This is a genomic window from Streptomyces sp. NPDC044984 (assembly GCF_040646935.1).
Classification (GTDB): domain Bacteria; phylum Actinomycetota; class Actinomycetes; order Streptomycetales; family Streptomycetaceae; genus Streptomyces.
This window is the reverse complement of sequence record NZ_JBEZBE010000001.1, coordinates 166,838-222,794: the sequence shown is the minus strand read 5'-3', so window position 1 is coordinate 222,794 and position 55,957 is coordinate 166,838. Positions and strand designations below refer to the sequence as shown.

Below are 55,957 nucleotides of genomic sequence, written 5' to 3'. Positions count from 1 at the left end.
CCGCGCCCCGGCTTACCGCCGTCCCCGTCCGTAATTTCAGCCTCCAGTTGTCCTCCACGCCGCGCGGCGCCCGTCTCGCCCGGCTGCTCGCCACCGAGCAACTGCGCACGTGGGGACTGCCGTCGCATCCGGCGGAGCTCATCGTCGCGGAGCTGGCGGCCAACGCCGTCACCCACGGCCGCGTCCCCGGCCGGGACTTCCGGCTGCTGCTGTACGTCGTCGGCGACACTCTCCGCATCGAGGTCACCGACACGCGCGGTGACCGGCTGCCGTGCCCGCAGCACTCCGCCACCGACGCCGAGTCCGGCCGCGGCCTGCTGCTCGTGGAGGCCCTCGCCGACCGCTGGGGAGTCGTCCCCGGCCCGCCCCCGCTCAAGACCGTCTGGGCCGAGGTGGAGACCGGATCCGCCGGTTCTCAGCCCGTCGTCCCGCCCCGGTGATCGGTGACGCGGCCCGGCACGTCCCGCACCGGTTCGCCCAGCGCCAGCCGGGACAACACCATCAGCCCGTCGAGCGCGTTGGACTTCCCGCTGCCGTTCCGCCCGATCATCACGGTGAGATCCTGCAAGGGCAGGCGCTGCTCGGTGAAGCTCTTGAAGGAGGTCAGTCGCACCTCTTCAAGACGGGGAGTGTCCACCGGGCACTTCTTTCGCTCACTATCGGCCTGGCGCAGTCCTTCCCTCAGCTAAGCAGCAGCTCACACGGCGCGTCCAGCGGCAACCGGCCGACTCAGCGGCAGCCCAGCGTCTTCACGGTGGCGGGAAAGTAGGCGCGCATGAACTTCTCCACTTTTGCACGGTTGGCTTCGTCCAGAATGCTCGCCTGCGGCAAGTGCAACTTGAGCGTGAAATATCGTCCGCGATCAGTGATGCATGAGGCACTCACGATGGCGCCATTTCTGCCGACGACCGCCTCGTCACCGATATCTGCTTTGCGCCGCTGCGAAACGTCTTCGAGCACTGGATCGAATTCTGACCGTTGAGCCAACCCGGGTGCGTCCGAGGTCCAGTAGAAGTTGAACTCCATCTCTCGGTCATCACCGGAAAAAAGCGTACACGGAGCGGAGATCGCTTCCGAACGGTCCACCCGATTGTATTCATGGAGATCTTCTGCGGACTCAACAAGCGGTTTGGCGATTTCCCAATCGACCGGCGTACCACAGATCTTCTCAGGAGGCTGGGGCTTGTCGCCCCGCCCACAGGACACTACGAGGAAGGTGAGGATCAGGGCGAGGGCCGCGGTCCGTCTCGTCGAGCTACTCACTCTCACTTCGGCTCCACCCCGGACACATCCCTACCCTTTACTTCACCCCGGCCGGCTGCCATGTCGATGGTGTTCTGCGCATCGTAGGTTTCGTCGAATTCACCTTCTCGCGCAGCCTTCCATTCGTCCACAAGCGCCATGAGCTGCCTGTTCCTCGATTCAGCAACCGCGATATTGCTCTCGGTCCTCTGTTCGTCGAGCCTCTTCTGCTCGTCCTCCAGCCACATGTTCGTGACGTAATCGAACCCTTGCTGGACCTTGTCACTGACCATAGGGATATAGCTGATCGCTTCGTCGATGAGCGGCTTGGCCGCGAATTCCGCAACCTTGGGATCACCTTGCGCCTGAGTACGTGCCTCCTCCAGGAAACCCACTGTCCGCCCGGCACGCACGAGGGACTCGGTCGCGTCGGGCCGGGTGTCGGCATGAAAGTCCGTGACCATCGCCTGGTTCAGTCCGCCGTTCAGCGTGCCGTAGGCGTCCTGATCCTTGGAGATCTGCTTGATGACCTCGAAGAGGTCGGTCTGGTCCAGGGGGGACTTCGCGACGGCGACCTCGCTCATCGCCGTGTGCACGGTGTCCCCATGGTTGACGAGAATGTTGGCCATGGGCTCCCGCAAGAGCGGCGGGAAGTCGTCGCCGTGTTCCGCGAGGTGGGTGAGGGCCGACTTGAAGACCTTCTCGTTCTGCTCGGTGTGCTCGACGTAGCGGGCGTTCTCGTCCGACGGGTCGACACCGGTCGCCGCGGCCTGCAGGGCTGCGCCGAAGCCCGCGCGGCTGTCACCGTCCACACCGTGTGTGTACGTGCTCGCCTTGGCCCCCTCCCGTTCGTGCAGGGTGACCTCCCAGTCCCGCTCCTTCATGAGGTACCTCATGTGTTCGTCGGAGCTGAGATAGTCCGCCGCGGCGGCGGGGTTCCGGCTCATGACGCCGAGCATGCCGTCCACCGGGTCGTTGGCGAACCAGCCGTCCCGCTCTCCGCTGTACTCGTGCTTCAGGTGCCAGATGTCCGGGTCCTTCTTCTCGGCCGCGATCATGTCGTCGGTCAGGTCCGCGAGCATGTCCGGCGCGTACCCGTCGCCCTTCTGCATGAGGGTGACCAGCGACTGGTAGCCGACCGCCTTGTCGAGGCGGACGCCCTGGGCGTCGGTGGCGTGTCGCGCCACGCCGGCCTCCCGCATGTCCTCGCGCCAGCCCTCGTACCACGACGACCCGGTGTCCCGGGTCGCCGAGGCGAGGGCGTGGGCCAGGCCGGTCTCGATCTTCGCGTAGCGGCCCGCGCGGTCGCCGCCCCGCTCGTGGACGAGGTCGTTCAGCTCGTTCGTCAGCCTGATGGTGCCCTCGGCGCCCAGGCCGTCCAGGAGCGTGCGGGAGAACGCGGGGTCGTCGCCGTTGTCGCGGAACGTCCGCTCGAGCTCGGCGAGTTCCCCGTCGGACAGGCGCTCGCCCTTGCGGAGCCGCTCCAGCGCCTCCTCGGCCGCCTCGCCCTCGTACTTCTCGATGTCGCCCTTCGCCTCACCGTTGAAGCCCTTGCCGCCGGCGATGGCACTGGTGTCGGTCACGACGGCCCGCAGGGCGATCCGGACGCCGGTGTCCGCGTCCGTGACGTCCCGTACCGCCTTGTCGATGCGGTCCTGCCACGACTGGACGGCCTCCAGGTATCCCGGATCCTGGCGCACCGCCCTGCGTGACTCCTCCGGCAACCGCTCCATGTCGAAGCTCACGCGTCCGCTCTCGGAGACCTTCATGCCCGCGTCGACGGCGTCCTGCCGGGCCGACTTCAGCCGGCCGCGCAGTTCGACGAACTGCGCGTGCGCGTCACGCAGCAGTGCGGCCACCGCCTTGGCCTCCGTCTGCGCGTACTGGAACTGCTTGAGGGTGATGTCGAAACGCCTGTTGGCCGCGTCGGCGCTCAGTCCCACCCAGCCGGTGCCCATGGAGATGCCGTGCACGTCCCGGCGATAGGCCTTCTCCTGCTCGGCGAACTCACCCGCCATCCCGTCCCATCGTTCGGCGGCCGTGGTGAGTGCGCCGAGGTCCGTGGTCATGATCTCGTGGTAGGTCGGCATCCCGGTTCCCCGTGGGTGTCTCGGCAGGGCTCGTCGTCCGCGGTCAGTAGCGGTCGAGCGGGGAGGTCCGCCTGACCTCGGCGCCCACCGCGAGGTCCGTGCCCTGCAGCACGGTGTTGGCGCTGCGCAGCGCGCTCTTCTCCGCGTCGAGCCGGTCCATCAGGTTCTTCACCTGTCCGCCCCAGGTCTCGTGGGCCTTCTTCAGTGCCGCCGAGGTGACCCAGCCGTCCCCGTCCTTCGCCCGGAAGGCCTTGACCGCGCTGGCGGTGTCCTCGTCCGCCCACCGTCCGGCTTTCGCCGTGTCGGGTTCGATGTGCTCCTCGATCGCCCTCGCGGCGGCCTTCTTCTGGGCGGGCGACGAGGCCAGGTCCTTCCGGCCGCCCGCCGGCGCTCCCCCGCCCCGCTCCGCCGGGAGCTGGTTCAGCCTCGTCCCGACCGTCCGCTCCGTTCCGGCGGTGCCCGTCACCACGAACCGTCCTCCCCGTTCCGGTCGCTCTCCCACGCGACCACACCGGTGCCGAAGGCGTGATCGCCGTCGCACACGGTATCGCGGCATCGCGGAACGTGACACCACGGGTCAGTACACCTGGTCCTGTCGTGCGACCGTGAGGAGTACCGCCGCGTCCTCCGGAGCCTCCAGGCCGTGGCGGACCGGGGGGATGACGATCAGATCGCCGGTGCGGCCCTCCCACTCCGTGTCGCCGCTGGTGAGGCGGACGCGGCCGCGCAGGACCAGCAGGGTCGCCTCGCCGGGGCTCTCGTGCTCGGCGAGGCTCGTGCCGGCGGTCAGGGCGAGGAGGGTCTGGCGCAGGGTGTGCTCGTGACCGCCGTGGACGGTGGTGGCGCTGCGGCCGTCGGAGCCGGCGGCGGCGCGTTCCAGGTGTTCGCGGACGAGGGCGTCGAGGGAGAGCTTCCGCATGGCATCGAGCTTTGCCGGGGGACCTTGCCGGTCGCCAGGGCCATGTGGGGTACATCGTGGTGTCCGCCACGTTCACCCGTCGTGCCGTACGGCTGTCGGTGCCCTCGGCGATACTGGCGCGGTGCCGCCGCCCCCTCAGCCCATCACGCCCGATCCGCCGGAGGCGATCGCGCGTCCACTGCTCACCCAGTCGTGGCTCGACCTGACCTTCGTGCACTGGGCGGTGGATCCGGCCGACGTGGCCCCGCTGCTGCCGCCGGGCACCGTGCCCGACACCCTGGACGGGGTCACGTACGTCGGTCTCGTCGCGTTCCGGATGCACCGGGTGGGGTGGCTGCGACTGCCGGGTGTCCCCTATCTGGGCGACTTCCCGGAGACCAACGTCCGTCTGTACTCGGTGGACGCGCACGGGCGGCGCGGGGTCGTCTTCCTCTCCCTGGACGCCTCCCGGCTGATCCCGGTGGTAGTCGCCCGGCTGGGGTTTCGGATGCCGTACCTCTGGTCCCGGATGCGCGTGGACCATCTCGACGGCGGCACGGTGACGTACACCAGCTCCCGGCGCTGGCCCGGTCCGCGGGGCGCCGGCGGACGTATCACCGTGCGCCGGGGTGAGCTGATCGAGGAGCCGACCGAGCTGGAGCACTTCCTCACCGCCCGCTGGGGCATGCACGGCGCCTTCTTCGGGCGGTCGATGTACCTGCCCAACGCGCATCCGCGCTGGCCTCTGCACCGGGCCGAGCTGGTGGAGTGCGAGGAGGACCTGGTCACCGCGGCCGGGCTGCCGAGGCCGGCCGGGGAGCCGGTGAGCGTGCTGTACTCACCGGGCGTCCCCGCCCGTTTCGGACGTCCGGCCCGCCCGGCCGGCATCCCCACTCCGTGACGCCTCGACGTACGCGTCAGATGACGCCCTGTGCGAGCATCGCGTCCGCCACCCGCTCGAAGCCGGCGATGTTCGCGCCGGTCACGTAGTCTCCGGGGGCGCCGTAGCGCTCGGCGGTCTCGGCGCAGGTGGTGTGGATGTCGGTCATGATGCGGGCCAGCTCGTTCTCGACCTGGTCGGCCTTCCACGACGTGCGCGACGCGTTCTGGGTCATCTCCAGCGCGCTGACCGCGACGCCGCCCGCGTTGGCCGCCTTGCCGGGGCCGAAGGCGACGCCGGCCCGCTGGAACAGCTGTACGGCCTCCGGCGTCGTCGGCATGTTCGCGCCTTCGGAGACCGCCTTCACGCCGTTGCGGATGAGGGCGTCTGCGTCGACGGCGTTCAGTTCGTTCTGGGTCGCCGACGGCAGGGCGACGTCGGCCGGGACCTCCCAGACCCGTCCGCCGGGCACGAACCGCGCGGAGGCGCCCCGGCGTTCGGCGTAGTCGCTCACCCGGCCGCGCTCGACCTCCTTGATCTGGCGCAGCAGCTCCAGGTCGATGCCCTTCTCGTCGACGACGTAGCCGCTGGAGTCGGAGCAGGTGACCGGGTTGGCGCCGAGGGCGGTCAGCTTCTGGATGGTGTAGATCGCGACGTTGCCGGAGCCGGAGACGACCGCGGTCTGCCCCTCCAGGTCCTCGCCGCGGGCGCGCAGCATGGCCTCCGCGAACAGCACGTTGCCGTATCCGGTCGCCTCCGGGCGGATCAGCGAGCCGCCCCAGCCGGCGCTCTTGCCGGTGAGCACGCCGCCCTCCCAGCGGTTGGTGATCCGCCGGTACTGGCCGAACAGGTAGCCGATCTCGCGGGCGCCGACGCCGATGTCCCCGGCCGGGATGTCGGTGTACTCACCGATGTGCCGGTACAGCTCGGTCATGAAGGACTGGCAGAAGCGCATGACCTCGGCGTCGCTGCGGCCCTGCGGGTCGAAGTCGCTGCCGCCCTTGCCGCCGCCGATGCCGAGACCGGTCAGGGCGTTCTTGAAGATCTGCTCGAAGCCGAGGAACTTGATGATCCCGAGGTTCACCGACGGGTGGAAGCGCAGGCCGCCCTTGTAGGGGCCGAGGGCGCTGTTGTATTCGACCCGGAAGCCCCGGTTGACGTGGACCCGGCCCTGGTCGTCCTGCCACGGCACCCGGAACATGATCTGCCGCTCCGGCTCGACCAGCCGCGCGACGAGCCCCGGCTCGGCGTACTCGGGGCGCGCCGCGAGCACCGGGGCGAGGGTGTCCAGCACCTCGCGCGCGGCCTGGTGGAACTCGGGTTCCGCCGGGTTGCGGCGCTCGATCTCGGCGCGCAGCAGGTCGAGCGAGGTCTTGGGGTCGGGTCGTGAGGTCACGAGGTCCCTTTCTGGCGCGGCTGACACCGGTACGTATAGCCGGTGATGGGCGCTCGGCGCCGTTGCCGCGCGCAGGACAGCGGCCACCCTGGTCGTATACGACAGGCCGGCCGACCCTCCCAGTGTTACTCCTGTGTTAACTCGATACCAAGAGCCGATCCGGATTGTTCGCTATGTGGACGGCATGTGCGGAGTCCGGGTGCCTGGCGCCGCTCACTCCGGCGTCCCACCGACCCACGGCAGGTCGGCACCCTTCGAGCCGGCCTGCGCACGACCGGTAGCATCGGCCACCGCCCACGACCGAGCACAAGGGTTCCCATGAGCTTCGCAGTCTCCGCGGACGAACTCCTCAGCGCGTTCGGTCTCACAGGTGTCGTGTACTTCCCCCGCCACGAGGAACCGGGCAGCCGCCTCGACGCACGGACGGCGGACTTCCTCAGCGGGGTCGGGCTTCCGGACGACGAGTACTTCAGGTCGAAGGCCGGGGACGGCCAGGAGGAGTCGATCGGTCTGGCCGGGTGGTTCGGGCCCGAGGACGGGCCCCTGCCCGAGGAGTGCGGGTCCTGGCTGGTGCTCGCCCACTTCGCCGCCTCCCTCATCGCCCTCGACCCCGGGAGCGGGAAGGTGTACGCGTTCGGCGAGGGCGACCCCCTGGACTCGTACACGCAACTCCACCGTGACGTCGAGTCCCTCACCTACGCCTTGCTCCTCTTCAAGAGGTTCGAGGAGCACGCGCGGGACGACGACGCCGACGTCGACGAGCGGCTCGACCGGTTGCGCGCGCGGATCGAGGCCTTCGACCCCCTCCCCTTCGAGGACGGCCGGTCGCAGTGGAACCTCGTCCTCGACGAGGTCGCCGAAGGCATCTGGTGAGACGGGCCGCCGAGCACACGCGCCCGCAGCGCCGGGGCTTCCGCACCGCACCTCGTCTCCCTGACGTCCGTCCAGGACGACGCCCGTGACGAGGAGTTGCGGGTGGTGTGGGAGCTGGAGCAGGCGACCGGCGTCCACGACCAGTACGAACTTCCGTCGCCGGCCGCCGGGTTCGACGAGCCGGGCCGCCTTGACGCCTTCCTGGACGCCGTGCGCCGGGGTGCCATCGCCTCGGCCGACAAGACGGCGTTGCAGGAGAGCCCCGTCCTCTCCCCCGTGCGCATCCTGCTCGGCACCGACGCGGCCGGCGAGGGCATCAGCCTCCAGGCCCACTGCCACCGGGTCCTGCACTGACGGACCAAGGGCCGCACACCTCCGAGGCGAAGAAGCACAGGGCTGCCGCCCGTAAGGCCAGAGTGAGGACGCGAACCGCTGCGCGCAGCCCTCAGCTGGACCGTGGCCTCACGGAACCCCTTCTCCGCCCGCGGGCGGGTCACCATCCCGACGAGTGCGACGCCCCGCTCCCTGATCGCGCTGCCGCACTTCATCGGCGACGAGGACGGGGCGTACGAGCTGGTGGAACGGCTCAAGGAGGAGCTGGAGCCGGGCAGTTGCCTGGTCATGTCGCGCCTCACGCCCGGCTGCCGCCCGGAGGAGGCGTCGAGGAGGGTGACCGCCCCGTGCCGGGCGGGCGGTCTCACCATGGACATGCGCAACCGGAGCGGTTCGCCCGCTTCTTCGAGGGGTTGGAGGTCGTCGGCCCCGGGATCGTGGCGGCCGAGGAGCGGCATCCGGAGTTCGGTGAGCCGGTCCCGGGTCAGGAGGGCGTCCACAGCGGGGCGTACGTCGCAGTGGCCCGCAAGGCCTGAGCCCTCGCGGAGCGGGACGGCGGGGCCACCCCTGACCGGGGCGGCCCCGCCGGGCGCCGGACAGGGGACCGCCCCCGGACCGGTTGCGCGTCGTGCGTGGCCGGCCCAGGGGGGTCCGAGGGACCTCCTCAGCCCTTCCGGTGCTTGCGGTCCTTCTCGCAGTCGTCCTCCCGGGCCGCCTCCTTCAGCGTGTCCCGCAGGGCGTAGAAGGCGGGCTTGCGGGCGAAGTCGTCGGTCATGACGTTCGCGAAGCCCTCGCCCTCGAAGAACACCGGCACCCACGAGTACTTGTCGGTGAAGCCCCAGATGGTGAACGAGTTGCAGCCGTCGACGGCCAGGCACGCCTGAAGCGTCCGCTGGTAGTAGTCGGCCTGCTTCCGCTCCTGCTCCTCGGTGGGCTTGCCGCCCTCCGGGACGTCCATGCGGACGTCCAGCTCGGTGACGGCGGTCTCCAGGCCGAGCGCGTCGAACCGGCGCAGGTTGTCCTCCAGGTCGCCCGGGAAGCCGTACCGCGTGCTCAGGTGCCCCTGCACGGAGAAGCCGTGCACGGGAACGCCCTGCGCGAGCAGGTCCTGGACGAGGGCGTAGTAGGCGTCGCTCTTCGCGTTGACGCTCTCGACGTTGTAGTCGTTGAAGAACAGCTTCGCCTTCGGGTCGATCTCGTGGACCCACCGGAAGACGTCCGCGACGATGCCCGGGCCCAGCTCCCGGATCCAGATGTTGTCCTGGGTGCGCAGATTGCCCTGGTCGTCGAAGATCTCGTTGGCGACGTCCCACTGCTGGATCCTGCCGGCGTAGCGGCCGACGACGGTGGTGACGTGCTCGCGCAGGATCGCGTGCAGCTCCTCCTCGGAGAAGTCCCCCTCCTCCAGCCACGCCGGGTTCTGGCTGTGCCACAGCAGGGTGTGGCCGCGTACGACCTGGTGGTTCCGCTTGGCGAACTCGACGATGGCGTCGGCCTGCGCGAAGTCGTAGCGGTCCCGCTCGGGGTGGATGTAGTCCCACTTCATCTGGTTCTCGGGGGAGACCGAGCTGAACTGGCGCCCCAGGATCTTCCGGTACTCCCTGTCGTGCGTGAAGGGGTCCGGGTAGTCCTGCTCCAGGTGGTGGCCGCCGCCCGCCACGGCGGTGCCCACGACGAAGCCCTCGGGAGCGGCCTCGCGCAGCCGGTCGAACTTGGCGTGGGAGTGCGGCGCGGCCTCCTTGCCGGCCGACGGGTCGGCGGCGGCCGAGCCCGTCATGAGCGGCAGGGTCAGGGCGGCGGTGGCGAGGGCCACGGTGGCGAAACGAATGGATCTCATGCGGGGAGTCTCATTCCGATCATCGTTCTCGAATGTTTCGAAGCCCAGTCCGAAACATTAGGGATGAGCGGACGCTAAGGTCTCGCCGAGCCGCGCGTCAATACCCGTGCGCAGGTCGTGTCCGCACCTGTGCGCAGGTCGTGTCCGCGCCGACGACCGGCCGGACAGCAGGTCCGTACCAACCCCTTGCTCCCGCACCCGTCACGTCGCAAGCTCCCCTCATGGAGCTGGAGTTGCGGCATCTGAAGACGATCCGGGCGATTGCCGACGCAGGCAGCCTGACCAGGGCGGCGACGGCGCTCGGGCTCGCGCAGCCGGCGCTGAGCGCACAGCTCAAGCGGATCGAACGCGCCCTGGGCGGTGAGCTGTTCGAACGCGGGCGGCACGGGGTGCGGGCGACCGCGCTGGGCGAACTCGTGCTGGAGCGCAGCCGGATCGTGCTGCCCGCGGTGACCGAACTGCAGCAGGAGGCGGCGCGGTTCGCCCGCACCTCGCGCGCGACCTCCTGCCTCCGGCTGGGCGGCACCCACGGTCCGCTGCTGGGCGCCCTGGTGGACCGGCTGGCGGACGCGGTGCCGGACACCCGCGTCACCACCTGCACGTCCTGGTCCGAGCGGGAGCTGGCCGCACTGCTCGTCGAGGGCCGGCTGGACTTCGCCCTCGCCGGGACCTGCGGCTCGGCCGAGCCACCGGGTGCGGAGGGCCTGGTCTGGCAGGAGGTCGCGGTCGATCCGGTGTTCGTCATGGTGCCGGAGGGCCATCCGCTCGCCCACCCGGGAGAGGTGGACCTGACCGAACTGGCCGGTGAGCAGTGGGCCTGCGTCCCCGGCGACGGCTGCTTCGGGGACTGCTTCACGGCGGCCTGCGCCCGCGCCGGCTTCACCCCGCGCCGGATGTACGAGACGGACACCTCGTCCCTGGTCCATCTGGTGCAGGTCGGCCGGGCGGTCGGGCTGTGCCGGGCGACCTTCCCGACCACGCCCGGAATCACCACCCGGCCGCTCACGGGCACTCCGCTGACCTGGCGGCACCTGCTGGGCCGGCACACCGTGACACAGCGGGCGAAGACCGCCGCCACCGTCCTTGAACAGGCCCGGGTCGCCCACGCGGGCGTGGCGGCGCGCAGCGACAGCTATACGGAGTGGCTCGCCGCCCAGCCCGTTCCATAACACCGGGGAGAGGGCCGGCCGAGCTCTTACGCCCGCCGTTCGGCCCTCCCTACGGTTTCGGCACCTCCCCACCGAACCGAGGAGATGCCCCATGCCCCACCGACCCCTCCCCCGACGCACCAGATCCGTGGGTGCCGCCGTCGCGGCGACGGCCGCTCTGTTCGTGGCCGGGCTCAGCGGCTCCGCGAGCGCGGAGCCGACCGCCTCGGCGGCACAGGCGCTGCGCACGGACGCCGCCCCGCCCGCCCTCCTCGAGGCCATGGAACGCGACCTCGGCCTGGACCGGCAGCAGGCGGAACGCCGCCTGGCGAACGAGGCGGACGCCGGCACCACCGCGGCCCGCCTCCGCGCGGCACTGGGCTCCGACTTCGCGGGCGCCTGGGTGAGCGGCGCCGAGTCCGGCACGCTCACGGTGGCGACGACGGACGCCGACGACGTACCGGCCATCGAGGCGCAGGGCGCGAAGGCCACGGTCGTACGCCACTCCCTGACCGCTCTGGACGCGGTCAAGTCCCGTCTGGACCGGGCGGCTCAGCGCAACGACACCACCGACGCCCCCGTCTGGTACGTGGACGTCCGCACGAACACGGTGGTCGTCCAGGCGGTACGCCCCTCCGCCGCCCGCGTCCTCCTGGCGGCGGCCGGCACCGACCGCTCCCTCACCCGGATCGAGAAGTCGGCCGACCGGCCCCGCCCGCTGTACGACCTGCGGGGCGGCGAGGCGTACTACACCAACAACAGCGGCCGCTGCTCGATCGGCTTCCCCGTCACCAAGGGCACCCAGCAGGGCTACGCCACCGCCGGTCACTGCGGGCGGACCGGTGACAGCACGAGCGGCCACAACCGGGTGGCCCAGGGCACCTTCCAGGGCTCGGTCTTCCCGGGCCGGGACATGGCGTGGGTGGCCACCAACTCCCAGTGGACGGCGACTCCTCACGTCAAGGGTCAGGGCGGCCAGAACGTCCAGGTCACCGGCTCCGCCCAGGCCCCGGTCGGCGCCTCGGTCTGCCGCTCCGGCTCCACCACCGGCTGGCACTGCGGCACCATCCAGGTGCTGAACACCAGCGTGACCTACCCCGAGGGCACCATCAGCGGCGTGACCCGGACCACGGTGTGCGCCGAGCCGGGCGACTCGGGCGGCTCGTACATCTCCGGCAGCCAGGCGCAGGGCGTCACCTCGGGCGGCTCGGGCAACTGCAGCAGCGGCGGTACGACGTTCTTCCAGCCGATCAACCCGCTGCTCCAGAACTACGGCCTCACCCTGAAGACGACCGGCGGCGGCGAGGAGCCGCCCGAGGAGGAACCCGGCGGCACCTGGTCGGCGGGCACCGTCTACCAGCCGGGCGACACGGTGACGTACGGCGGCGCCACCTACCGCTGCCTCCAGGGCCACCAAGCCCAGACCGGCTGGGAGCCGTCGAACGTCCCGGCGCTGTGGCAGCGCGTGTGAGCTGACGTTCCCGACGGGGGAAGACCGGCCCCGGGCGCGCTGTGGTGAGCGCGCCCGGGGCCGGTCCCATGACACGCCCGCGCCGGACCCGGAAGTACGCCTCATGAGACGCGAAGGACGGCGACAGCACCGTTCACGGCGGGATGGTCCCCTGTCCGGCGTGTCCTGTGGATCGGCCAGGAGGCACCCAGGGGCCCGGCACTATGGGGCCATTTCGGCTGGACGATCGGCACGGGCACGGTCCTCAGGGCCAAGCCCGGCACGCTGGAGTCCGCCGAGGCCCTGACCAAGCCGGCCTGGGCTTCGCGGCGGGGAGCGACGGCGATGCCTTCGGGACGGCGGCTGCCGCACTGAGCCGGATCACGCCGGCTCGCCCTCGAAAACCTCCGCCGTCGACGTGGCGGTGATGGCCTTGGTGAACCAGAGACCCAGCACATTGGGGTCGCCGCAGCCGACGATGCGGTCCCGGTCCTCTTCGGTGACCTCGACACCCCGGTGCCCCAGGAGAAGCAGGATGTCCTCCGCCCGGCTCTTCATCTGGCCCTCGGCTCGAAGCTGCTGAGCGGTCTCCGACTGGAAGAAAGAGAGGTCGACGGCCATGAGGTGCCTCCAGAGATCTGCGGCCGGCGTCTTGCCGAGGCCTTGTTCCATGAGTTCGATGAAGGTGCCTGCGGTGCTCTCGTCGTCGGCCGACAGGCCCTTGAGTGCCTTTGCCAGCGCGTTCAGTATGGCATCGGCGTCCGGGTCACGGCGGTGCAGCGCGGCGGACAGGACCGTGAGCGGAATGTCGCGAGCGGCCTCGTCGGGGCTGGCGATCACCGGCACGTCGTCGGGTCCCAGGACGAGGGGGCGCAGGGTGAGCGAGGGCCACTGACGGGGGCCGATGTCGACCTGCTGGGCCGCCCACGCGGCCGTCCTCCGGTCCGCGCAGACGACGAGGAGTACCGGCGGGACGCCGTACTTGGCGTACACGTGGGCGAGGTAATAAGCCCAGCTTGCGGGCTTGCGCGGGTCCGGCTCGCCCTGTGACTCGACCGCCAGGACGAAACTGCCGTCCTCGGTCTCCATCCGCAGCAGCGTGTCCACCCGGCGCTCCAGCAGCTGTGTCTCCGTGAGGTCGGTGGAGAGTTCGGAGGCGGACACAGGTGGGGGAAAGGCGACGCCGAGGTTCCTGGCGACGCGCGCGAAGAGGCCCGGGTCCTGCTGGAAGATCCGGTGCAGGGCCTCATGGGATGAGCTGACCATGGGGCGAAGCTATGGGCGGAACGGCATGTGCCGCCCGCACATGCCCCGTCATTCGCGCGAACGAATGACACCCCCGGCCGCAGAGTTGACGCCGAACGCTCATCCGCACAAGCGAAAGGGCCCGCACGACCGAAGTCGTGCGGGCCCTCTCAGGTGCTCGCAGCAGGAGCTACCAGGTCAGATCAGCAAGCTCACTTGTTGATCTTGGTGACCTGGCCGGCGCCCACGGTCCGGCCACCCTCACGGATGGCGAACTTCAGGCCCTCCTCCATGGCGACGGGCTGGATGAGCTCCACCTTCATCTCGGTGTTGTCACCCGGCATGACCATCTCGGTGCCCTCGGGGAGGGTCACGACGCCGGTCACGTCCGTCGTACGGAAGTAGAACTGCGGGCGGTAGTTGTTGAAGAAGGGGGTGTGACGGCCACCCTCGTCCTTCGACAGGATGTAGGCCTGGGCCTCGAACTCGGTGTGCGGGGTGACCGAACCGGGCTTGATGATGACCTGGCCGCGCTCGACGTCCTCGCGCTTGATGCCGCGGAGCAGCAGACCGACGTTCTCACCGGCCTGGCCCTCGTCGAGCAGCTTGCGGAACATCTCGATGCCGGTGACCGTGGTGGTGGTCTTCTCCGGCTTGATGCCCACGATGTCGACGGTCTCGTTGACCTTGAGGACACCACGCTCGATACGACCGGTGACGACGGTGCCACGACCGGTGATCGTGAAGACGTCCTCGATCGGCATCAGGAACGGCTTGTCGACGTCACGCTCGGGCTGCGGGATGTTCTCGTCGACGGCCTTCATCAGCTCGAGGACGGTGTTGCCCCACTCCTTGTCGCCCTCGAGGGCCTTCAGAGCGGAGACCTTGACGACCGGCAGGTCGTCGCCCGGGAACTCGTACTCGGAGAGCAGCTCACGGACCTCGAGCTCGACGAGCTCCAGGATCTCCTCGTCGTCCACCATGTCGGCCTTGTTCAGGGCGACGACGATGTACGGGACGCCGACCTGGCGGGCCAGGAGCACGTGCTCCTTGGTCTGCGGCATCGGGCCGTCGGTGGCGGCGACCACGAGGATGGCGCCGTCCATCTGCGCCGCACCCGTGATCATGTTCTTGATGTAGTCCGCGTGACCGGGGCAGTCGACGTGGGCGTAGTGACGCGTCTCGGTCTGGTACTCGACGTGCGCGATGGAGATGGTGATACCGCGCTGGCGCTCTTCGGGAGCCTTGTCGATCTGGTCGAAGGCCGAGGCCTCGTTCAGGTCCGGGTACGCGTCGTGCAGCACCTTGGTAATGGCGGCCGTGAGGGTCGTCTTACCGTGGTCGATGTGACCGATGGTGCCGATGTTGACGTGCGGCTTAGTCCGCTCGAACTTCGCCTTCGCCACTGGGGTCCTCCTGTGGAGTGGTTCTGTACGCCTTACTCATCGGCGCCAGGTGATCTTTGCTGGGAAACCCGGGCCCGGGACATTCCGCCGGGTGACGGCGGAATGTCCCCTGCAGGCTCCGGGGTCAAGCCTAAAGCGTGTGAACGGGGTCCGTTAAACGGAGTCCGTTACTCGCCCTTGGCCTTCGCGATGATCTCCTCGGCGACGTTCCGCGGAACCTCGGCGTAGGAGTCGAACTGCATGGAGTAGCTGGCACGGCCGGACGTCTTGCTGCGCAGGTCGCCGACGTAGCCGAACATCTCCGAGAGGGGCACGAGACCCTTCACGACGCGGGCACCGGCCCGCTCCTCCATGGCCTGGATCTGGCCACGGCGGGAGTTGATGTCGCCGATGACCTCACCCATGTAGTCCTCGGGCGTGGTGACCTCGACGGCCATCATCGGCTCCAGGAGCACGGGCGAAGCCTTGCGCGCGGCCTCCTTGAAGGCCTGCGAACCGGCGATCTTGAACGCGAGCTCGGAGGAGTCGACCTCGTGGTAGCCACCGTCGATGAGCGTGACGCGGACGCCCGTCATCTCGTAGCCGGCCAGGATGCCGAACTGCATGGCCTCCTGGGCGCCGGCGTCCACCGAAGGGATGTACTCCTTCGGGATGCGGCCACCGGTCACCTTGTTCACGAACTCGTACGAGGCGTCGCCGCCCTCGATCGGCTCGATCGCGATCTGCACCTTGGCGAACTGACCGGTACCACCGGTCTGCTTCTTGTGGGTGTAGTCCACGCGCTCGACGGCCTTGCGGATCGTCTCGCGGTAGGCGACCTGGGGCTTGCCGACGTTGGCCTCGACCTTGAACTCACGGCGCATACGGTCGACCAGCACCTCGAGGTGCAGCTCGCCCATGCCACCGATGATGGTCTGGCCCGTCTCCTCGTCCGAGTGGACCTGGAAGGACGGGTCCTCCTCGGCCAGGCGCTGGATCGCGACGCCCAGCTTCTCCTGGTCGCCCTTCGACTTGGGCTCGATGGCGACCTGGATGACCGGCGCCGGGAAGTCCATGGACTCCAGGATGACCGGGCTCTTGTCGTCGGACAGCGTCTCACCGGTGGTGGTCTGCTTCAGGCCCATGACGGCGACGATGTCGCCGGCGCCCACCGACTCGATCTCCTCACGCTTGTTGGCGTGCATGCGGTAGATCTTGCCGATGCGCTCCTTCTTGCCCTTGACGGAGTTCAGCACGGCGGTGCCGGACTCCAGGCGGCCCGAGTAGACCCGGACGAAGGTGAGCTTGCCGAGGTGCGGGTCGCTCATGATCTTGAACGCGAGCGCGGCCAGCGGCTCGTCCTCGGACGGCTTGCGCTTGACGACGACCTCGGCGTCCTTCGGGTCGTGGCCCTCGATGGCCTCGACGTCGAGCGGGGTCGGCAGGTAGCGCACGACCGCGTCGAGCAGGGGCTGGACGCCCTTGTTCTTGAACGCGGTGCCGCAGAACACCGGGGTGACCGTGGTGTCGCTGGACTTGCCGGACGCGATGGTGATGCGACGGATCGCGGCGTACAGCTGCTCCTCGGTGGGCTCCTGGCCCTCCAGGAACAGCTCCATGATCTCTTCGTCGTTCTCGGCGACGGCCTCGACCAGCTTGCCGCGCCACTCCTCGGCGGCCTCGGTGTGCGTGGCCGGGATGTCGACGACGTCGTACATCTCGCCCTTGGCGGCCTCGGCGGACCACACGAGCGCCTTCATGCGGACCAGGTCCACGACGCCCTGGAAGTCGGCCTCGGCACCGATCGGGAGCTGCATGACGAGCGGCTGGGCGCCCAGGCGGTCCGAGATCATGTCCACGCAGCGGTGGAACTCGGCGCCGGTACGGTCCAGCTTGTTGACGAAGCAGATGCGCGGGACGCCGTAACGGTCGGCCTGACGCCACACCGTCTCGGACTGCGGCTCGACACCGGCGACACCGTCGAACACGGTCACGGCACCGTCGAGCACACGCAGGGAACGCTCCACCTCGACGGTGAAGTCGACGTGCCCCGGGGTGTCGATGATGTTGATCGTGTAGTCGTTGTCCTCGAGCGGCCAGTGGCAGGTGGTGGCAGCGGACGTGATCGTGATGCCACGCTCCTGCTCCTGCTCCATCCAGTCCATGGTGGCGGCGCCGTCGTGGACCTCACCGATCTTGTACGACACACCGGTGTAGAACAGGATCCGCTCGGTGGTGGTCGTCTTGCCCGCGTCGATGTGGGCCATGATCCCGATGTTGCGGACCCTGGCCAGGTCAAGTGAAGTGGTAGCCATAAGGCTTCAGTCTTCTCTCGGTCTCGATGTGGGTAGCGACTACCAGCGGTAGTGCGCGAAGGCCTTGTTGGACTCGGCCATCTTGTGCGTGTCCTCGCGCTTCTTCACAGCGGCACCCAGGCCGTTGGAGGCGTCGAGAAGCTCGTTGAGCAGACGCTCGGTCATGGTCTTCTCGCGACGGGCGCGGGAGTAACCGACCAGCCAGCGCAGCGCGAGCGTGTTGGCACGACCGGGCTTGACCTCGATCGGAACCTGGTACGTCGCACCACCGACACGGCGGGACTTGACCTCGAGGGTCGGCTTGATGTTCTCCAGCGCGCGCTTCAGCGTGATGATCGGGTCGTTGCCCGTCTTCTCACGCAGACCCTCCATGGCGCCGTAGACGATGCGCTCGGCGGTGGAGCGCTTGCCGTTGAGCAGCACCTTGTTGATCAGGGAGGTCACCAGAGGAGAACCGTAGACCGGGTCGATGATGACCGGGCGCTTCGGGGCGGGGCCCTTACGAGGCATTCTTACTTCTCCTTCTTGGCGCCGTAACGGCTGCGAGCCTGCTTGCGGTTCTTGACACCCTGGGTGTCGAGGGAACCGCGGATGATCTTGTAGCGAACACCCGGCAGGTCCTTCACACGGCCGCCGCGCACGAGCACGATGGAGTGCTCCTGCAGGTTGTGTCCCTCACCCGGAATGTAGGCCGTGACCTCGATGCCGCTGGTCAGACGCACACGCGCGACCTTACGCAGGGCCGAGTTCGGCTTCTTCGGGGTGGTCGTGAACACACGCGTGCAGACGCCGCGACGCTGAGGGGAACCCTCGAGTGCGGGCGTCTTGTTCTTCTCGACCTTGTCCTGCCGGCCCTTGCGGACCAGCTGCTGGATCGTAGGCACTACTTCTCCGGTTTCTGTGTGCCGATTGGTGAAGCTAACCTGGAACGTCGCCGACCCACGCGGTCGGGTGTGTCGAATCCCGCGGACTTCCGCCGCAAGGCGAAAAGAACGTGTGGATCACGGTGGCCGTTCATCAGCCCCCGGTGCGGTGTGATGGCACGCACGAAGGCCAGGGCACACCCCAGGCACAAGGTCTGAGCGTACCTATCGCATTCGCTGCGGTCAAAACAAATGGGGCCGACCCGCGCCGCCGCACGGAACACGTCGTCCCTCGATTGTCAACCGGCCGCCAGCGCGAGCGCGAACGACAGGAACATCAGGACCGCCCACGCCCCGTTCGCCAGCCAGCCGAGCGCCAGACCGGTCAGCGCCAGTCCGTCGCCCTCCTCCCCCGTGCGCCTGATCTCGGCCCGCGCCGCGTGCCCCAGGATCACCGCCGGGATGCCGGTGAGTCCGAAGGTGACCAGACAGAGCCCGCCGCAGACGGCGGAGGCGACCGCCTTGCCGTTCACCCGCGCCCGGGGCGCCGGCGGGAGCACCGCCGGCACGGCGCGCACGGCGTGCGGTACGGGCCCCTGCGGCAGGTCGGCCACCAGCAGCGCCAGCTCCCCCACCGTACGGGCGGCGTACGCCCGCGCGACCCTCCGGTCGAACTCGGACTTCTCCAGCCGCCCCTCCCCGTACCCGGCCCTGAGGACGTCCACGGCCCGCTCCCGGTCGGCGTGCGAGGCCAGCATCGACGGAGCGGCCTGCCCGCCCCACGGCTGCGGCACGCCCTGCCCCTGCTGCTGCCAGGGCTGCCACTGCGGATACGGCGAATACGACACCGGGCACCACCTCCCCCGTCCTACCGGGTCCCTCCATGATGCGCCCGGGCGGCCGTTCCGGCACGGGTTCGGCGACACACGGCCGGTATACGACGCCGAGGGGCGGTCACCCCGTACGGAGTGACCGCCCCTCAGTGCTTCAGACGTACGCCTTACTGGTTGTACGGACCGTAGTCGTAGTCCTCCAGCGGAACGGCCTGGCCGGAGCCCGTGCCGAACGGCGAGTAGTCGATGTCGTCGTAGCCGACGGCCGAGTACATCGCGGCCTTGGCCTCCTCGGTCGGCTCGACCCGGATGTTGCGGTAGCGGGACAGACCCGTACCGGCCGGGATGAGCTTACCGATGATGACGTTCTCCTTGAGGCCGATGAGGCTGTCGGACTTGGCGTTGATCGCCGCGTCCGTCAGCACTCGGGTCGTCTCCTGGAAGGAGGCGGCCGACAGCCAGGACTCCGTCGCCAGCGAGGCCTTGGTGATACCCATCAGCTGCGGACGACCGGAGGCCGGGTGACCGCCCTCCTGGACCACACGACGGTTCTCGGTCTCGAACTTGGAGCGCTCGACCAGCTCGCCGGGCAGCAGCTCGGCGTCGCCGGACTCGATGATCGTCACACGGCGCAGCATCTGCCGGATGATGATCTCGATGTGCTTGTCGTGGATCGACACGCCCTGCGAGTTGTAGACCTTCTGGACCTCGCCGACCAGGTGGACCTGGACGGCACGCTGACCCAGGATGCGCAGCACGTCGTGCGGGTTGGTGGCACCCACGGTGAGCTGCTGGCCCACCTCGACGTGGTCGCCCTCGCCGACCAGGACCTTGGCACGCTTCGAGATCGGGAACGCCGTCTCGTCGCTGCCGTCGTCCGGGGTGACGACGATCTTCTTGGTCTTCTCGGTCTCCTCGATCCGCACGCGGCCGGAGGCCTCGGAGATCGGGGCGACACCCTTCGGGGTACGGGCCTCGAAGAGCTCGACGACACGGGGCAGACCCTGGGTGATGTCGTCACCGGCCACACCACCGGTGTGGAAGGTACGCATCGTCAGCTGGGTACCGGGCTCACCGATGGACTGGGCGGCGATGATGCCGACCGCCTCACCGATGTCGACCAGCTTGCCGGTGGCCAGCGAACGGCCGTAGCACATCGCGCAGGTGCCGACGGCGGACTCGCAGGTCAGGACCGAGCGGGTCTTGACCTCCTCGACGCCGCGGGAGACGAGCTCCTCGATGAGGACGTCGCCCAGGTCGGTGCCGGCCGGGGCCAGCACCTGTCCGTCGACCACGATGTCCTCGGCGAGGCAGCGCGCGTACACGGAGGTCTCGACGTCGCCCTCCTTGCGGAGCACGCCCGTCTCGTCCCGGCTCGCGATCTTGAGGCGCAGACCGCGGTCGGTGCCGCAGTCCTCCTCGCGGATGATGACGTCCTGGGAGACGTCGACCAGACGACGGGTGAGGTAACCCGAGTCGGCGGTACGCAGGGCGGTGTCCGCCAGACCCTTACGGGCACCGTGCGTGGAGATGAAGTACTCCAGCACGGACAGACCCTCACGGAACGACGCCTTGATCGGACGCGGGATCGTCTCGTTCTTCGCGTTCGACACCAGACCACGCATACCGGCGATCTGACGCATCTGCATCATGTTGCCTCGTGCGCCCGAGTTCACCATCATGAAGATCGGGTTGGTCTTCGGGAAGTTGTCGTTCATCGCCTCGGCGACCTCGTTGGTCGCCTTGGTCCAGATGTTGATGAGCTCCTGCGTGCGCTCGTCCTTGGTGATCAGACCGCGCTCGTACTGCTTCTGGACCTTCTCGTCCTGCGCCTCGTAGCCGCGGACGATCTCCTTCTTCGCCTCGGGGACGACGACGTCGGAGATGGCGACGGTGACGCCGGAACGGGTGGCCCAGAAGAAGCCGGACGCCTTCAGGTTGTCGAGCGTCGCCGCCACGATGACCTTCGGGTAGCGCTCGGCGAGGTCGTTGACGATCTCGGAGAGCTGCTTCTTGCCGACCTCGTAGTCGACGAACGGGTAGTCCTCGGGCAGCAGCTCGTTGAAGAGCGCGCGGCCCAGGGTGGTGTTCAGCCGGAAGCTGTCACCCTGCTGCCACTCGGGCTCGCCCTCCTCGCGCGCCGGCGGGGTCCAGCCGCGCGGCGGGATGGTGCCGACCGGGAAGCGGACGTCGATCCTCGACTGGAGCGACAGCTCGCCCGCGTCGAAGGCCATGATCGCCTCCGCGACCGAGGCGAAGGAACGGCCCTCGCCCTTGAGGTCGCGCATCTCGCCGTCGGTGGTGAGGAAGAACAGACCGAGGACCATGTCCTGGGTCGGCATCGTCACCGGGCGGCCGTCGGCCGGCTTGAGGATGTTGTTCGAGGACAGCATCAGGATGCGGGCCTCGGCCTGCGCCTCCGCGGACAGCGGCAGGTGCACGGCCATCTGGTCACCGTCGAAGTCCGCGTTGAACGCGGTGCAGACGAGCGGGTGGATCTGGATGGCCTTGCCCTCGACCAGCTGCGGCTCGAAGGCCTGGATGCCGAGGCGGTGCAGCGTGGGCGCACGGTTCAGCAGCACCGGGTGCTCGGCGATGACCTCTTCGAGGACGTCGTACACCACGGTGCGGCCGCGCTCGACCATGCGCTTGGCCGACTTGATGTTCTGCGCGTGGTTCAGGTCGACCAGGCGCTTCATCACGAACGGCTTGAAGAGCTCCAGCGCCATGGCCTTCGGCAGACCGCACTGGTGCAGCTTCAGCTGCGGGCCGACGACGATCACGGAACGCGCCGAGTAGTCGACTCGCTTGCCGAGCAGGTTCTGACGGAAGCGGCCCTGCTTGCCCTTGAGCATGTCGGACAGCGACTTCAGCGGACGGTTGCCGGGGCCCGTCACCGGGCGGCCGCGGCGGCCGTTGTCGAAGAGCGCGTCGACGGCCTCCTGGAGCATGCGCTTCTCGTTGTTCACGATGATCTCGGGCGCGCCGAGGTCGAGAAGCCGCTTCAGGCGGTTGTTGCGGTTGATGACACGGCGGTACAGGTCGTTCAGGTCGGAGGTCGCGAAGCGGCCACCGTCCAGCTGCACCATCGGACGCAGGTCCGGCGGGATGACCGGCACGCAGTCGAGCACCATGCCCTTGGGGCTGTTGGACGTCTGCAGGAACGCGGAGACGACCTTCAGCCGCTTGAGCGCACGGGTCTTCTTCTGGCCCTTGCCGGTGCGGATGATCTCGCGGAGACGCTCGGCCTCCTCCTCGAGGTCGAAGGACTCCAGGCGCTTCTGCAGCGCCGCGGCACCCATCGAGCCGTCGAAGTACGTGCCGAAGCGGTCGCGCAGCTCGCGGTAGAGCAGCTCGTCGCCCTCGAGGTCCTGGACCTTGAGGTTCTTGAACCGGGTCCACACCTCGTCGAGACGGTCGATCTCGCGCTGCGCGCGGTCGCGCAGCTGCTTCATCTCGCGCTCGGCACCCTCGCGCACCTTGCGGCGCACGTCGGCCTTGGCGCCCTCGGCCTCCAGCTCGGCCAGGTCGGTCTCGAGCTTCTTGGCGCGGGCCTCGAGGTCGGCGTCGCGGCGGTTCTCGATCTGCTGGCGCTCGACGGAGACGTGGGCCTCCAGCGAGGGCAGGTCGCGGGTGCGGCGCTCCTCGTCGACGTACGTGATCATGTACGCCGCGAAGTAGATGACCTTCTCCAGGTCCTTCGGGGCGAGGTCGAGCAGGTAGCCGAGGCGCGACGGAACGCCCTTGAAGTACCAGATGTGCGTGACGGGCGCGGCCAGCTCGATGTGGCCCATCCGCTCGCGGCGCACCTTGGCGCGCGTGACCTCGACGCCACAGCGCTCACAGATGATGCCCTTGAAGCGGACGCGCTTGTACTTGCCGCAGTAGCACTCCCAGTCCCGGGTCGGACCGAAGATCTTCTCGCAGAAGAGTCCGTCCTTCTCGGGCTTGAGGGTGCGGTAGTTGATGGTCTCGGGCTTCTTGACCTCGCCGTGGCTCCACTGACGGATGTCGTCAGCGGTGGCCAGGCCGATCCGGAGCTCGTCGAAGAAGTTGACGTCGAGCACTATGCGTCAATCCCTCTCAGGGTTGTAAGTCTTGGGGTCTGGAACGGGGGTCCTGGGGCGGGCGGCCTTCACGGGGAAGGCCGCCCAACTCCCGTCAGACCTCTTCGACGCTGCTCGGCTCGCGCCGGGACAGGTCGATGCCGAGCTCCTCCGCAGCGCGGAAGACGTCCTCGTCGGTGTCACGCATCTCGATGGACATACCGTCGCTGGACAGCACCTCCACGTTCAGGCACAGGGACTGCATCTCCTTGATGAGCACCTTGAAGGACTCGGGGATGCCGGGCTCGGGGATGTTCTCGCCCTTGACGATGGCCTCGTAGACCTTCACGCGGCCGGTCACGTCGTCGGACTTGATGGTCAGCAGCTCCTGGAGCGCGTAGGCGGCGCCGTACGCCTCGAGTGCCCACACCTCCATCTCGCCGAACCGCTGGCCACCGAACTGAGCCTTACCACCCAGCGGCTGCTGGGTGATCATGGAGTACGGACCGGTCGAACGCGCGTGCAGCTTGTCGTCGACCAGGTGGTGCAGCTTCAGGATGTACATGTAGCCGACCGAGATCGGCTCCGGGAACGGCTCGCCCGAGCGGCCGTCGTACAGCCGTGCCTTGCCGGACGGGAGCACCATGCGCTCGCCGTCGCGGTTCGGGATGGTGTGCTGGAGCAGACCCGCGAGCTCGTCCTCACGCGCACCGTCGAAGACCGGGGTGGCGACGTTGGTGCCGGGCTCGACCTTGTCGGCGCCGATGGCCTGGAGCCGCTCGGCCCACTCCTCCGCGAGGCCGGAGACGTCCCAGCCGCGGCTGGCGAGCCAGCCGAGGTGGATCTCCAGGACCTGTCCCGGGTTCATTCGGGACGGGACACCCAGCGGGTTGAGGATGATGTCGACCGGGGTGCCGTCCTCGAGGAACGGCATGTCCTCGATCGGGTTGATCTTGGAGATGACACCCTTGTTGCCGTGCCGGCCGGCGAGCTTGTCACCGTCGGTGATCTTGCGCTTCTGCGCGACGTAGACGCGCACCAGCTGGTTGACACCGGGGGGAAGCTCGTCGCCCTCCTCGCGGTCGAAGACGCGCACGCCGATGACCTTGCCGGTCTCGCCGTGCGGCACCTTCAGCGAGGTGTCACGGACCTCACGGGCCTTCTCACCGAAGATCGCGCGGAGCAGGCGCTCCTCGGGGGTCAGCTCGGTCTCGCCCTTGGGCGTGACCTTGCCGACGAGGATGTCGCCGGCGATGACCTCGGCACCGATGCGGATGATGCCGCGCTCGTCGAGGTCGGCGAGGACCTCCTCGGAGACGTTCGGGATGTCCCGGGTGATCTCCTCGGGGCCGAGCTTGGTGTCACGGGCGTCGACCTCGTGCTCCTCGATGTGGATCGAGGAGAGGACGTCGTCCTGCACGAGGCGCTGCGACAGGATGATCGCGTCCTCGTAGTTGTGACCCTCCCACGGCATGAACGCGACCAGCAGGTTCTTGCCGAGCGCCATCTCGCCGTTCTGGGTGGCCGGGCCGTCGGCGAGGACCTGGCCGGTGATGATCCGGTCGCCCTCGTTGACGATGACCTTCTGGTTGACCGAGGTGCCCTGGTTGGAGCGCGAGAACTTCGCCAGGCGGTACGTGATGTACGTGCCGTCGTCGTTGGCGGTGGTGATGTAGTCCGCGGAGACCTCCTGGACCACACCGTCCTTCTCGGCCTTGACCACGTCGCCGGCGTCGACGGCGGAGCGGTACTCCATGCCGGTGCCGACGAGCGGGGACTCGCTCTTGATGAGCGGCACGGCCTGGCGCATCATGTTCGCGCCCATGAGGGCGCGGTTGGCGTCGTCGTGCTCGAGGAACGGGATCATGGCGGTCGCGACCGACACCATCTGGCGCGGCGAGACGTCCATGTAGTCGACGTCGTCACCGGGGACGTAGTCGACCTCGCCGCCACGACGGCGGACCAGGATCCGGTTCTCGACGAACCGCATGTCGTCGTTGAGCGGCGCGTTGGCCTGCGCGATGACGAAGCGGTCCTCCTCGTCGGCGGTCAGGTAGTCGACCTCGTCGGTGACCTGGCCCTCGACGACCTTGCGGTACGGCGTCTCGATGAAGCCGAACGGGTTGATCCGGCCGTACGAGGCGAGCGAACCGATCAGACCGATGTTCGGGCCTTCGGGCGTCTCGATCGGGCACATGCGGCCGTAGTGCGACGGGTGCACGTCACGGACCTCGAAGCCGGCCCGCTCACGGGAGAGACCACCCGGGCCGAGGGCGTTCAGACGACGCTTGTGCGTCAGCCCCGACAGCGGGTTGTTCTGGTCCATGAACTGCGACAGCTGGCTGGTGCCGAAGAACTCCTTGATGGAGGCGACGACCGGCCGGATGTTGATCAGGGTCTGCGGCGTGATCGCCTCGACGTCCTGGGTGGTCATGCGCTCGCGCACGACGCGCTCCATACGGGCGAGCCCCGTACGGACCTGGTTCTGGATCAGCTCGCCGACGTTGCGGATGCGGCGGTTGCCGAAGTGGTCGATGTCGTCGGTCTCGACCATGATCGAGCGACCGGACTCGCCGACCGTCTCGGTCTCACCGGCGTGCAGCTTCACCAGGTATTTGATGGTGGCGATGATGTCGTCGGTGGTGAGCACGCCGGCGTCCAGCGGCTCGTCCCCGCCGAGCTTCTTGTTCACCTTGTAGCGGCCGACCTTGGCGAGGTCGTAGCGCTTGGGGTTGAAGTACAGGTTCTCGAGCAGCGTCTGCGCGGCCTCACGCGTGGGGGGCTCGCCCGGACGCAGCTTGCGGTAGATGTCGAGCAGCGCGTCGTCCTGGCCCTGGGTGTGGTCCTTCTCCAGGGTGGCGCGCATGGACTCGTACTCGCCGAACTCCTCGAGGATCTGCTCGGTGGTCCAGCCGAGCGCCTTCAGGAGGACGGTGACGGACTGCTTGCGCTTGCGGTCGATGCGGACGCCGACCATGTCGCGCTTGTCGATCTCCATCTCCAACCAGGCACCCCGGGACGGGATGATCTTGGCGGAGAAGATGTCCTTGTCGGACGTCTTGTCGATGGAGGAGTCGAAGTAGACACCCGGCGAACGGACCAGCTGCGACACCACGACACGCTCGGTGCCGTTGATGACGAAGGTGCCCTTGTTCGTCATGAGCGGGAAGTCGCCCATGAAGACGGTCTGGGACTTGATCTCGCCGGTCTCGTTGTTGGTGAACTCGGCGGTGACGAAGAGCGGGGCCGCGTACGTGAAGTCGCGCTCCTTGCACTCGTCGATGGAGTTCTTCGGCGGCTCGAAGCGGTGGTCGCGGAAGGTCAGCGACATCGACCCGGAGAAGTCCTCGATCGGGGAGATCTCCTCGAAGATCTCCTCCAGACCGGACTTGGTGGGGACGTCCTGCCCGTTCTCCAGAGCCTCCTCGACCCGACTCTGCCAGGCCGTGTTGCCGAGCAGCCAGTCGAAGCTCTCGGTCTGCAGCGCGAGCAGGTTCGGAACCTCGAGAGGCTCCTTGATCTTTGCAAAGGAGATGCGCAGCGGGGCGGTGCTGGCACCGTTGTTCGTATTCGCGGTCGAGGCGTTGCGCGAGGCGGCCAAGAGGGGGTCCTTCCGAGGGCTCGGACTCACTACGCGCGTACCGGCCCCCCACCGGGCAGAGAGACAGACATCCCAGGTCAGAGATGATCTAGTCGTCGGTGCTCGAGCGAGGGCATGCCCCTGGTGACGGGCAGGGGACAGCTAACAGGCAGCGCAAAGGGTCAGTGTAGCCATTTGGCACACTGATGTCCAATGCCGGTTTACGAACCCGGTGGAGACCCTCGTTCTTCTCAACTCCTGCGACAAGGCGCTGCCCTCAACGCACGTTCATACTGCCCTCTTTGCCGCCGATCCATGCCTCGGATCCGGATCCTTGTGGCGACGCGTCCTGAGAATTGCGCGCTGCGTGCGGTTCGTCAAGGCCCCCCTTGCCGGAACCGCCTGCCACCAGGCGAATCTTCGCGGTCCCCGGAGGCACAACGAAGATCACCTTACTCCCCGCCGTCACAGGTGCAAGGCAGCCGCCGCCGGACCCCTCATACGCCGAGGAGCGACCACCCGGATGGATGATCGCTCCTCAGCGCTTGAGCGTTACACGTCCCGTGGGACGCGCAGCGGGCCCTGTGGGACCCGGAAGGTCTTACTTGACCTCGACGGAGGCGCCGGCGCCCTTGAGGGACTCGGCGGCCTTCTCGGCGGCGTCCTTGGCGACCTTCTCGAGGACGGGCTTCGGGGCGCCGTCCACGAGGTCCTTGGCCTCCTTCAGACCCAGGGAGGTCAGCTCACGCACGACCTTGATGACCTGGATCTTCTTGTCGCCGGCACCGGTGAGGATGACGTCGAACTCGTCCTTCTCCTCCTCGGCCGGGGCAGCCGGGCCACCCTGGGCCGGGCCCGCGGCGACGGCGACGGCCGCGGCGGCGGTGACGTCGAACTTCTCCTCGAAGGCCTTCACGAACTCGGAGAGCTCGATGAGGGTCATCTCCTCGAACTGCGCGAGCAGGTCTTCCTGGCTGAGCTTCGCCATGATGGCGGTCCTTCCACTAAATCGGCAGGTGCCGGATGTACGGGGTGAGGCGGGCGTACGTCGGGCCCGCGTCGACCCTCACCTCACGTGGTGCGTGCGGCGAGGATCGGAAAGCGAGCCGAATTACTCGGCACCGCCCTGCTCGTCCTGCTTGGCACGGAGCGCGTCCACGGTGCGGACGAGCTTCGAGGGGAGCGCCTGGAAGAGCTGAGCAGTCTGCGTCTGCTTGCCCTTGAAAGCGCCCGCCAGCTTGGCGAGCAGAACCTCGCGGGACTCGAGGTCCGCAAGCTTCTTGATCTCGTCGGCGGACAGCGCCTTGCCGTCAAGGACACCGCCCTTGATGACGAGATTCGGGTTGTCCTTGGCGAAGTCACGAAGACCCTTCGCCGACTCCACCGGGTCACCGGTGACGAAGGCGACTGCCGTCGGACCGTTGAACAGGTCGTCCAGCGTCGAGATCCCGGCCTCGTTGGCCGCAATCTTGGTCAGCGTGTTCTTCACCACGGCGTACTGGGCGTTCTCACCGAGCGAACGGCGCAGCTGCTTGAGCTGGGCCACGGTGAGACCGCGGTACTCGGTCAGCACGGCAGCGCTGGAGTTGCGGAACTGGTCCGTCAACTCGGCAACCGCGGCAGCCTTGTCGGGCCTCGCCATAGAGCCTCGGCCTCCTTCCGGGTGATTCGGACCGCGCGGACCCGAAGGAGGACTGGGGAAAACGAAACGCCCCGGCGCAGGCGCACGGGGCGTAGCTCAACCGGTCACTCGCGTCCTTGCGGCAGCGAGCTCCGGGAACTCTTCCACTGACACCTGCGCGGGTCGTCCGCAGTTCAGCGGATCCTTCGGCCACCGTGAACTCTGACGAGCGCACGGCAACGACCAGCGGTCTTTGGCTTCCGTGGAAGAGTACGCGAACGGATCGGCGTCAAGCAAATCGGCCGATCGGGGGCATCGGGAGCGTCAGGGCCTTCAGGCGCCGAGGCCGGCCTCGGAGTCCGCCCCGAGGCCCTCCAGCTCCTTCAGCATCTCCATGAGGTCGAACGTGTCCTTCGCCGACGGGGCCTCGACCTCGGCCTTGGCGCCGTAGTCGGAGTAGTTCGCCGTCATGTTCATCGTGCCCTGGGGCATCTTCATGCCGACGACCATCTTGACCGGGTAGTTGTCCTCGTTGACCCAGACCTCGGTGTCGTAGCCCTTCAGCCCCGTCTTCTCGACGTTGGCGAGCAGCTCCTCGCGCTCCTCCTCGGAAAGCATGTCGAAGGACGCGTTGGCGTCGACCATCTCCTCGAAGCTCAGCGTGCCCTTGTAGCGCTGCGTCTGGACGCCGTCGACCTTCTCCGGTCCGACGTGCTTCAGGCTCGGCGACTCCAGCAGCAGGGCGAGCTGCTTCGCGGGGTCCTGGTTCATGTTCTCCAGGCCGCTGGTCATCTGCTTCTGGATCTCGGCGTCGCCGGACGCCTCGGCGATGGCGGCGAAGTCCATCTTCATCCAGCGCTTGCCGTCCATCTCGGCGGCCTGCTTCGCACCCACGTCCATGTACATGACGTTGTCGAGCATGATCATGCGGACCCGCTCGGGAGCGTCCGGGTCGCCGGCCGTGAGCGCGGAGCCCTTCATGGTGACGTCCATGACGGCCGGGTCCCAGCCCTGCACGCCGGAGAACTCCATGGTGCCGCCGCCGTCCACCGCGGCCGGCATCGTCATGGTCATCCGGACCTTGGAGGACTTGGCCTCCGAGGTGTTCTTGAAGGCGGCCTGGAGCACCTCGGTCATCTCGTTCTGCGTCTGGACCTCGGACCCCGCCGAGTCGGCGGCCTTCTTCCCGCCCCCGTCACCGTCCTGACATCCCGCGACGCCCACGACGACGGCCACGGCCGTCAGACAGACACCCGCGCGCTTCCATACGGCCACGCCCATGAATCCCACCCCTGGTTGTTTCGCTGTGCTACGCCTGTGAAGTCAGAAGAAAGGTAACCCACGCCACTGACACTGTCGTACGAAAAAACAACCCGTCCCCGCGTCTCGGACGGGACGCGGGGACGGGTTTTCTCGCTGTGTGCACGGGCCGGTCACCCGGCCCGCCCGGCTCAGACGGCGGCCGGGTCCTCCTCGACGAGGAGGTTGCGGGTGCGGTTGGAGTCGAGCGGAATGCCGGGGCCCATCGTGGTGGTGATGGCGGCCTTCTTGATGTAGCGACCCTTGGCGGCGGACGGCTTCAGACGGAGGATCTCCTCCAGCGCCGCGGCGTAGTTCTCCACCAGCTTGGTGTCGTCGAACGACGTCTTGCCGATGATGAAGTGCAGGTTCGAGTGCTTGTCGACGCGGAACTCGATCTTGCCGCCCTTGATGTCGTTGACGGCCTTGGTGACGTCCGGGGTCACGGTGCCGGTCTTCGGGTTCGGCATCAGACCACGGGGACCGAGCACGCGGCCGAGGCGGCCGACCTTGCCCATGAGGTCCGGGGTGGCGACGACGGCGTCGAAGTCCAGACGGCCCTTCGACACCTCGTCGATCAGCTCGTCGGCGCCGACGATGTCGGCGCCCGCGGCACGCGCGGCCTCGGCACGGTCACCGGTCGCGAAGACCAGGACCCGGGCGGTCTTACCGGTGCCGTGCGGGAGGTTCACGGTGCCACGGACCATCTGGTCGGCCTTGCGCGGGTCGACACCCAGACGGAAGGCGACCTCGACGGTGCCGTCGAACTTGGTCGTGGACGTCTCCTTGGCGAGACGGACGGCCTCGAGCGGGGCGTACAGCTTCTCCCGGTCGATCTTGGCGTCCGCAGCGCGGAGAGACTTGCTGCGCTTGCTCACTGAAAGCTCCTGTGAATTGTCGAGGAGTCGTGGTCCGGGCCGAGCCGGCCCTTCCACTACTGCTTGGCTTGCGGGGGTGGAGGTCAGCCCTCGACCGTGATGCCCATGGAACGGGCGGTGCCGGCGATGATCTTCGACGCGGCGTCCAGGTCGTTGGCGTTGAGGTCGGGCATCTTCGTCGTGGCGATCTCACGGACCTGGTCGGCGGTGATCTTCGCGACCTTGGTCTTGTGCGGCTCGCCGGAGCCCTTCTCCACACCCGCGGCCTTGAGGATCATCTTGGCGGCCGGCGGGGTCTTGGTGACGAAGGTGAAGGAACGGTCCTCGTAGACCGTGATCTCCACCGGGATGACCCAGCCGCGCTGCGACTCGGTCGCGGCGTTGTAGGCCTTGCAGAACTCCATGATGTTCACGCCGTGCTGACCCAGCGCGGGGCCGACCGGCGGGGCCGGGTTCGCGGCACCGGCCTGGATCTGGAGCTTGATGAGCCCCGTGACCTTCTTCTTCTTGGGAGGCATGGCTCTCCGGGTCCTTTCGATTCGGGTCCTGCCCGCGCCATGGGGACAACCCGGACGCAGGCATACCGCACAACGATAACGGGTATAGATGCGCGGCTGAAAACCGAGCAGGTCAGACGGACGCTCGCACGCCTGCCTGACCTGCTCGGACGCTGTGTGCCAGAAGGGCTAGTTCTTCTGGATCTGGTCGAAGGAGAGCTCGACCGGCGTCTCGCGGCCGAAGATCTCCACCAGGCCCTTGACCTTCTTGGAGTCGGGGTTGATCTCGTTGATGGTCGCCTGCAGCGTGGCGAACGGGCCGTCGGTGACGGTGACCGAGTCGCCGACCTCGAAGTCCAGCACCTGGACCTCGACCTTGCGCTGCGGGGCCGGCTTGCCCTCGGCCTCGGCGGCCTCGCGGGCGGCCTTCTCCTCGGCCTCTGGGGCGAGCATCTTGACGATCTCGTCCAGCGTCAGCGGGTACGGGTCGTAGGCGTTGCCCACGAAGCCGGTGACACCGGGGGTGTTGCGCACGACGCCCCAGGACTCGTTCGTCAGGTCCATGCGGACCAGGACGTAGCCCGGGAGCTTGTTCTGCTTGATCGTCTTGCGGTCGCCGTTCTTGATCTGGACGACCTCTTCCTGCGGCACCTCGGCCTGGAAGATGTACTCCTCGACGTTCAGCGAGACGGCGCGCTGCTCCAGGTTGGTCTTCACCCGGTTCTCGTAGCCCGCGTACGTGTGGATGACGTACCACTCGCCGGGCAGCGTCCGCAGTTCCTCGCGGAGCTTCTCGACCGGGTCGCGGTCGTCCTCGGGCTCTTCGGCCTCCTCGGCCGCTTCCTCGGCCTCGGTGGTCTCGTCCGCCTCGGCGCTCTCGTCCGCGGTGGTGTCGGCAGCCTCGGCCTCGGCGAAGGCCTCGGTGTCCTCGACGTCCGCGCCCTCGACGGCGGCGAGCGCGTCCTCGGCGGACTCGGCGCCTTCGCCGTAAGGCTCGACGGCGTCGTTCACGTTCGGATCAGACACGGTGGCTGCTTCTTCCTGGATACAAGGGGTGGAACATGCGAAAAGGAGCGCCGGATACCTCGGCGCTCTTCGCTCTCGGCTCAGCCGAAGACGTACTTGGCGGCGTTACTGAGGCCATAGTCGATCAGGGTGACCAGACCGATCATCAGGACGACGAAGACGATCACGGCGGTCGTGTACGACGTCAGCTGGTTACGGGACGGCCAGACGACCTTGCGAAGCTCCGAGATGATCTGGCGGTAGAAGAGCGCGAGGCGCTTCAGCGGACCCTTCTTGGCCCGCTTGCCGCCCTTGCGGGTCTTCTTCTGGGAGTCCGGCGCCTCATCCTGGGCATCAGGCATGTCGATGGAGCCCACGGCGTCCGTCACTCGTCCTCACCTGATTCCGGGTCGTGGCCGTGCCGCGCCCGGTCAGAGCCCGCACGGCGGTGCATTGCTGTACGTACATGCGCACACATCCTGGCGAAGGTGTGTGTAGCAGGGCCGGAGGGACTTGAACCCCCAACCGCTGGTTTTGGAGACCAGTGCTCTACCAATTGAGCTACGACCCTTTGTGTGTCCCCCAACGTACCGCATTCAGCCGGATGCTTGGTGTGCACCGACGGAGCGCGGGCCGCTGAAGGCCAACGAGGTGAGAGTGTACGTGTTCCTGGGCCGGGCGTCGAACAGAAAGTGCCCGGGAGGCGCCGCCCCGGCGGAAGATCGTCCAGGGCGGGGCGTTCCGGCGGCGCCGATCCGGACTGGTGTTCAGGGGTTTGCCCGGTGTTGTTCAGTACGTGAAACCCCCGTGCCGCGTGGGTTTCCGGTCTGGAACGATGGGCTCCATGAGCGCTGCAACCCCTCCCACCGAGCGCCGGGTCTCCGCCCGAGTCGGCGCGATCTCCGAGTCCGCCACCCTCGCCGTGGACGCCAAGGCCAAGGCCCTCAAGGCCGCCGGGCGACCGGTGATCGGCTTCGGCGCCGGTGAGCCCGACTTCCCGACGCCGGACTACATCGTCGAGGCCGCGATCGAGGCCTGCAAGAACCCGAAGTACCACCGGTACACGCCGGCCGGCGGTCTTCCGGAGCTGAAGTCCGCGATCGCCGCCAAGACGCTGCGCGACTCCGGCTACGAGGTGGACCCCTCCCAGATCCTCGTCACCAACGGCGGCAAGCAGGCCATCTACGAGGCCTTCGCCGCGATCCTCGACCCGGGCGACGAGGTCATCGTCCCGGCGCCGTACTGGACCACGTACCCGGAGTCGATCCGGCTGGCCGGCGGTGTCCCGGTCGAGGTGGTCGCCGACGAGACCACCGGTTACCGCGTGAGCGTGGAGCAGCTGGAGGCGGCCCGCACCGAGAAGACGAAGGTCGTCCTCTTCGTCTCCCCGTCGAACCCGACCGGCGCGGTCTACAGCGAGGCCGAGACCGAGGCGATCGGCCGCTGGGCCGTCGAGCACGGCCTGTGGGTGCTGACGGACGAGATCTACGAGCACCTGGTCTACGGCGACGCCGCGTCGGTGTCGCTGCCCGCGCTCCTGCCCGAGCTGCGCGACAAGTGCATCGTGGTCAACGGCGTGGCGAAGACGTACGCGATGACGGGCTGGCGGGTCGGCTGGATCATCGGCCCGAAGGACGTGGTGAAGGCCGCGACCAACCTGCAGTCGCACGCCACGTCGAACGTCTCCAACGTCGCCCAGGTGGCCGCACTCGCCGCCGTCTCCGGCGACCTGGACGCCGTCGCGACGATGCGCGAGGCCTTCGACCGGCGTCGGAAGACCATCGTCCGGATGCTCAACGAGATCGACGGCGTGGTCTGCCCGGAGCCCGAGGGCGCGTTCTACGCCTATCCCTCGGTGAAGGCGCTGATCGGCAAGGAGATCCGGGGCAAGCGGCCGCAGGACTCGGTCGAGCTGGCGGCGCTCATCCTGGATGAAGCCGAGGTCGCGGTGGTGCCGGGTGAGGCGTTCGGCACGCCGGGCTATCTGCGGCTGTCGTACGCGCTGGGCGACGAGGACCTCGTCGAGGGCGTGAGCCGGATCCAGAAGCTGCTGGCGGAGGCGCGCGACTGACGTCGTCCTTCCGCCCCAGGGGCGCCCGGGTCTCCTCCCGGGCGCCCCTGTTCGTTCGTGCGAGCAAGACCACGAAAGGGGAAAGCGCTACCGGGACGGCGGGGGCGTGCGGCAGGATCCTGCAATGGAACGTGTACGTGATGTCTCCGCTCTGCCGAAAGCCCACCTGCACCTGCACTTCACCGGGTCCATGCGGCCCGCCACCCTGCTGGAGCTCGCCGACAAGTACGGCGTGCGCCTGCCCGAAGCGCTGACCGACGCGCTGACCAGCGGGGAGCCGCCGAGACTGCGGGCCACGGACGAGCGCGGTTGGTTCCGCTTCCAGCGGCTGTACGACGCGGCGCGCTCGTGTATCAGGGAACCGGACGACATCCGGCGCCTTGTGCGGGAGGCGGCGGAGGAGGACCTGCGCGACGGCTCGGGCTGGCTGGAGATCCAGGTGGACCCGACGTCGTACGCGCCCCGGCTGGGCGGGCTGATCCCGGCGCTGGAGATCATCCTGGACGCGGTGGACGCGGCGACGCGGGACACCGGGATCGGGATGCGGGTGCTGGTGGCGGCCAACCGGATGAAGCATCCCCTGGACGCGCGCACGCTGGCCCGGCTGGCGGTGCGGTACGCGGACCGGGGGATCGTGGGATTCGGCCTCTCCAACGACGAGCGGCGCGGAATGGCCCGCGACTTCGACCGCGCGTTCGCGATCGCGCGCGAGGGCGGGCTGCTGTCGGCGCCGCACGGCGGCGAACTGGCGGGGCCGGCGTCGGTTCGGGACTGCCTGGACGACCTGGAGGCGGACCGCATCGGACACGGGGTGCGGGCGGCGGACGACCCGCGGCTGCTGCGGCGGCTCGCGGACCGCCAGGTGACGTGCGAGGTGTGCCCGGCGTCGAACGTGGCGCTGGGCGTCTACGACAAGCCCGGGGACGTACCGCTGCGGACCCTGTTCGAGGCCGGCGTACCGCTGGCGCTGGGCGCGGACGATCCGCTGCTGTTCGGCTCCCGGCTGGCGGCACAGTACGAGATCGCGCGGCTCCACCACGGCTTCACGGACGCGGAGCTCGCGGAGGTGGCCCGGCAGTCGGTGCGGGGCTCGGCGGCCCCGGAGGACGTGAAGGCGAGGCTGCTGTCGGGCGTGGACGACTGGATCAGCGCCCCGGTCTCTTGAAGTGGGCGTAGGGCGGATAGGGCTTGAAGCAGACCAGGACCTCGTAGGGGTGTCCGCCGCCGGGCTGCTGCGTGAGGCCCGGGATGCCCGTCATGAAGGCCGACTGCCCCTTCACAACGCCCTTCTGGCGCGGTCCCCAGCCTGCCGCGTACGCGAAGGACATGGCCGCCTCGGCGAAGACGTCCCGGCTGCCGAAGAGGAAGAACGTGCGGGCGTGGGTGGCGTGCCGCAGCTCGTCCCGGCAGTCCGGGCGCCGTGCGCGCCGGCGCCAGGCGGCGGCGTCCCGGTCGGTGCGCGCCTCGTTGGTGCGGACGGTCAGGGGGGTGCCCGGGCCGAGGGAGCGGCGCAGCTCCGGCCACTTGCCGGGGCGCAGTCCGTAGGAGTGGTGGGCCAGGACGAGGTCGACGCGTTCCCCGCGGCCCTCGCCCGGCGGGACGCCGTCCCGCAGCGGCACGTGGACGATCGTGTGGCGTGAGTAGGCGGCGAAGGAGAACAGGCCGGCGAGCCGGTTCAGTCCGTCGTGGTCGCCGAGGAGCAGGCCGATCGGTTCCGGGGCGCGCAGCGAGGTGTGGCGCAGGGTGTGCCGGGGCTGGACGACGCGGTGCTCGCGCGGGCCGGTCCGGGGACGGAACTCGCGCAGTCTCAGGTGCATGGGGTCGGCCTCACCCGCCCAGGATCGCGGGCGGGCACGCCGGACGGCAACGGGGATTCGGCCGCTACAGGCTCACGCCCACCATGACGGGTTCGTTGACCAGGGTGACGCCGAAGGCCTCGTGCACGCCCGCGACGACCTCACGGGCGAGCGCCAGCAGGTCCTCGGTCGTCGCGTCCCCCCGGTTGGTGAGGGCGAGCGTGTGCTTGGTGGAGATGCGGGCCGGGCCCCGGCCGTAGCCCTTGGTGAAGCCGGCCTTGTCGATCAGCCAGGCCGCGGAGGTCTTGGTGCGGCCGTCGCCCGCGGGGTACGCGGGGGGCTCGACGCCGTCGCCGAGCCGCTCCCGTACGCGCGCGTGGAAGGCCGCGAACGCCTCGCCGTCGAGGATCGGGTTGGTGAAGAAGGAGCCGGCCGACCAGGTGTCGTGGTCCTCGGGGTCCAGGACCATGCCCTTGCCCGCGCGGAGCTTCAGCACCGTCTCGCGGGCCGTGGCCAGCGGCACCCGGTCGCCCGGCACGACACCGAGGACGCGGGCCGTCTCGGCGTACTTGACGGGCCCGGAGAGGCCGCCCGCGTCCTCCAGCGCGAAGCGCACCCGCAGGACGACGTACCGCTCGGGGTCGGCCTTGAAGCGGCTGTGGCGGTAGGAGAAGGCGCACTCCTCGTTGCCGAGCGTGACGGTCTCGCGGGCGCGGCGGTCGTAGGCGACGACCTCGGTGAGGGTGGAGGAGACCTCCTGGCCGTACGCGCCGACGTTCTGGATCGGGGTGGCGCCCGCCGAGCCGGGGATGCCGGCCAGGCACTCGATGCCGGCGAGACCCACCTCCACGGTGCGGGCGACGGCGTCGGTCCACACCTCCCCGGCGGCCAGCTCCAGTCGCGTGCCGTCCAGGGCGAAGCCCTTGGTCGCGACGACGAGGGCGGTGCCGTCGAAGCCCTTGTCGCCGATGACCAGGTTGGAGCCGCCGCCGATGACCAGCAGCGGCGTACCGCTGTCGTCGGCCTCGCGGACGGCGGCGATCACCTCGTCGTCGGTCGTCGCGGTGACCAGCCGGGCCGCGGGGCCGCCCAGCCGGAAGGTGGTCAGCGGGGCGAGGGGGGCGTCGTGGAGTTCCTGCACGGGCCCAAGACTACGAGACGGCACCGACAGCCCCGCCCCCGATGCGTCCGGCTCAGCCCAGCCGCACGACCGCCCGCGCCATGCCCAGCACCTTCTGTCCGGCGCTGGTCGCCGTGAGGTCCACGCGGACCGTGTGGTCGTCGAGCTTGGCGGCGACCTTGCCGCTGACCTCGACGGTGGCGCCCTGGTCGTCGTTGGGGACGACGACCGGACGGGTGAAGCGGACGCCGTACTCGACGACCGCTCCCGGGTCGCCCGCCCAGTCGGTCACCACGCGGATCGCCTCGGCCATGGTGAACATGCCGTGCGCGATCACGTCGGGCAGACCGACCTCCTTGGCGAACTTCTCGTTCCAGTGGATGGGGTTGAAGTCGCCGGAGGCGCCCGCGTACCGGACGAGGGTGTCCCGGGTCACGGTGAACGTCTGCGCGGGCAGCTCGGTGCCGGCCTCGACGTCGGCGTAGGAGATCTTCGCCGTCATGGTGTTGCTCACGCCTCCTCGGCCGCGCGGGCCACCAGCTTGGTCCAGGCGGTGACGACGTGCTCGCCGTCCTGGTCGTGCACCTCGCCGCGGATGTCCAGTATGTCGTTGCCGGCCATCGACTTGACCGACTCGATGGTCGAGGTGACCGTGAGCCGGTCACCGGCGCGCACGGGACGGACGTAGGCGAACTTCTGGTCGCCGTGCACCACCCGGCTGTAGTCGAGGCCGAGCTTCGGGTCGGCGACGACCTGCCCGGCGGCCTTGAAGGTGATCGCGAACACGAAGGTGGGCGGGGCGATCACATCGGGGTGGCCGAGCGCCTTGGCGGCCTCCGCGTCCGTGTACGCGGGGTTCGCGTCCCCCACCGCCTCGGCGAACTCGCGGATCTTCTCCCGGCCCACCTCGTAGGGCTCGGTGGGCGGGTAGGTCCGCCCCACGAAGGACTGGTCGAGCGCCATGCGCGCGGCACCTCCTGTGTCTGACTGTGTCTGCCTGCGGTCGGCCGGCCCTGACCGTGTCCGGCCGACGGGAAAACGACACGAGGCCGCCCCCCTGACTGGGGGGACGGCCTCGTGTACGAGCCTGATTTATCGCGTTTCGCGGTGCGCGGTGTGCGCGTTGCAACGCGGGCAGTGCTTCTTCATCTCAAGACGGTCCGGGTTGTTACGCCGGTTCTTCTTGGTGATGTAGTTCCGCTCCTTGCACTCCACGCAGGCCAGCGTGATCTTCGGGCGGACGTCGGTGGCAGCCACGTGAGTGCTCCTTGACGAACGGATTGACTGTATTGACGCAAAAAGAGTAGCCGATCGAAGGACCGACCCCGCAATCGGCTACTGTCTGTAGCGGTGACCGGACTTGAACCGGTGACACAGCGATTATGAGCCGCTTGCTCTACCGACTGAGCTACACCGCTTTGATGCGATCGGGCCCCGCCTTTCGGCGGGAACCTCTCACACCAGAGCCCCAAAACGGAATCGAACCGTTGACCTTCTCCTTACCATGGAGACGCTCTGCCGACTGAGCTATTGGGGCGAGCGATGAAGACATTACACGGTCCGCCGCCGTTCGCCCAAATCCGTTTCGGCCCCCTCTCCCGGGGCGGACCACGCCGGTACGACTATTGGGCTCCTCCCGGCGGGGGACGGGCCCCCGGCCTAGGCTCGACTCACTCTGCGTGATCTTGTCTGCGTGACCTTGCCCTCCGCGCGCAGCCCGAGCCCCTGGAACGCGATGCCCGACAGCCGGCCGCAGCCACCGCCCCGTCCGCCCTCGCCCCCGGGTCCGGTTCCGGCCGATCCGGCTCCGCTGTTGCTGTGCGGCGCGCGCCTCACCGACGGCCGGACCGTGGACGTACGGCTGGGCGGCGGGCGCATCGAGGCGGTCGGTACGGCCGGCAGCCTGGCGGCGGACGGCACGCGCGCGTGCGGCACGCAGGTCGATCTCACCGGCTATCTGCTCCTGCCGGCCCCCGCGGAGCCCCACGCCCACGCGGACACGGCCCTGTCCGCCGACGACGGCGGCCCCGTCTCGTACGACCCCCGGGACGTCCAGCGCCGCGCCACGGAGGCTGCACTGCTCCAGCTCGGGCACGGTGCGACGGCGCTGCGGGCGCACGTGCGCGTGGGCGACGTGGCCGGGCTGGGCGCGCTGACCGCCGTGCTGCGGGTGGAGCGCTCGCTGCGCGGGCTGGCCGGACTGACGACGGTGGCGGTGCCGCGGCTGCTGACCGGGGTGGCCGGGGCGGACGGGCTCGCGGTGCTGCGGGACGCGGTGAAGATGGGCGCGTCCGTGGTGGGCGGCTGTCCCGACCTCGACCCCGATCCCACGGGCTACGTGGAGGCGGTCCTGGAGGTCGCCGCCGAACACGGCTGCCCCGTCGACCTGCACACGGACGCCGCCGACCCCGCCCGGCTGGCCCGGTTCGCGGCCATGGCGGGCGGGCTGCGGCAGGGGGTCGCCCTCGGCCCGTGCGGCGGTCTCGCCCTGCTGCCCGCCGAGCCGGCCGCGCGGACCGCGGACCGGCTCGCGGCGGCCGGGGTGACGGTGGTGTGCCTGCCGCAGGGCGGCTGCGGCACCGTGGACCGCCGGGGCACGGCGCCGGTACGGCTGCTGCGGTCGGCGGGGGTGCGGGTGGCCGCCGGGAGCGGTGCCCTGCGGGACGTGTCGAACCCGGTGGGCCGCGGCGACCCGCTGGAGGCGGCGTACCTGCTGGCCTCCCGCCACGGGCTGTCCGCCGAGGACGCCTACGCCGCGGTGAGCGCGTCGGCGCGGGCGGCCCTGGGACTGCCCGAGGTGCGCGTGGAGGCGGGCTTCCCGGCCGAACTGCTGGCGGTCCGCGGGGACGGGCTCCCGGGGGCGCTGTCGCTGGGGTACAGCCGCGTCGTGGTGCACGGGGGGCGGGTGGTGGCGCGGACGAGCGCGGTGCGGGAGTACCGCGGTTCGGCGGCCTGCGCGTCCCCGGCGGCGGAGGTGGAGGCGGAACCGGGGCTGCCCCGGCAGGGCCGCGGCGGCGCATAGAGCCGGACCGGTCCCTGGGGCGTTGCGCGGCGGACGCGGTCGGCCCGGCGTACGGTCGGAGGCATGCGCATTGTCATCGCTGGTGGTCATGGTCAGATCGCGCTGCGGCTGGAGCGGCTGCTCGTCGCGCGCGGAGACGAGGCGGCGGGCATCATCCGCACCCCCGAACAGGCCGACGAACTGCGTCGCCTGGGCGCCGAACCGGTCGTGCTCGACCTGGAGTCGGCCTCGGTGGAGGAGGTCGCGCAGCGGCTGGAGGGCGCGGACGCGGCGGTGTTCGCGGCGGGCGCCGGGCCGGGCAGCGGCGCGGGCCGCAAGGAGACGGTGGACAGGGCGGCGGCGGTCCTCTTCGCCGACGCGGCCGTCCGCGCGGGCGTACGGCGTTTCGTGGTCGTGTCGTCCATGGGCGCGGACCCGGCCCACGAGGGCGACGAGGTCTTCGACGTGTACCTGCGCGCCAAGGGCGAGGCGGACGCGTACGTACGCGGTCTGGACGCCCTGGACTGGACGATCCTGCGCCCCGGTCAGCTCACCGATGACGCCGGCACCGGCCTGGTCCGCCTGGAGGCCCACACGGGCCGCGGCCCGGTCCCGCGCGACGACGTGGCCGCCGTGCTGGCGGAGCTGGTGGACACCCCCGCGACGGCCGGCCTGACCCTGGAGCTGATCAGCGGCCCCGCGCCGGTGTCGGTGGCCGTGAAGTCGGTGGCCGGCAACTGAGCCGGCCGGACTGGAACCGGACTGAACCGGACTGGAAGACCGGGCTAGAAGAGGGGCATCTGTCCGGGGAACTCCGGGACCGCGTAGCCGTCCAGCGAGGGCTGTTCCGCACCGAGCGGGGCGTGCCTGCGTGACCCGGGGCACGAGGTCAGTTCCCCGCTCCCCCGGGCGCCGGGCGGATCGTGCCGCGCGTACCGTCCGGCGACGACGGCGATCTCACGACGGCACTCGGGACAGGGGCGGCGACGGGACGACATGGGGCCAGTGTGCCCCGGGGCATCCGCCCGCGGACAGGAAGCGCCCGCGGAAACGAAGAGACCCCCTCCGAACTGCGTTTCCGCAGTTCGGAGGGGGTCTTCCCCAGTGTGGCGGCGCCAGGATTCGAACCTGGGAAGGCTGAGCCGGCAGATTTACAGTCTGCTCCCTTTGGCCGCTCGGGCACACCGCCGGGGTTGCTGCCGTCGAACCGCTTTTCGGCGGTGCTCCTTGGCAACGACGTAAACAATACCCGATGGACAGGGGTGCTTCGCCACCGGATTGATCGCGACCCGGAGGCCGGGTGGTGACTAGGCTGGTCCGGATGCGGCCGGGGACCGATGCCGGGCTCGGGGGCCGCTTCACGTACGCCGGTACGCATCCGGTGCGCAGCCCGGTACGCACCCCGATACAAGGAGCCACAGGACATGGCCGACTCCAGTTTCGACATCGTCTCGAAGGTCGAGCGGCAGGAGGTCGACAACGCCCTCAACCAGACCGCCAAGGAGATCTCGCAGCGCTACGACTTCAAGGGCGTGGGCGCCTCGATCTCGTGGTCCGGGGAGAAGATCCTCATGGAGGCGAACTCCGAGGACCGGGTGAAGGCCGTCCTCGACGTCTTCCAGTCCAAGCTGATCAAGCGGGGCATCTCCCTGAAGGCCCTGGACGCGGGTGAGCCCCAGCTCTCGGGCAAGGAGTACAAGATCTTCGCGTCGATCGAGGAGGGCATCTCCCAGGACAACGCGAAGAAGGTCGCGAAGATCATCCGCGATGAGGGTCCGAAGGGCGTGAAGGCCCAGGTGCAGGGCGACGAGCTGCGGGTCAGCTCCAAGAGCCGCGACGACCTGCAGGCCGTCATCGCGCTGCTCAAGGGCAAGGACTTCGACTTCGCCCTGCAGTTCGTGAACTACCGGTAGGTCCGGCCGACCGGCACCGTGGCGGTCGCGCGCCGCACGGGCACGAGGAAGGGTGGCACCCGGACGGTGGCCACCCTTCTCGCCCGCTCGCCCGTCGGCTGCGGTTCGGGGCGCGGTGCCCGGTCAGGCCCGTGAGCGGCCGAGCAGGATGCGGCAGGCGGTCAGGAGGCGTACGGCGGCCCGGTCAGGGCGTCGGCGCAGGTGTCGCGGGGTCGTGGAGACCGGTCCACGGCGCCAGGTCCATGCCCTCGTTCTCCTCCTCGTACCAGCCCGTGCCCCGGACCCAGGAGTGGAGCCAGTCCGCGAGGCCGGGCGCGTCGAGGAACCAGGCGTGGTCCGGGTCGCCCGGATTGGGTTCGAAGAGGAGGACGGTGGCCCGGGGCGAGCGGCAGTCCACGCAGGCGTACATGCCGCAGCCCCAGTGGGATATGGGCAGCACTCCCTCGGGCCAGGGCCAGTCGGGGTCCTCACGGCCGCTCTCGCGGTTGGCGAGGTACTGGGCCACGGCGGCGGGTTCACCCGAGGGCGTGCCGTCCAGGAGGGGCAGCAATCCGTACTCGGGGCCGAATCCGCCGTCCGCTATGCGCAGATAGAGCTCGGCGAGCAGCGGGGGCAGGGCGAAGCCCAGCGCGGCCTCGGCGCGTGCCAGTGTGGCCGCGTCCACGGGGTCGGGGAGGGAGGGCCAGCCCCATGGGCGGGTGTTGCGGGCCTTGTCCGCCACCTGTGTCAGCAACTGCTCGTGCTCGGTCATGGGTTCATCATGCGGGCCGCCACTGACATGCGTGCGGGCCTGTGGACAACCTCCGGGCTGTGGACAACGCCTGGGTCATGACGTGGCCCACGGGGGTGTCTCCCGTCTTGTCAGCGCTGTGTGAACGACTGGTCCGTCCGTACGATTTCGCGGCCCAGCGGGAACAGCGAGACCGGGATCAGCTTGAAGTTGGCGATGCCGAGCGGGATTCCGATGATCGTCACGCACAGGGCGATGCCGGTGAGGATGTGGCCGAGCGTCAGCCACCAGCCCGCGAGGAGCAGCCACAGCACGTTGACGAGGAAGGAAGGGGCTCCCGCGTCCCGGCGTTCGACCGTCGTGTACCCGAAGGGCCACAGGGCGTAGACGCCTATGCGGAAGGCGGCGACTCCGAAGGGGATGCCGATGACCGTGATGCAGAGCAGCACGCCCGCGAGCAGGTAGCCGAGGAACAGCCAGAAGCCGCTGAAGACGAGCCATATGAGATTCAGGATGGTCTTCACTGGTGACCTGCCATCTTCTCGAGCCGGGCGATGCGTTCCGCCATCGGCGGGTGGGTGGAGAACATCTTCGAGAGCCCCTGGCCCGGGCGGAACGGGTTGGCGATCATCATGTGGCTGGCCGTCTCGATGCGGGGCTCGGGGGGGAGGGGGAGCTGTTTGGTGCCGTGTTCCAGTTTGCGCAGGGCGCCGGCGAGGGCGAGGGGATCGCCGGTGAGCTGGGCGCCGGAGGCGTCGGCCTCGTACTCCCGGGAGCGGCTGACGGCCAGTTGGATGAGGGATGCGGCGAGCGGCCCGAGGATCATGATCAGCAGCATGCCGAGGAGGCCGGGGCCGTCGTCGTCGTCCGAGCGGCCGATCGGGATCAGCCAGGCGAAGTTGACCAGGAACATGATCACGGAGGCGAGGGCGCCGGCGACCGAGGAGATCAGGATGTCGCGGTTGTAGACGTGGCTGAGCTCGTGGCCGATGACGCCGCGCAGCTCCCGCTCGTCGAGCAGGCGCAGGATGCCTTCGGTGCAGCACACGGCGGCGTTGCGCGGGTTGCGGCCGGTGGCGAAGGCGTTGGGGGCCTCGGTCGGGGAGATGTACAGGCGGGGCATGGGCTGGCGGGCCTGGGTGGAGAGTTCGCGGACCATGCGGTACAGCCCCGGGGCCTCGAACTCGCTCACCGGGCGGGCGCGCATCGCGCGCAGGGCCAGCTTGTCGCTGTTCCAGTACGCGTACGCGTTGGTGCCCAGCGCGATCAGTACGGCGACGACGAGCCCCGCGCGGCCGAAGAAGCTGCCGATGACGATGATGAGTGCGGACAGTCCCCCGAGGAGGACCGCTGTCCTGAGCCCGTTGTGCCGGCGGTGCACGGTACGCCCTCCAAGTCGTGCGGCAGGGGGACCCTTGCTTGCTGATCTTCCTTCTGACCTGCGCTGCCCACTGGTCTGGTGGTGTCACGTCCAGTGGACCCTCCCGTATCGGTCAACGCCAGGCGAAGGGCACTAGTTCCCTTGTCCGCGCGGTGGCGCGTGTCACCCGTCCGGGTGACCGCCGTCCGGAGCGTTCCGCGCCCCGCACGCGCGCGTGGGCGTGCGGTGGCCGTACGCGCGGGGAGCGGGACGGGACGACGTCCTACGTGCTGCAGGCCGTACGCGCGCGTGCGGGGCGCGGCCCGGTGTGCTCAGAAGAGCCCGGTGCCGGTGAAGCGCAGGACCAGCTGGGGTGCGCCGGACAGGGCGATGCCGAGGACGCCGGTCAGGGCGAGGGCGGCGGTGAGGGGGGCGGGGAGCCGGTGCCTCACCGGTTCGCCCTCGGGGGCGCGGAACAGCAGGGCCGTCCACTGGAGGTAGTAGACCAGCGCGATGACGACGTTGACGGCCATGACGACGGCGAGCCAGCCCAGTCCGGCGTCGACGGCCGCGGAGAACACGGTGACCTTGGCGAAGAGGCCGATGACACCCGGTGGGAGTCCGGCGAGGCAGAGCAGGAAGAAGGCCAGGAGGAGCGCGGTGAGGGGACTGGAGGTGTAGAGGCCGCGGTAGTCGGCGACGCGGTTGAGACGGTGCGCGCGGCCGACGAGGGCGGCCACGGCGAACGCGCCCAGGTTCACGGCGCCGTACATGAGGGCGTAGGCGACGGTGGAGCCGATCGACTTCTCGGCGTCGCCGGAGTACGCGGCGGCGGCGATCGGCACCAGGAGGTAGCCGGCCTGGCCGACGGACGACCAGGCGAGGAGGCGTACCGCGCCGTACGCGCGCGTGGCCTGCTGTCTGAGGGCGCCCACGTTGCCGACGGTCATGGTGAGGGCGGCCAGCGCGGCGAGGGCCGGGCCCCAGACGTCGGCGTAGGACGGCAGGGCGACGACGGTGACGAGGATCAGGCCGGTGAAGCCGACCGCTTTACCGATGACCGACAGGTAGGCGGCGATCGGCAGGGGGGCGCCCACGTAGGTGTCGGGGACCCAGAAGTGGAAGGGGACCGCGGCGGTCTTGAAGGCGAAGCCGATGAGGGTGAGGACGACGCCGGTCTGGGTGAGGGTGTGGAGCTGTCCGTCGACGTCCAGGACGCGTTCGGCGACCAGGGTGAGGTGGAGGGTGCCGGTGGCGGCGTAGACGAAGCTGACGCCGAGCAGGCTGACCGCGGTGGCGGTGACGGAGGACAGGAAGAACTTCAGGGCCGCCTCGGAGGACTTCCGGTCACCGTGCCGCAGGCCGACCAGGGCGAAGGCGGGCAGGGAGGCGACCTCCAGGGCGACGACGAGGGTCGCGAGGTCGCGGGAGGCGGGCAGGAGGGCGGCGCCGGCCGCGGAGGAGAGGAACAGGAACCAGTACTCGCCCTCGGGGAGCCGTTCGCCCTCGTCCTTGAGGGCGGTGACCGACAGGAGGGCGGCCAGGAGGGCGCCGCCGAGCACCAGGAACTGGATGACGAGGGTGAAGCGGTCCGCGGTGTAGCTGCACACGCCTTCCTCGCCGACCAGGCAGAAGGTGCTGCGGTCGGCGTCGAGGAGGGGCAGCAGCATGAGGGTGGCAGCGGTGAGTCCGGCCACCGAGAACCAGCCGAGGAGCGGCTTTCGGGTCTCGCCGACGAAGAGGTCGGCGACGAGGACGACGAGTCCGACGACCGCCGCGATGGTGGGCGGCGCGATGGCCAGCCAGTCGACGGACTGGACGAGGGAGCTCATCGGGTGCCTCCTGCGAGGAGCTGCTGCACGGCCGGGTCGGTCAGTCCGAGGAGGGCCCCCGGCCAGAGCCCGGCGACGACGGTGAGGACGACGAGCGGGGTCCAGGCCGCGAACTCGTAGGAGCGCACGTCGGTGAGTTCCGGGGCGTCCTGGGGTGCGGCGCCCATGCAGACCCGGCGGACCACGATCAGCAGGTACGCGGCCGTCAGCAGGGTGCCGAACGCGCCGATGGCCATGAAGGTGAGGAAGGCGGGGCGGCTGAGGCCTTCGGCGGGGTCGAAGGCGCCGAACAGGGCGAGCATCTCGCCCCAGAATCCGGCGAGGCCGGGCAGGCCGAGGGAGGCGACGGCGGCGAACGCGAGCAGGCCGCCGAGGCGCGGGGCCTTGCCGTACAGGGCGGCGCCCGTCTCCTTGGCCAGGGTGTCGAGGTCGGTGCTGCCGGTGCGGTCCTTGAGGGCGCCGACCAGGAAGAACAGCAGGCCGGTGATGAGGCCGTGGGCGATGTTGGCGAACAGGGCGCCGTTGACGCCGGTCGGGGTCATGGTGGCGATGCCGAGGAGGACGAAGCCCATGTGGCCGACGGAGGAGTAGGCGATGAGGCGTTTGAGGTCGCCCTTCGCGCCCCGCTTGGCGAGGGCCAGGCAGGCGAGGGACCCGTAGATGACGCCGACGACGGCGAACGCGGCGAGGTAGGGCGCGAAGGTGCGGAAGCCGTCCGGTGCGGCGGGCAGCAGGATCCGGACGAAACCGTACGTGCCCATCTTCAGCAGGACGCCGGCCAGCAGGACCGAGCCGACGGTCGGCGCGGCGGTGTGGGCGTCGGGCAGCCAGCTGTGCAGCGGCCACATCGGGGTCTTGACCGCGAGCCCGATCCCGACCGCGAGTACCGCGATGACCTGCACGGATGTGGTCAGCGTCCGGTCGTTGTCAGTGGCGAGTGCCACCATGTCGAATGTGCCCGCCTCGATTCCGATCAGGAGCAGGCCGAGCAGCATGACCACGGAGCCGAGCAGCGTGTAGAGGATGAACTTCCAGGCGGCCTCGGCCCGGCCCTCGCCGCCCCAGCGGGCGATGAGGAAGTACATCGGGATGAGGACCGTCTCGAAGGCGAGGAAGAACAGGATCAGGTCGAGGACGGCGAAGGTCGCCAGGGTGCCGGACTCGAGGACGAGCAGCAGGGCGACGAAGGCCTTCGGGGACGGTCCCGTGGGCGGCTTGAAGTACGAGTAGAGGGCGCTGAGGAAGGTCAGCAGGGCGGTCAGGACCAGGAGGGGGAGGGAGATGCCGTCGGTGCCGAGGTGGATGCGTACGTCGAGTGCGGGGATCCAGCTGATGTCGGTCGTGGCCTGCATCTTCGACGGCTGGTCGTGGTCGAAGCCGAGCGCGAGGACGATCGCCGCGATGAGGATCGCGCCGGTGACGGTCACGCCGTGGCGGAGCACCGCCTGGTCGGGTGACTTCCCCTTCAGTCCGGGCGGGGCCGGCAGGAGAGCGGCGGCGGCACCGAGGAGCGGGCCGACGACGATCAACGCCAGAAGGAACTGCATCACGGACTCGTTGATATCGATCACGCCTGCTCACGCTCCCGTGGCGACGAGGACGGCGGCGACCGCGAGGACGACGGTGCCGGCGAGCAGCGCGCTCACATAGGTCTGCAGATTGCCCGTCTGGGCCCGTCGTACGGCGGTGCCGAGCCAGCGGGGCAGGGTGCCCGCGCCGCGTACGTAGGTCTCGACGACCTCGCGGTCGAGGAACCGCACGAGGCTCGCGCCGGCCCGGACCGGGCGGACGAAGAGGGCCGAGTACACGGCGTCCAGGTGGAAGCCGGCGGCCGCGTGGCGGTGCAGCGGGCCGAGCAGCAGCCTCCCGGGGTCCGACGGGTCGGGTGCGTACGCGATGTCCCCGTAGGCCGGTTCGTGGCTGGCGATGGCCTCCGCCTCGACCAGTCCGGCATCGCCCCCGGGGTGGGCGGCGACGGCACCGAGGGGGACACGAGCGGCGGCGTGTGCGGTGGTGTGCCGCCAGACGGCGTAGGTGATGATGCCGCCGGCCAGGGCCACGCCCGTGCCGAGCACGGAGGTGGTGAGCGTCGGGGTCAGGTCGTGGCCGTCGAACCAGTCGGGCAGCAGGCGGAAGGCGAAACCGCCGAGCGCGAGGGACGGCACGGCGAGCACCCACAGCACCGCGGTCATGGTCAGCGGCTGCCTGCCGTGGTCGGGCGCCTCGGTTCCGTGTCCGCGGAAGGCGAGCAGCCACAGCCGCATCGCGTACGCCGCCGTGAGCAGGGCCGTGACGAGGCCGGCGAGGAGGACGATCCAGCCCGCCGCGGCGGGGGCGTGTTCGGTGTGGCCGGTGACGACGTGTTCGGCGACGCCGAGGACGGCCTCCTTGGAGAAGAAGCCGCTGAACGGCGGGATCGCGGCGAGCGCGAGGAGCGCCACGGTCATCGTCCAGTAGGCGTCGGGGATCCGGTCGCGCAGGTGGCCCATGCGGGACATGGCGGCCAGCGAGTTGGTGCCGGCGGCGTGGATGATCACGCCGGCCGCGAGGAACAGCAGCGCCTTGAAGGCGCCGTGGGACAGGAGGTGGAAGACGGCGGCACCGCGGTCGGCGACGGCGAGGGCGCCGGTCATGTAGCCGAGCTGGCCGATCGTCGAGTAGGCGAGGACGCGTTTGATGTCGTCCTGGGCGAGCGCGGCGAGCGCGGAGCCGGCCATGGTCACGGCGGCCATGACGGCGAGGACGGTCATCGCGGCCTGGGAGGCCTCGAAGAGCGGGAGGAGGCGGGCGATGAAGTAGACGCCGGCGGCGACCATGGTCGCGGCGTGGATCAGCGCGGAGACGGGGGTCGGGCCCGCCATCGCGTCGGGGAGCCAGGTGTGCAGCGGGAACTGCGCCGACTTGCCGGCCACGCCCGCCAGGAGCAGCAGGGCGATCGGCGCGGGGTGTTCGATGCCGCCGTTCGCGACGGCGCCGAGGATCCGGGTGATGCGGAAGGACCCGGTTTCGGTGGCCAGGGCGAACAGGCCGATGAGGAAGGGGACGTCGCCGAGTTTGGTGACCAGGAAGGCCTTGAGGGAGGCGGCGCGGGCCTCGGGGGTCTCCCAGTAGTGGCCGACGAGGAAGTAGGAGCAGATGCCCATGACTTCCCAGCCGACCAGCAGCACCATCAGGTCGCCGGAGTAGACGACCAGGAGCATCGCGGAGGTGAACAGGGAGACGAGGGCGGCGTAGGAGGGGTAGCGCGGGTCGTCGCGCAGGTAGCCCGTCGAGTAGATCTGCACACAGCCGGCGACGACGGTGACCAGGACGGCGGTCAGCGCGGCGAAGCCGTCGACGTGCAGGGCGAGTTCGATCGGGACCGAGCCGGTGGGGGTGAGCTCGGTCGCGGCGTCGACGGCCTGGTCTCCGCCCTGGCGCCAGGCGACCGTGGCGGCCAGTGCGAGGGAGGCGAGCGTCGGCAGGACGGCGAGCGGGCGGACGAAGCCGGGGGCCGTGCGGCCCAGGAGCAGCCCGGCGAGCGCGCCGAGGAACGGAAGGAGGGGGACGAGGACGGCGAGGGTGGTCGTGGTCACGCGGTGGCCTCAGCCTTCTCGCCGGCCGTCCGGGGCACGGGGGCTTCGCGGCCGGTGGTGTCGCTGTCGGGGCCGTCGGGCTCGTGGCCCTCGGCGGTGTCGCGGAGTTTGTCGATGTCCGAGGTGCCGCGGTTGCGGTACACGGCGAGGACGATCGCCAGGCCGATGCCGATCTCGGCGGCGGCGATGGCGATGGTGAACAGGGTGAGGGCCTGGCCGGAGTGCAGGGTGTCCTCGGCGGTCCGGCTGAGCCAGACGTCGAAGGCGACCAGGTTCAGGTTGACGGCGTTGAGCATCAGCTCGACCGACATCAGGACCAGGATCGCGTTGCGGCGGGCGAGGACGCCGTACAGGCCGGTGCAGAAGAGGAGGGCGGACAGGACGGCGGGATAGGCGAGGTGCATCAACGGGTCCCTTCCGTGCCGCGCCGGGTGTCCGTCGCGCCGGACGCGGCGTCGGCCTTCGCCTTGCGGGACAGGACGATCGCGCCGACGAGGGCGGCGAGGAGGAGGACGGAGAGGGCCTCGAAGGGGAGGACCCAGTGCTGGAAGAGACTCGCGCCGGTGACGTCCGTGGAGCCGGCGGGGGCGCCGTCCAGGTCGATCCAGGTGGTGCGGAAGGCGTCGACGACGACCCAGACCAGGGCTGCCGCGGCGGCGACGGCCACGGTGAGGGCGACCCAGCGGTTTCCGGAGTCGGCGTCCGGTGAACGGCCGATGGGGGCCCTGGTGAGCATGAGCCCGAACAGGAGGAGGACGACGACGGAACCGACGTAGATGAGGACCTGCACCCAGGCGATGAACTCGGCGGTGAGCAGGAGGTATTCGACGGCGAGGCCGCCGAGGGCCACCACCAGCCACAGGGCGGCGTGCACCAGCTGCCGGGTGGTGACGGTGATGACGGCGGCCCCGAGGGTGACCAGGCCGACCAGGAGGAAGGCGATCTCCACCCCGGTCGGGGAGAGGAAGCCGTGCGCCTCGGCGGCGGTGGTCGTCGTGGCGTGCGCGGCCGTTCCCGCGGCTGCGGCGAGGGTCACGACTCCTCCTCCTGCGGTTCGGCCCGGGCGGCGGCGAGCTTGTCGGCGGTCTTGCGGGCGGCGGCGAGTTCCTTCGGCTCCTCGGCTCCGGGGTCGAGGGCGGGCGGGGCCGGGACGGTCCACATCCACTCGCGGAGCTTGTCCCGCTCGTGGGTGAGGTCGCGGATGTCGGTCTCGGCGTACTCGAACTCCGGCGACCAGAACAGGGCGTCGAAGGGACAGACCTCGATGCAGATACCGCAGTACATGCACAGGGAGAAGTCGATGGCGAAGCGGTCGAGGACGTTGCGGCTGCGCTCGCGGCCGCCGGGGGTCGCCGCCGGGACCGTCTCCTTGTGGGAGTCGATGTAGATGCACCAGTCCGGGCACTCGCGGGCGCACAGCATGCAGACCGTGCAGTTCTCCTCGAACAGGCCGATCACACCGCGGGTGCGGGGCGGGAGGTCGGGCTGGGTGTCCGGGTACGGGGCGGTGACGGACTTCTTCGTCATCGTCCGCAGGGTGACGGCCAGGCCCTTGGCCAGACCGGAGCCGGGGAAGGGAACCATGATTACCGGATCACCACCTTGACGATGCCGGTGAAGGCGATCTGGGCGAGGGAGAGGGGGACGAGGAGGGTCCAGGAGAGCTTCTGCAGCTGGTCCTCGCGCAGCCGGGGGTAGGTGACGCGGAGCCAGATGACGACGAAGGCGAGGACCGCGGTCTTCAGCAGGGTCCAGACCCAGCCGAGTCCGTCGGCGCCCCAGGGGCCGTGCCAGCCGCCCAGGAACAGGACGGTGGTCAGACCGCACAGGACGACGATCCCGGCGTACTCGGCGAGGAGGAACAGGGCGAAGCGCAGACCGGTGTACTCGGTGTACGCGCCGAAGATGATCTCCGAGTCGGCGACCGGCATGTCGAAGGGGGGCCGCTGGAGTTCGGCGAGGCCGGCGACGAAGAAGACGAGCGCGCCGGTGATCTGCCAGGGCACCCACCACCACTCGAAGGCGTCGAGGATGCCGACGAGGGAGACCGTGCCGGCCGCCATCGCCACCGAGGCGGCGGTGAGCAGCATCGGGAGTTCGTACGCGAGGAGCTGGGCGGCGGTGCGCAGGCCGCCGAGGAGGGAGAACTTGTTGGCGGAGGCCCAGCCGGCCATGAGCGAGCCGAGGACGCCGACGCCCATGACGGCGAGGACGAAGAACACGCCCGCGTCGATCACCTGGCCGACCGCGCCCTCGCCCGGGCCGATCGGGACGGCGAGCAGGACGAGGAGGTACGGCAGGAGGGCGACGGCGGGGGCGAGCTGGAAGATACGCCGGTCCGCGCCGGCCGGGACCACGTCCTCCTTCTGCGCGAACTTCACGCCGTCGGCGATGAGCTGGGCCCAGCCGTGGAAGCCGCCGGCGTACATCGGGCCGAGGCGGCCCTGCATGTGGGCCATCACCTTGTGCTCGGTCTGACCCACGATCAGGGGGAAGGTGAGGAAGACGACGAACACGACCAGGAGTCGCAGGGCGACGTCGAGCACGTCGTTCACCGCGGGCCTCCTGAGGGGTCTTCGGGGGTGGGGGTCTCGGGGGCGTTCCCGGTCTGCGGGCCGGGCGCGGCGTCGGGCTCCGGGTCAGGCTCGGGACCGGTCTCCGGACCGGACTCGGGTGTGGCGCTGGGCTCGGGGGCGGTCTCCGGACCGGACTCGGGCGTGGCGCTGGGACCGGTGTCCGTGCCAGGTCCGGGGGCAGGCTCCCGGGCCGGTCCGGGTTCCGGCCGAGCGCCGTCGGACTCCGCGCCGGATCCGGCGGGAGCCTCGGCCCCTCCGACCGGACCGGCGTCGGGCGTGCCGGCCGGCTCAGAACCGGTCCGGGCACCGCTCTCGGACTCCGCACCGGATCCGGCAGGGGCCTCGGCCCCTCCGACCGGACCGGCGTCGGGCGTGCCGGCCGGTTCAGAACCGGTCCGGGCACCGCTCTCGGACTCCGCACCGGATCCGGCAGGGGCCTCGGCCCCTCCGACCGGGCCGGCGTCCGGTCCGGGAGCCGCCGCCGCCTCCTCGGCCTGGCCTGCGTCGGCAGCGGGTTCCGTGCCGTCGTCCGTCTCGGGTCGGGCGAAGGCCGGGCGGGCGTGGTGCCAGGGGGCGTCCGAGCTGCGGGGCGCGGCCGAAGGCCTGCGGTCCGGTCGGCCCTCGGTGGGCACGGGAGTGGACTCGTCGTCCGCCGCCGCGGGTTCGCCGGACGCCGCCGTCACTCCTGGCACGGCACGCCGGCTCGCCGGTCCCTCGGACGCGGTGCGCGCCCGGCGCGGGTCGCCGGTGCCGGAACGCTGCGACGCCGACCCCTCGCTGGCACTCCGCGCGCGCCGCGCGGGGGGAGCGGCGGCCTCGGGGCGCGCCTCCGCCCCCTGGCTCGCGGAGCCCTGCGCCGCCGTACGCATGCGGCGCGGTGGGGCCGTGGGTCGGTCGGAGGGCTCCGGGGTGGCCGCCTGGCTCGCGGAACCCTCCGCCGCCGTGCGGGTTCGGCGTGGGCGGTCGGGGGCCGGGCGGTCTCCTGCCGCTCGTCCCGCACCCGCCGCCGTCCTGCCCGCGCCCCGGGCCGGGCGGGCCGGGGCCGGGGGGAGCTGGCCCTTGAGGGGGCCCCATTCGTTCGGGTCGGGAACGCCGGGGGGAAGCATCTGGCGGCGCTTGGGGCCGCCGTGCTCGGACTCCCCGGGTTCCTTGGCGCCGGGCCAGGCCTTGGCGACCCTCGCCGCGAGGACGAAGTCCTTGCGCAGGGGGTGGCCCTCGAAACCGTCCGGCAGGAGCAGGTGGTCCAGGCCCGGGTGGCCCGTGAAGTCGACGCCGAACATCTCGTGCGTCTCGCGTTCGTGCCACGCGGCACCCGCGTAGACGTCCACGGCGGAGGGCAGCGTCGGGGCCTCGTGCGGCACCGTGGTGCGCAGCAGCAGGCGCCGCACCGGGGCCAGGGCTGCGACGTGCGCCGTGACGCGGAACCCGGTGCCGGGTTCGTCGACCGCGCTCAGCCAGTCGAAGAAGGTGCAGCCGACCCGGTCGCGCGCGGCCTCCAGCGCGGTGATCCAGGAGGCGGGCGGTACGTCGACGGTCAGGACGCCGTACGACTCCTCCGCCGTGGCCTCCGTGCCGAACAGTTCCTCGGCGTCGGCGGGGAGCCAGCCGACCGCGGTCATCGGCCCTCCCCCTCACCGGACGGCGCCGGCGGCCGGACCAGCCCGCTCTGCAGCGCCGCCGCCGACGGCCGCCCCGCGCCGGAGGCGGACCCGTACCGCTCCCCCAGCGACTCCCGTGCGATCTTCTCCTGGAGCTTCAGGATCCCCTGGAGCAGCGCCTCGGGCCGGGGCGGGCAGCCGGGTACGTAGACGTCGACCGGAATGATCTGGTCCACGCCCTTGGTGACGGAGTAGGAGTCCCAGTACGGGCCGCCGCAGTTGCTGCACGCGCCGAAGGAGATGACGTACTTGGGCTCGGGCATCTGCTCGTACAGACGCTTCACCGCGGGTGCCATCTTGTCCGTGACCGTGCCGGAGACGACCATCAGGTCGGCCTGGCGCGGCCCCGGCGCGAAGGGGATGACGCCGAGGCGGATGAAGTCGTGGCGGGCCATCGACGCGGCGATGAACTCGATCGCGCAGCAGGCGAGGCCGAAGTTGAAGACCCACAGCGAGTAGCGGCGGCCCCAGTTGAGGACCACCTTCATCGGCTCGGGAGCCAGCCGGGCGAGCGCGCCGAGCCGCTTCGGTTCCGGAAGCAGGACGGGCTCGGGGGCGGCAGGGTTCACGTCCATGTCAGGACGCCCTTCTTGTATGCGTACAGCAGACCCACGGCGAGGAAGCCGAGGAAGATGAACATCTCCACGAGGGTGGTCGCGCCGTAGCCGTCGGCGGCGAAGACGGTCGCCCAGGGGAAGAGGAAGATCGAGTCGACGGCGAAGATCACGTAGAGGAAGGCGTAGACGTAGTAGCGGACCTGGGTGTGGGCCCAGCCCTCCCCGACGGGGTCGACCCCGCACTCGTACGTCAGGAGCTTCTCGGGCGTGGGGACCACCGGCCGCAGCAGGCGTCCCGCCCCGAAGGCGACGGCGACGAACAGCAGGCCGACGACGGCGAGCAGTCCGACGACCGAGTAGGACTGGAAGTAGTCCGCCGCGACGACGGTCGATTCCCGCACGTCCGCCCCTCACTCCCTTGATCGGCGCCCTGGCCCGTACCTGTGCCGTGCCCTTGATCCGTGCCGGTGATCCGTGCCGGTGAACGTCACGGTCCGACGATCTGTACGCACGGGAGTCTAGGCCCTCATAAATGCACCGTAAGCAGCCCGTCACCGCTCGGCATGCGGGGGTGGGGTTTTCCTCAGTGCGTCCTGGCGGTCCACCTCATGGCGCAGGCCCCCGGCTCCGGGCACGCTTGTGCCCATGACCGAACCATTCCCGCATCCGGGCACGCCCATGACGGCGGTCCCGGAACCGGCCGAGCGCGGCGACCGCCCGCCACCGGCCCGTTTCGCGTACGACGCGCACACCTGGAAGGAGATCGCCCATCTCCTGGCGAACCTGCCGGTGTCGCTGGCCGGCTTCGTCTACACGGTGACCATGCTGTTCACCGGTGTCGGGCTGACCGTCACGGTGGTCGGGTTCCCGCTGCTCGCGCTCGGGCTGATGGGCTCCCGGCTGCTGGGCAGGATGGAGCGGGCGCGGGCCAGGAAGCTGCTCGGGGTGCGCGTGGAGGAGCCGAGCCGGCTGCCGATGCGCGGCGCCGACGGGTTCTGGCCGCAGCTGTGGATGGCGGTCAAGGACCCGGTGGGCTGGCGCACCGTCCTGTACGAGCTGATACGGCTGCCGTGGGGCATCGTCACCTTCGTCGTCACGCTGACCGGTCTGTTCGTGCTGTGGCCGGTGCTGCCGTTCGTCGTGCGGGGCCTGGCCAACGCCGACCGGGCGATGGTGCGCGGCCTGCTGTCGCCCTCCGACGAGCTGGAGCGGCGCATAGCCGAGCTGGAGTCGGACCGCGGGGTCGTGGTGGACACGGCGGCGGCGGACCTGCGGCGCATCGAGCGCGATCTGCACGACGGGGCGCAGGCCCGGCTGGTCAATCTGGCGATGGGGCTGGGCCTGGCCAAGGAGAAGCTGCTGGAGGACCCCGACGCCGCGGCGTCGATGGTCGAGGAGGCGCACGGCGAGGTGAAGCTGGCGCTGCAGGAGTTGCGGGACCTCGCCCGGGGCATCCATCCGGCGGTGCTGACCGACCGGGGGCTGGACGCCGCGCTGTCCTCGGTCGCCTCGCGCTGCACGGTGCCGGTGAAGGTGACGGTCGACCTGGACGAACGGCCGGCCGCCGCCATCGAGGGCATCGCCTACTTCACCGTCTCGGAGCTGCTGCAGAACGTCAGCAAGCACAGCCGGGCCCGGTCGGCCGCGGTGGAGGTGTGGCGGTCGGAGGGCCGGCTGCTCATACAGGTGTGGGACGACGGGCGCGGGGGCGCGAGCCTGGACGGCGGGACGGGCATGCGGGGTCTCGCCGACCGGCTGGGCGCGGTGGACGGCCTGTTCGTCGTGGAGTCGCCGGAAGGCGGCCCGACGACGGTGACGGCCGAGCTGCCGTGGCGGGACCGTTCCGGTGCCCTGGCCGAGAAGCCGGGCAGGGGCGGGAGGGCGTCCAAGGAGGCGTCCGTCCGCGGCCGGGGGTAGGGAAAACCCCCCGCTCAAGACTGCGACGCTCTCCATGGTTCGCCGGCCTGCGGCCGAGGAGTCTGGAGGTACGACAGCACAGCCGCCGGACGAGGAGAAGGACGGGACCGATGGCCACGGAGTACGGACAGGGCTAC

General features: G+C 69.9%; 55 protein-coding genes, 4 tRNA genes and 1 pseudogene (2 of these 60 cut by a window edge). 15 read left to right on the top strand and 45 right to left on the bottom strand.

Annotated elements, in window-relative coordinates; all coding sequences use genetic code 11:
* Window positions 1–440 carry the 3' portion of an ATP-binding protein gene (locus AB0A94_RS01105; protein ID WP_361736906.1) on the top strand. 22 nt of this gene lie to the left of the window's left edge, so the window shows 440 of its 462 coding nt (coding positions 23–462); the start codon falls outside the window, past its left edge; it ends in the stop codon at window positions 438–440.
* Here the strand turns inward: AB0A94_RS01105 and AB0A94_RS01100 are convergent.
* The 5 genes from AB0A94_RS01100 to AB0A94_RS01080 form a co-directional block, all read right to left on the bottom strand.
* Window positions 416–637, bottom strand: coding sequence for an AAA family ATPase (locus AB0A94_RS01100; protein WP_361736903.1), 222 nt, complete (start codon window positions 635–637; stop codon window positions 416–418). The two genes, AB0A94_RS01105 and AB0A94_RS01100, sit on opposite strands and share 25 nt — an antisense overlap.
* Before the next feature lie 92 nt (window positions 638–729).
* Window positions 730–1,263: a hypothetical protein gene (locus AB0A94_RS01095; RefSeq protein WP_361736900.1), complete on the bottom strand. Its 534-nt coding sequence runs from the start codon at window positions 1,261–1,263 to the stop codon at window positions 730–732.
* Between the two features lie 2 nt (window positions 1,264–1,265).
* The gene (locus tag AB0A94_RS01090; RefSeq protein ID WP_361736897.1) at window positions 1,266–3,332 is read right to left on the bottom strand and encodes a hypothetical protein; all 2,067 of its coding nucleotides are present in this window, start codon (window positions 3,330–3,332) and stop codon (window positions 1,266–1,268) included.
* A 43-nt stretch (window positions 3,333–3,375) separates the two neighbouring features.
* A complete protein-coding gene (locus AB0A94_RS01085) occupies window positions 3,376–3,801 on the bottom strand; it encodes a hypothetical protein (RefSeq protein WP_361736894.1) in 426 nt (141 codons plus the stop codon).
* A 108-nt stretch (window positions 3,802–3,909) separates the two neighbouring features.
* Window positions 3,910–4,251, bottom strand: coding sequence for a cupin domain-containing protein (locus tag AB0A94_RS01080; protein WP_361736891.1), 342 nt, complete (start codon window positions 4,249–4,251; stop codon window positions 3,910–3,912).
* Window positions 4,252–4,372: 121 nt separating this feature from the next.
* Here AB0A94_RS01080 and AB0A94_RS01075 point away from each other — a divergent pair, with 121 nt between their 5' ends.
* Window positions 4,373–5,131 (top strand): DUF2071 domain-containing protein, encoded by a 759-nt coding sequence (locus tag AB0A94_RS01075; protein WP_361736888.1) that lies wholly within the window; start codon window positions 4,373–4,375, stop codon window positions 5,129–5,131.
* A 16-nt stretch (window positions 5,132–5,147) separates the two neighbouring features.
* Here the strand turns inward: AB0A94_RS01075 and gdhA are convergent, their stop codons facing one another.
* The gene (gene gdhA, locus AB0A94_RS01070; protein WP_361736885.1) at window positions 5,148–6,506 is read right to left on the bottom strand and encodes an NADP-specific glutamate dehydrogenase; all 1,359 of its coding nucleotides are present in this window, start codon (window positions 6,504–6,506) and stop codon (window positions 5,148–5,150) included.
* A gap of 318 nt (window positions 6,507–6,824) precedes the next feature.
* On the opposite strand from gdhA, the gene AB0A94_RS01065 reads away from it, so the two are divergent.
* From AB0A94_RS01065 to AB0A94_RS01050, 4 genes and pseudogenes are all read left to right on the top strand, one after another.
* Entirely contained in the window at window positions 6,825–7,379 is a 555-nt protein-coding gene (locus tag AB0A94_RS01065) for an SUKH-4 family immunity protein (protein ID WP_361736882.1), read from the top strand.
* Window positions 7,380–7,481: 102 nt separating this feature from the next.
* Complete coding sequence (locus tag AB0A94_RS01060) at window positions 7,482–7,733, top strand: hypothetical protein (RefSeq protein ID WP_361736879.1); 252 nt, start codon at window positions 7,482–7,484, stop codon at window positions 7,731–7,733.
* Between the two features lie 102 nt (window positions 7,734–7,835).
* Window positions 7,836–8,042, top strand: a pseudogene (locus AB0A94_RS01055) (SAM-dependent methyltransferase); the annotation flags it as partial.
* 17 nt (window positions 8,043–8,059) lie between these two features.
* Window positions 8,060–8,248, top strand: coding sequence for a hypothetical protein (locus AB0A94_RS01050; RefSeq protein ID WP_361737573.1), 189 nt, complete (start codon window positions 8,060–8,062; stop codon window positions 8,246–8,248).
* A gap of 128 nt (window positions 8,249–8,376) precedes the next feature.
* Here the strand turns inward: AB0A94_RS01050 and AB0A94_RS01045 are convergent, their stop codons facing one another.
* A complete protein-coding gene (locus AB0A94_RS01045) occupies window positions 8,377–9,549 on the bottom strand; it encodes an endo-1,4-beta-xylanase (protein WP_361736876.1) in 1,173 nt (390 codons plus the stop codon).
* Window positions 9,550–9,770: 221 nt separating this feature from the next.
* On the opposite strand from AB0A94_RS01045, the gene AB0A94_RS01040 reads away from it, so the two are divergent.
* Together AB0A94_RS01040 and AB0A94_RS01035 are read left to right on the top strand one after the other, a co-directional pair.
* Window positions 9,771–10,718, top strand: coding sequence for a LysR family transcriptional regulator (locus tag AB0A94_RS01040; protein ID WP_361736873.1), 948 nt, complete (start codon window positions 9,771–9,773; stop codon window positions 10,716–10,718).
* Window positions 10,719–10,809: 91 nt separating this feature from the next.
* The gene (locus tag AB0A94_RS01035) at window positions 10,810–12,168 is read left to right on the top strand and encodes a carbohydrate-binding protein (RefSeq protein WP_361736870.1); all 1,359 of its coding nucleotides are present in this window, start codon (window positions 10,810–10,812) and stop codon (window positions 12,166–12,168) included.
* Between the two features lie 360 nt (window positions 12,169–12,528).
* On the opposite strand, the gene AB0A94_RS01030 is transcribed toward AB0A94_RS01035, so the two are convergent.
* From AB0A94_RS01030 to AB0A94_RS00955, 16 genes are all read right to left on the bottom strand, one after another.
* Window positions 12,529–13,413, bottom strand: coding sequence for a hypothetical protein (locus tag AB0A94_RS01030; RefSeq protein WP_361736867.1), 885 nt, complete (start codon window positions 13,411–13,413; stop codon window positions 12,529–12,531).
* Window positions 13,414–13,604: 191 nt separating this feature from the next.
* The gene (gene tuf, locus AB0A94_RS01025) at window positions 13,605–14,798 is read right to left on the bottom strand and encodes an elongation factor Tu (RefSeq protein WP_217128206.1); all 1,194 of its coding nucleotides are present in this window, start codon (window positions 14,796–14,798) and stop codon (window positions 13,605–13,607) included.
* 167 nt (window positions 14,799–14,965) lie between these two features.
* Window positions 14,966–17,092: an elongation factor G gene (gene fusA, locus AB0A94_RS01020; RefSeq protein ID WP_361736863.1), complete on the bottom strand. Its 2,127-nt coding sequence runs from the start codon at window positions 17,090–17,092 to the stop codon at window positions 14,966–14,968.
* Window positions 17,093–17,131: 39 nt separating this feature from the next.
* Window positions 17,132–17,602 carry a 30S ribosomal protein S7 gene (gene rpsG, locus AB0A94_RS01015; RefSeq protein ID WP_003992340.1) on the bottom strand — a complete coding sequence of 157 codons (471 nt, stop codon included), beginning with the start codon at window positions 17,600–17,602 and terminating at the stop codon, window positions 17,132–17,134.
* 2 nt (window positions 17,603–17,604) lie between these two features.
* Window positions 17,605–17,976 carry a 30S ribosomal protein S12 gene (gene rpsL / locus AB0A94_RS01010; RefSeq protein WP_003948652.1) on the bottom strand — a complete coding sequence of 124 codons (372 nt, stop codon included), beginning with the start codon at window positions 17,974–17,976 and terminating at the stop codon, window positions 17,605–17,607.
* Window positions 17,977–18,254: 278 nt separating this feature from the next.
* Window positions 18,255–18,803, bottom strand: a complete 549-nt coding sequence (locus AB0A94_RS01005; RefSeq protein WP_361736860.1) for a DUF1707 and DUF4190 domain-containing protein — start codon at window positions 18,801–18,803, stop codon at window positions 18,255–18,257.
* A gap of 152 nt (window positions 18,804–18,955) precedes the next feature.
* On the bottom strand, window positions 18,956–22,855 hold the full coding sequence (locus tag AB0A94_RS01000) for a DNA-directed RNA polymerase subunit beta' (RefSeq protein ID WP_361736857.1): 3,900 nt from the start codon (window positions 22,853–22,855) through the stop codon (window positions 18,956–18,958).
* 94 nt (window positions 22,856–22,949) lie between these two features.
* Complete coding sequence (gene rpoB / locus AB0A94_RS00995) at window positions 22,950–26,435, bottom strand: DNA-directed RNA polymerase subunit beta (RefSeq protein WP_361736854.1); 3,486 nt, start codon at window positions 26,433–26,435, stop codon at window positions 22,950–22,952.
* 580 nt (window positions 26,436–27,015) lie between these two features.
* Window positions 27,016–27,402 (bottom strand): 50S ribosomal protein L7/L12, encoded by a 387-nt coding sequence (rplL, locus tag AB0A94_RS00990; RefSeq protein WP_361736851.1) that lies wholly within the window; start codon window positions 27,400–27,402, stop codon window positions 27,016–27,018.
* A 123-nt stretch (window positions 27,403–27,525) separates the two neighbouring features.
* Window positions 27,526–28,056 (bottom strand): 50S ribosomal protein L10, encoded by a 531-nt coding sequence (rplJ, locus tag AB0A94_RS00985; protein WP_085570272.1) that lies wholly within the window; start codon window positions 28,054–28,056, stop codon window positions 27,526–27,528.
* Window positions 28,057–28,368: 312 nt separating this feature from the next.
* The gene (locus tag AB0A94_RS00980; protein ID WP_361736847.1) at window positions 28,369–29,316 is read right to left on the bottom strand and encodes a hypothetical protein; all 948 of its coding nucleotides are present in this window, start codon (window positions 29,314–29,316) and stop codon (window positions 28,369–28,371) included.
* Between the two features lie 170 nt (window positions 29,317–29,486).
* Window positions 29,487–30,212, bottom strand: a complete 726-nt coding sequence (gene rplA, locus AB0A94_RS00975; RefSeq protein WP_004927356.1) for a 50S ribosomal protein L1 — start codon at window positions 30,210–30,212, stop codon at window positions 29,487–29,489.
* 83 nt (window positions 30,213–30,295) lie between these two features.
* Window positions 30,296–30,730: a 50S ribosomal protein L11 gene (gene rplK / locus AB0A94_RS00970; protein WP_073932788.1), complete on the bottom strand. Its 435-nt coding sequence runs from the start codon at window positions 30,728–30,730 to the stop codon at window positions 30,296–30,298.
* 168 nt (window positions 30,731–30,898) lie between these two features.
* A complete protein-coding gene (gene nusG, locus AB0A94_RS00965; protein ID WP_361736843.1) occupies window positions 30,899–31,735 on the bottom strand; it encodes a transcription termination/antitermination protein NusG in 837 nt (278 codons plus the stop codon).
* Between the two features lie 80 nt (window positions 31,736–31,815).
* Window positions 31,816–32,103 carry a preprotein translocase subunit SecE gene (gene secE, locus AB0A94_RS00960; RefSeq protein ID WP_361736840.1) on the bottom strand — a complete coding sequence of 96 codons (288 nt, stop codon included), beginning with the start codon at window positions 32,101–32,103 and terminating at the stop codon, window positions 31,816–31,818.
* 109 nt (window positions 32,104–32,212) lie between these two features.
* Window positions 32,213–32,285, bottom strand: a tRNA-Trp gene (locus AB0A94_RS00955).
* 273 nt (window positions 32,286–32,558) lie between these two features.
* Here AB0A94_RS00955 and AB0A94_RS00950 point away from each other — a divergent pair.
* Together AB0A94_RS00950 and AB0A94_RS00945 are read left to right on the top strand one after the other, a co-directional pair.
* Entirely contained in the window at window positions 32,559–33,785 is a 1,227-nt protein-coding gene (locus AB0A94_RS00950; protein WP_361736837.1) for a pyridoxal phosphate-dependent aminotransferase, read from the top strand.
* A 124-nt stretch (window positions 33,786–33,909) separates the two neighbouring features.
* Window positions 33,910–34,950: an adenosine deaminase gene (locus tag AB0A94_RS00945; protein ID WP_361736835.1), complete on the top strand. Its 1,041-nt coding sequence runs from the start codon at window positions 33,910–33,912 to the stop codon at window positions 34,948–34,950.
* Here AB0A94_RS00945 and AB0A94_RS00940 read toward each other — a convergent pair.
* From AB0A94_RS00940 to AB0A94_RS00910, 7 genes are all read right to left on the bottom strand, one after another.
* On the bottom strand, window positions 34,931–35,602 hold the full coding sequence (locus AB0A94_RS00940; protein ID WP_361736832.1) for a hypothetical protein: 672 nt from the start codon (window positions 35,600–35,602) through the stop codon (window positions 34,931–34,933). The genes AB0A94_RS00945 and AB0A94_RS00940 overlap by 20 nt on opposite strands.
* A 64-nt stretch (window positions 35,603–35,666) precedes the next feature.
* Window positions 35,667–36,722 (bottom strand): UDP-N-acetylmuramate dehydrogenase, encoded by a 1,056-nt coding sequence (locus AB0A94_RS00935; RefSeq protein WP_361736829.1) that lies wholly within the window; start codon window positions 36,720–36,722, stop codon window positions 35,667–35,669.
* Between the two features lie 52 nt (window positions 36,723–36,774).
* Complete coding sequence (locus tag AB0A94_RS00930; RefSeq protein ID WP_361737537.1) at window positions 36,775–37,203, bottom strand: MaoC family dehydratase; 429 nt, start codon at window positions 37,201–37,203, stop codon at window positions 36,775–36,777.
* An 8-nt stretch (window positions 37,204–37,211) separates the two neighbouring features.
* Window positions 37,212–37,664 (bottom strand): MaoC family dehydratase N-terminal domain-containing protein, encoded by a 453-nt coding sequence (locus AB0A94_RS00925; RefSeq protein ID WP_217128218.1) that lies wholly within the window; start codon window positions 37,662–37,664, stop codon window positions 37,212–37,214.
* 129 nt (window positions 37,665–37,793) lie between these two features.
* Window positions 37,794–37,958 carry a 50S ribosomal protein L33 gene (gene rpmG, locus AB0A94_RS00920; RefSeq protein ID WP_003948671.1) on the bottom strand — a complete coding sequence of 55 codons (165 nt, stop codon included), beginning with the start codon at window positions 37,956–37,958 and terminating at the stop codon, window positions 37,794–37,796.
* An 88-nt stretch (window positions 37,959–38,046) separates the two neighbouring features.
* A tRNA-Met gene (locus tag AB0A94_RS00915) sits at window positions 38,047–38,119 on the bottom strand.
* A gap of 46 nt (window positions 38,120–38,165) precedes the next feature.
* Window positions 38,166–38,238 (bottom strand) — tRNA-Thr (locus AB0A94_RS00910).
* Window positions 38,239–38,436: 198 nt separating this feature from the next.
* On the opposite strand from AB0A94_RS00910, the gene AB0A94_RS00905 reads away from it, so the two are divergent.
* A complete protein-coding gene (locus AB0A94_RS00905; RefSeq protein WP_361737534.1) occupies window positions 38,437–39,723 on the top strand; it encodes an amidohydrolase family protein in 1,287 nt (428 codons plus the stop codon).
* A 63-nt stretch (window positions 39,724–39,786) separates the two neighbouring features.
* Complete coding sequence (locus AB0A94_RS00900; protein ID WP_361736826.1) at window positions 39,787–40,443, top strand: NAD(P)H-binding protein; 657 nt, start codon at window positions 39,787–39,789, stop codon at window positions 40,441–40,443.
* A 44-nt stretch (window positions 40,444–40,487) separates the two neighbouring features.
* Here the strand turns inward: AB0A94_RS00900 and AB0A94_RS00895 are convergent, their stop codons facing one another.
* Both AB0A94_RS00895 and AB0A94_RS00890 read right to left on the bottom strand, forming a co-directional pair.
* On the bottom strand, window positions 40,488–40,700 hold the full coding sequence (locus AB0A94_RS00895) for a hypothetical protein (RefSeq protein ID WP_217128220.1): 213 nt from the start codon (window positions 40,698–40,700) through the stop codon (window positions 40,488–40,490).
* 109 nt (window positions 40,701–40,809) lie between these two features.
* Window positions 40,810–40,891, bottom strand: a tRNA-Tyr gene (locus AB0A94_RS00890).
* A 235-nt stretch (window positions 40,892–41,126) separates the two neighbouring features.
* Here AB0A94_RS00890 and AB0A94_RS00885 point away from each other — a divergent pair.
* The gene (locus AB0A94_RS00885) at window positions 41,127–41,615 is read left to right on the top strand and encodes a YajQ family cyclic di-GMP-binding protein (RefSeq protein WP_024883143.1); all 489 of its coding nucleotides are present in this window, start codon (window positions 41,127–41,129) and stop codon (window positions 41,613–41,615) included.
* 184 nt (window positions 41,616–41,799) lie between these two features.
* Here AB0A94_RS00885 and AB0A94_RS00880 read toward each other — a convergent pair whose 3' ends face one another.
* From AB0A94_RS00880 to AB0A94_RS00820, 13 genes are all read right to left on the bottom strand, one after another.
* Window positions 41,800–42,366 (bottom strand): SMI1/KNR4 family protein, encoded by a 567-nt coding sequence (locus AB0A94_RS00880; protein WP_361736821.1) that lies wholly within the window; start codon window positions 42,364–42,366, stop codon window positions 41,800–41,802.
* A 110-nt stretch (window positions 42,367–42,476) separates the two neighbouring features.
* Entirely contained in the window at window positions 42,477–42,869 is a 393-nt protein-coding gene (locus tag AB0A94_RS00875; protein ID WP_361736818.1) for a YccF domain-containing protein, read from the bottom strand.
* Window positions 42,866–43,726 carry a zinc metalloprotease HtpX gene (gene htpX, locus AB0A94_RS00870; protein ID WP_361736815.1) on the bottom strand — a complete coding sequence of 287 codons (861 nt, stop codon included), beginning with the start codon at window positions 43,724–43,726 and terminating at the stop codon, window positions 42,866–42,868. Before htpX ends, AB0A94_RS00875 begins: the two co-directional genes overlap by 4 nt.
* Before the next feature lie 311 nt (window positions 43,727–44,037).
* Window positions 44,038–45,537 carry an NADH-quinone oxidoreductase subunit N gene (locus tag AB0A94_RS00865; protein WP_361736813.1) on the bottom strand — a complete coding sequence of 500 codons (1,500 nt, stop codon included), beginning with the start codon at window positions 45,535–45,537 and terminating at the stop codon, window positions 44,038–44,040.
* Window positions 45,534–47,108 (bottom strand): NADH-quinone oxidoreductase subunit M, encoded by a 1,575-nt coding sequence (locus AB0A94_RS00860; protein ID WP_361736810.1) that lies wholly within the window; start codon window positions 47,106–47,108, stop codon window positions 45,534–45,536. The genes AB0A94_RS00865 and AB0A94_RS00860 overlap by 4 nt, the downstream gene beginning before the upstream one ends.
* 6 nt (window positions 47,109–47,114) lie before the next feature.
* Window positions 47,115–49,112 carry an NADH-quinone oxidoreductase subunit L gene (locus AB0A94_RS00855; RefSeq protein WP_361736807.1) on the bottom strand — a complete coding sequence of 666 codons (1,998 nt, stop codon included), beginning with the start codon at window positions 49,110–49,112 and terminating at the stop codon, window positions 47,115–47,117.
* The gene (nuoK, locus tag AB0A94_RS00850) at window positions 49,109–49,516 is read right to left on the bottom strand and encodes an NADH-quinone oxidoreductase subunit NuoK (RefSeq protein ID WP_217128227.1); all 408 of its coding nucleotides are present in this window, start codon (window positions 49,514–49,516) and stop codon (window positions 49,109–49,111) included. Before nuoK ends, AB0A94_RS00855 begins: the two co-directional genes overlap by 4 nt.
* Window positions 49,516–50,148, bottom strand: coding sequence for an NADH-quinone oxidoreductase subunit J (locus AB0A94_RS00845; protein ID WP_361736804.1), 633 nt, complete (start codon window positions 50,146–50,148; stop codon window positions 49,516–49,518). Before AB0A94_RS00845 ends, nuoK begins: the two co-directional genes overlap by 1 nt.
* Window positions 50,145–50,696 (bottom strand): NADH-quinone oxidoreductase subunit I, encoded by a 552-nt coding sequence (locus AB0A94_RS00840; RefSeq protein ID WP_361736802.1) that lies wholly within the window; start codon window positions 50,694–50,696, stop codon window positions 50,145–50,147. The genes AB0A94_RS00845 and AB0A94_RS00840 overlap by 4 nt, the downstream gene beginning before the upstream one ends.
* A 2-nt stretch (window positions 50,697–50,698) precedes the next feature.
* On the bottom strand, window positions 50,699–51,667 hold the full coding sequence (locus tag AB0A94_RS00835) for a complex I subunit 1 family protein (RefSeq protein WP_361736799.1): 969 nt from the start codon (window positions 51,665–51,667) through the stop codon (window positions 50,699–50,701).
* Window positions 51,664–53,307: an NADH-quinone oxidoreductase subunit C gene (locus tag AB0A94_RS00830; RefSeq protein WP_361736796.1), complete on the bottom strand. Its 1,644-nt coding sequence runs from the start codon at window positions 53,305–53,307 to the stop codon at window positions 51,664–51,666. The genes AB0A94_RS00835 and AB0A94_RS00830 overlap by 4 nt, the downstream gene beginning before the upstream one ends.
* Window positions 53,304–53,921 (bottom strand): NADH-quinone oxidoreductase subunit B family protein, encoded by a 618-nt coding sequence (locus AB0A94_RS00825; RefSeq protein WP_361736793.1) that lies wholly within the window; start codon window positions 53,919–53,921, stop codon window positions 53,304–53,306. The genes AB0A94_RS00830 and AB0A94_RS00825 overlap by 4 nt, the downstream gene beginning before the upstream one ends.
* Window positions 53,912–54,304 carry an NADH-quinone oxidoreductase subunit A gene (locus AB0A94_RS00820; RefSeq protein ID WP_217133509.1) on the bottom strand — a complete coding sequence of 131 codons (393 nt, stop codon included), beginning with the start codon at window positions 54,302–54,304 and terminating at the stop codon, window positions 53,912–53,914. The genes AB0A94_RS00825 and AB0A94_RS00820 overlap by 10 nt, the downstream gene beginning before the upstream one ends.
* Before the next feature lie 277 nt (window positions 54,305–54,581).
* Here AB0A94_RS00820 and AB0A94_RS00815 point away from each other — a divergent pair, with 277 nt between their 5' ends.
* Window positions 54,582–55,820 carry a sensor domain-containing protein gene (locus AB0A94_RS00815; RefSeq protein ID WP_361737531.1) on the top strand — a complete coding sequence of 413 codons (1,239 nt, stop codon included), beginning with the start codon at window positions 54,582–54,584 and terminating at the stop codon, window positions 55,818–55,820.
* A gap of 110 nt (window positions 55,821–55,930) precedes the next feature.
* On the top strand, window positions 55,931–55,957 hold the beginning of the coding sequence (locus AB0A94_RS00810) for a sensor domain-containing protein (protein WP_361736789.1). Its footprint extends 1,338 nt past the window's final position; only the first 27 of its 1,365 coding nucleotides appear in the window; its start codon is at window positions 55,931–55,933; its stop codon lies beyond the right edge, outside the window.

What these genes read in the sequence shown, in the direction of transcription:
- AB0A94_RS00815 (WP_361737531.1), top strand. Translation starts at nt 54,582, where the DNA reads ATGACGGCGGTCCCGGAACCGGCCGAGCGCGGCGACCGCCCGCCACCG.
- rplK (WP_073932788.1), bottom strand. Translation starts at nt 30,730, where the DNA reads ATGCCTCCCAAGAAGAAGAAGGTCACGGGGCTCATCAAGCTCCAGATC.
- AB0A94_RS00950 (WP_361736837.1), top strand. Translation starts at nt 32,559, where the DNA reads ATGAGCGCTGCAACCCCTCCCACCGAGCGCCGGGTCTCCGCCCGAGTC.
- nuoK (WP_217128227.1), bottom strand. Translation starts at nt 49,516, where the DNA reads ATGCACCTCGCCTATCCCGCCGTCCTGTCCGCCCTCCTCTTCTGCACC.
- rpsG (WP_003992340.1), bottom strand. Translation starts at nt 17,602, where the DNA reads ATGCCTCGTAAGGGCCCCGCCCCGAAGCGCCCGGTCATCATCGACCCG.
- AB0A94_RS00830 (WP_361736796.1), bottom strand. Translation starts at nt 53,307, where the DNA reads ATGACCGCGGTCGGCTGGCTCCCCGCCGACGCCGAGGAACTGTTCGGC.
- AB0A94_RS01040 (WP_361736873.1), top strand. Translation starts at nt 9,771, where the DNA reads ATGGAGCTGGAGTTGCGGCATCTGAAGACGATCCGGGCGATTGCCGAC.
- AB0A94_RS00905 (WP_361737534.1), top strand. Translation starts at nt 38,437, where the DNA reads ATGCCCGACAGCCGGCCGCAGCCACCGCCCCGTCCGCCCTCGCCCCCG.
- AB0A94_RS00900 (WP_361736826.1), top strand. Translation starts at nt 39,787, where the DNA reads ATGCGCATTGTCATCGCTGGTGGTCATGGTCAGATCGCGCTGCGGCTG.
- AB0A94_RS01035 (WP_361736870.1), top strand. Translation starts at nt 10,810, where the DNA reads ATGCCCCACCGACCCCTCCCCCGACGCACCAGATCCGTGGGTGCCGCC.
- AB0A94_RS01030 (WP_361736867.1), bottom strand. Translation starts at nt 13,413, where the DNA reads ATGGTCAGCTCATCCCATGAGGCCCTGCACCGGATCTTCCAGCAGGAC.
- AB0A94_RS00865 (WP_361736813.1), bottom strand. Translation starts at nt 45,537, where the DNA reads ATGAGCTCCCTCGTCCAGTCCGTCGACTGGCTGGCCATCGCGCCGCCC.
- AB0A94_RS00940 (WP_361736832.1), bottom strand. Translation starts at nt 35,602, where the DNA reads ATGCACCTGAGACTGCGCGAGTTCCGTCCCCGGACCGGCCCGCGCGAG.
- AB0A94_RS00895 (WP_217128220.1), bottom strand. Translation starts at nt 40,700, where the DNA reads ATGTCGTCCCGTCGCCGCCCCTGTCCCGAGTGCCGTCGTGAGATCGCC.
- AB0A94_RS00885 (WP_024883143.1), top strand. Translation starts at nt 41,127, where the DNA reads ATGGCCGACTCCAGTTTCGACATCGTCTCGAAGGTCGAGCGGCAGGAG.
- rplL (WP_361736851.1), bottom strand. Translation starts at nt 27,402, where the DNA reads ATGGCGAAGCTCAGCCAGGAAGACCTGCTCGCGCAGTTCGAGGAGATG.
- AB0A94_RS01090 (WP_361736897.1), bottom strand. Translation starts at nt 3,332, where the DNA reads ATGCCGACCTACCACGAGATCATGACCACGGACCTCGGCGCACTCACC.
- AB0A94_RS00880 (WP_361736821.1), bottom strand. Translation starts at nt 42,366, where the DNA reads ATGACCGAGCACGAGCAGTTGCTGACACAGGTGGCGGACAAGGCCCGC.
- AB0A94_RS00980 (WP_361736847.1), bottom strand. Translation starts at nt 29,316, where the DNA reads ATGGGCGTGGCCGTATGGAAGCGCGCGGGTGTCTGTCTGACGGCCGTG.
- AB0A94_RS01080 (WP_361736891.1), bottom strand. Translation starts at nt 4,251, where the DNA reads ATGCGGAAGCTCTCCCTCGACGCCCTCGTCCGCGAACACCTGGAACGC.
- AB0A94_RS00825 (WP_361736793.1), bottom strand. Translation starts at nt 53,921, where the DNA reads ATGGACGTGAACCCTGCCGCCCCCGAGCCCGTCCTGCTTCCGGAACCG.
- rplJ (WP_085570272.1), bottom strand. Translation starts at nt 28,056, where the DNA reads ATGGCGAGGCCCGACAAGGCTGCCGCGGTTGCCGAGTTGACGGACCAG.
- AB0A94_RS00840 (WP_361736802.1), bottom strand. Translation starts at nt 50,696, where the DNA reads ATGGTTCCCTTCCCCGGCTCCGGTCTGGCCAAGGGCCTGGCCGTCACC.
- fusA (WP_361736863.1), bottom strand. Translation starts at nt 17,092, where the DNA reads ATGGCTACCACTTCACTTGACCTGGCCAGGGTCCGCAACATCGGGATC.
- AB0A94_RS00945 (WP_361736835.1), top strand. Translation starts at nt 33,910, where the DNA reads ATGGAACGTGTACGTGATGTCTCCGCTCTGCCGAAAGCCCACCTGCAC.
- AB0A94_RS00930 (WP_361737537.1), bottom strand. Translation starts at nt 37,203, where the DNA reads ATGACGGCGAAGATCTCCTACGCCGACGTCGAGGCCGGCACCGAGCTG.
- AB0A94_RS01065 (WP_361736882.1), top strand. Translation starts at nt 6,825, where the DNA reads ATGAGCTTCGCAGTCTCCGCGGACGAACTCCTCAGCGCGTTCGGTCTC.
- AB0A94_RS00925 (WP_217128218.1), bottom strand. Translation starts at nt 37,664, where the DNA reads ATGGCGCTCGACCAGTCCTTCGTGGGGCGGACCTACCCGCCCACCGAG.
- AB0A94_RS01045 (WP_361736876.1), bottom strand. Translation starts at nt 9,549, where the DNA reads ATGAGATCCATTCGTTTCGCCACCGTGGCCCTCGCCACCGCCGCCCTG.